58 protein-coding genes, 1 tRNA gene and 2 pseudogenes (2 of these 61 only partly in view) are annotated in these 55,354 nt (G+C 66.5%); 24 read left to right on the top strand and 37 right to left on the bottom strand.

All coding sequences use genetic code 11. From position 1 onward, the window contains the following. Positions 1-282: the 3' end of a hypothetical protein gene (locus tag HZ989_RS05795; protein ID WP_245162472.1), read on the top strand. Its footprint begins 474 nt before the window's first position; 282 of the gene's 756 nt are visible here — the last part of the coding sequence; the start codon falls outside the window, past its left edge; its stop codon occupies positions 280-282. Here the strand turns inward: HZ989_RS05795 and flhA are convergent. From flhA to HZ989_RS05745, 10 genes are all read right to left on the bottom strand, one after another. Continuing rightward, on the bottom strand, positions 279-2,366 hold the full coding sequence (gene flhA / locus HZ989_RS05790; protein WP_209323054.1) for a flagellar biosynthesis protein FlhA: 2,088 nt from the start codon (positions 2,364-2,366) through the stop codon (positions 279-281). The two genes, HZ989_RS05795 and flhA, sit on opposite strands and share 4 nt — an antisense overlap. Positions 2,367-2,380: 14 nt before the next feature. Continuing rightward, positions 2,381-3,280, bottom strand: a complete 900-nt coding sequence (gene bla, locus HZ989_RS05785; protein ID WP_209322674.1) for a class A beta-lactamase — start codon at positions 3,278-3,280, stop codon at positions 2,381-2,383. A 1-nt stretch (position 3,281) separates the two neighbouring features. Beyond that, on the bottom strand, positions 3,282-4,679 hold the full coding sequence (locus HZ989_RS05780) for a sigma-54-dependent Fis family transcriptional regulator (protein WP_209322673.1): 1,398 nt from the start codon (positions 4,677-4,679) through the stop codon (positions 3,282-3,284). Between the two features lie 38 nt (positions 4,680-4,717). After that, positions 4,718-5,050 carry a flagellar motor switch protein FliN gene (gene fliN / locus HZ989_RS05775; protein ID WP_209323053.1) on the bottom strand — a complete coding sequence of 111 codons (333 nt, stop codon included), beginning with the start codon at positions 5,048-5,050 and terminating at the stop codon, positions 4,718-4,720. Further along, a complete protein-coding gene (locus HZ989_RS05770; RefSeq protein ID WP_209322672.1) occupies positions 5,047-5,709 on the bottom strand; it encodes a flagellar assembly protein FlbE in 663 nt (220 codons plus the stop codon). The genes fliN and HZ989_RS05770 overlap by 4 nt, the downstream gene beginning before the upstream one ends. A 1-nt stretch (position 5,710) precedes the next feature. Further along, on the bottom strand, positions 5,711-6,745 hold the full coding sequence (fliG, locus tag HZ989_RS05765) for a flagellar motor switch protein FliG (RefSeq protein ID WP_209322671.1): 1,035 nt from the start codon (positions 6,743-6,745) through the stop codon (positions 5,711-5,713). Beyond that, complete coding sequence (fliF, locus tag HZ989_RS05760) at positions 6,745-8,379, bottom strand: flagellar basal-body MS-ring/collar protein FliF (RefSeq protein WP_209322670.1); 1,635 nt, start codon at positions 8,377-8,379, stop codon at positions 6,745-6,747. The genes fliG and fliF overlap by 1 nt, the downstream gene beginning before the upstream one ends. Before the next feature lie 157 nt (positions 8,380-8,536). Next, positions 8,537-9,565 (bottom strand): alpha/beta fold hydrolase, encoded by a 1,029-nt coding sequence (locus tag HZ989_RS05755; RefSeq protein WP_209322669.1) that lies wholly within the window; start codon positions 9,563-9,565, stop codon positions 8,537-8,539. Continuing rightward, positions 9,562-10,158, bottom strand: a complete 597-nt coding sequence (locus HZ989_RS05750) for a uracil-DNA glycosylase family protein (protein ID WP_209322668.1) — start codon at positions 10,156-10,158, stop codon at positions 9,562-9,564. The genes HZ989_RS05755 and HZ989_RS05750 overlap by 4 nt, the downstream gene beginning before the upstream one ends. After that, a complete protein-coding gene (locus HZ989_RS05745; RefSeq protein WP_209322667.1) occupies positions 10,142-10,462 on the bottom strand; it encodes a DUF3253 domain-containing protein in 321 nt (106 codons plus the stop codon). Before HZ989_RS05745 ends, HZ989_RS05750 begins: the two co-directional genes overlap by 17 nt. Before the next feature lie 48 nt (positions 10,463-10,510). Between HZ989_RS05745 and HZ989_RS05740 the strand changes: the two genes are divergently transcribed. Next, complete coding sequence (locus HZ989_RS05740; RefSeq protein ID WP_209323052.1) at positions 10,511-10,942, top strand: PaaI family thioesterase; 432 nt, start codon at positions 10,511-10,513, stop codon at positions 10,940-10,942. Here HZ989_RS05740 and HZ989_RS05735 read toward each other — a convergent pair whose 3' ends face one another. The 3 genes from HZ989_RS05735 to HZ989_RS05725 form a co-directional block, all read right to left on the bottom strand. Further along, on the bottom strand, positions 10,943-11,563 hold the full coding sequence (locus tag HZ989_RS05735; RefSeq protein ID WP_209322666.1) for a glutathione S-transferase family protein: 621 nt from the start codon (positions 11,561-11,563) through the stop codon (positions 10,943-10,945). 18 nt (positions 11,564-11,581) lie between these two features. Next, the gene (locus tag HZ989_RS05730; RefSeq protein ID WP_209322665.1) at positions 11,582-12,853 is read right to left on the bottom strand and encodes a NupC/NupG family nucleoside CNT transporter; all 1,272 of its coding nucleotides are present in this window, start codon (positions 12,851-12,853) and stop codon (positions 11,582-11,584) included. Positions 12,854-13,076: 223 nt separating this feature from the next. Beyond that, the gene (locus HZ989_RS05725) at positions 13,077-13,955 is read right to left on the bottom strand and encodes a branched-chain amino acid aminotransferase (protein ID WP_209322664.1); all 879 of its coding nucleotides are present in this window, start codon (positions 13,953-13,955) and stop codon (positions 13,077-13,079) included. Positions 13,956-14,037: 82 nt separating this feature from the next. On the opposite strand from HZ989_RS05725, the gene HZ989_RS05720 reads away from it, so the two are divergent. The 3 genes from HZ989_RS05720 to HZ989_RS05710 all read left to right on the top strand — a co-directional run bounded on the left by HZ989_RS05720 (position 14,038) and on the right by HZ989_RS05710 (position 16,678). After that, complete coding sequence (locus tag HZ989_RS05720; protein WP_209322663.1) at positions 14,038-14,757, top strand: response regulator; 720 nt, start codon at positions 14,038-14,040, stop codon at positions 14,755-14,757. 1 nt (position 14,758) lies between these two features. Next, a complete protein-coding gene (locus tag HZ989_RS05715; RefSeq protein ID WP_209322662.1) occupies positions 14,759-16,102 on the top strand; it encodes an ATP-binding protein in 1,344 nt (447 codons plus the stop codon). Positions 16,103-16,183: 81 nt separating this feature from the next. Further along, positions 16,184-16,678, top strand: coding sequence for a hypothetical protein (locus tag HZ989_RS05710; RefSeq protein WP_209322661.1), 495 nt, complete (start codon positions 16,184-16,186; stop codon positions 16,676-16,678). On the opposite strand, the gene HZ989_RS05705 is transcribed toward HZ989_RS05710, so the two are convergent. The 3 genes from HZ989_RS05705 to HZ989_RS05695 all read right to left on the bottom strand — a co-directional run bounded on the left by HZ989_RS05705 (position 16,655) and on the right by HZ989_RS05695 (position 18,279). Next, on the bottom strand, positions 16,655-17,407 hold the full coding sequence (locus HZ989_RS05705) for a pyrroline-5-carboxylate reductase (protein ID WP_209322660.1): 753 nt from the start codon (positions 17,405-17,407) through the stop codon (positions 16,655-16,657). The two genes, HZ989_RS05710 and HZ989_RS05705, sit on opposite strands and share 24 nt — an antisense overlap. Before the next feature lies 1 nt (position 17,408). Continuing rightward, a complete protein-coding gene (locus tag HZ989_RS05700) occupies positions 17,409-17,909 on the bottom strand; it encodes a YbjN domain-containing protein (RefSeq protein ID WP_209322659.1) in 501 nt (166 codons plus the stop codon). Between the two features lie 79 nt (positions 17,910-17,988). After that, positions 17,989-18,279, bottom strand: coding sequence for an accessory factor UbiK family protein (locus HZ989_RS05695; protein WP_209322658.1), 291 nt, complete (start codon positions 18,277-18,279; stop codon positions 17,989-17,991). Positions 18,280-18,454: 175 nt separating this feature from the next. Between HZ989_RS05695 and lgt the strand changes: the two genes are divergently transcribed. From lgt to pgeF, 3 genes are read left to right on the top strand one after another with little or no spacing between them, the layout of a single operon-like run. Continuing rightward, the gene (gene lgt, locus HZ989_RS05690) at positions 18,455-19,342 is read left to right on the top strand and encodes a prolipoprotein diacylglyceryl transferase (RefSeq protein WP_209322657.1); all 888 of its coding nucleotides are present in this window, start codon (positions 18,455-18,457) and stop codon (positions 19,340-19,342) included. Positions 19,343-19,346: 4 nt separating this feature from the next. Beyond that, a complete protein-coding gene (locus tag HZ989_RS05685; protein WP_209322656.1) occupies positions 19,347-20,420 on the top strand; it encodes a class I SAM-dependent methyltransferase in 1,074 nt (357 codons plus the stop codon). Further along, positions 20,417-21,190 (top strand): peptidoglycan editing factor PgeF, encoded by a 774-nt coding sequence (pgeF, locus tag HZ989_RS05680; RefSeq protein WP_209322655.1) that lies wholly within the window; start codon positions 20,417-20,419, stop codon positions 21,188-21,190. The genes HZ989_RS05685 and pgeF overlap by 4 nt, the downstream gene beginning before the upstream one ends. 17 nt (positions 21,191-21,207) lie before the next feature. Here pgeF and HZ989_RS05675 read toward each other — a convergent pair whose 3' ends face one another. Then, the gene (locus tag HZ989_RS05675) at positions 21,208-21,636 is read right to left on the bottom strand and encodes a hypothetical protein (protein ID WP_209322654.1); all 429 of its coding nucleotides are present in this window, start codon (positions 21,634-21,636) and stop codon (positions 21,208-21,210) included. 239 nt (positions 21,637-21,875) lie between these two features. Between HZ989_RS05675 and HZ989_RS05670 the strand changes: the two genes are divergently transcribed. After that, the gene (locus HZ989_RS05670) at positions 21,876-22,193 is read left to right on the top strand and encodes a hypothetical protein (protein WP_209322653.1); all 318 of its coding nucleotides are present in this window, start codon (positions 21,876-21,878) and stop codon (positions 22,191-22,193) included. 935 nt (positions 22,194-23,128) lie between these two features. Next, positions 23,129-23,953 (top strand): flagellin, encoded by an 825-nt coding sequence (locus HZ989_RS05665; protein WP_209322652.1) that lies wholly within the window; start codon positions 23,129-23,131, stop codon positions 23,951-23,953. Between the two features lie 376 nt (positions 23,954-24,329). Here HZ989_RS05665 and HZ989_RS05660 read toward each other — a convergent pair. From HZ989_RS05660 to HZ989_RS05635, 6 genes and pseudogenes are all read right to left on the bottom strand, one after another. Next, positions 24,330-25,088 (bottom strand): annotated as a pseudogene (locus tag HZ989_RS05660) (IS5 family transposase). Between the two features lie 70 nt (positions 25,089-25,158). Continuing rightward, the gene (locus HZ989_RS05655) at positions 25,159-25,422 is read right to left on the bottom strand and encodes a DUF3297 family protein (RefSeq protein ID WP_209322651.1); all 264 of its coding nucleotides are present in this window, start codon (positions 25,420-25,422) and stop codon (positions 25,159-25,161) included. Positions 25,423-25,502: 80 nt separating this feature from the next. Further along, complete coding sequence (locus HZ989_RS05650; protein WP_209322650.1) at positions 25,503-26,471, bottom strand: MotE family protein; 969 nt, start codon at positions 26,469-26,471, stop codon at positions 25,503-25,505. Between the two features lie 71 nt (positions 26,472-26,542). After that, positions 26,543-27,220, bottom strand: coding sequence for a DUF6468 domain-containing protein (locus HZ989_RS05645; protein ID WP_245162471.1), 678 nt, complete (start codon positions 27,218-27,220; stop codon positions 26,543-26,545). A gap of 10 nt (positions 27,221-27,230) precedes the next feature. Continuing rightward, entirely contained in the window at positions 27,231-28,319 is a 1,089-nt protein-coding gene (gene fliM / locus HZ989_RS05640; RefSeq protein ID WP_245162470.1) for a flagellar motor switch protein FliM, read from the bottom strand. 66 nt (positions 28,320-28,385) lie between these two features. Further along, the gene (locus HZ989_RS05635) at positions 28,386-29,051 is read right to left on the bottom strand and encodes a flagellar basal body-associated FliL family protein (RefSeq protein WP_209322648.1); all 666 of its coding nucleotides are present in this window, start codon (positions 29,049-29,051) and stop codon (positions 28,386-28,388) included. A 179-nt stretch (positions 29,052-29,230) separates the two neighbouring features. On the opposite strand from HZ989_RS05635, the gene flgF reads away from it, so the two are divergent. Together flgF and flgG are read left to right on the top strand one after the other, a co-directional pair. Next, positions 29,231-29,968 carry a flagellar basal-body rod protein FlgF gene (gene flgF, locus HZ989_RS05630; protein WP_209322647.1) on the top strand — a complete coding sequence of 246 codons (738 nt, stop codon included), beginning with the start codon at positions 29,231-29,233 and terminating at the stop codon, positions 29,966-29,968. Positions 29,969-30,028: 60 nt separating this feature from the next. Then, positions 30,029-30,817 carry a flagellar basal-body rod protein FlgG gene (flgG, locus tag HZ989_RS05625; RefSeq protein ID WP_209322646.1) on the top strand — a complete coding sequence of 263 codons (789 nt, stop codon included), beginning with the start codon at positions 30,029-30,031 and terminating at the stop codon, positions 30,815-30,817. Between the two features lie 9 nt (positions 30,818-30,826). Here flgG and HZ989_RS05620 read toward each other — a convergent pair. Further along, a pseudogene (locus HZ989_RS05620) lies at positions 30,827-31,584 on the bottom strand (IS5 family transposase). A gap of 70 nt (positions 31,585-31,654) precedes the next feature. On the opposite strand from HZ989_RS05620, the gene HZ989_RS05615 reads away from it, so the two are divergent. From HZ989_RS05615 to HZ989_RS05595, 5 genes are all read left to right on the top strand, one after another. Beyond that, on the top strand, positions 31,655-32,275 hold the full coding sequence (locus HZ989_RS05615; protein WP_209322644.1) for a flagella basal body P-ring formation protein FlgA: 621 nt from the start codon (positions 31,655-31,657) through the stop codon (positions 32,273-32,275). A 12-nt stretch (positions 32,276-32,287) separates the two neighbouring features. Next, positions 32,288-33,013, top strand: a complete 726-nt coding sequence (flgH, locus tag HZ989_RS05610; protein WP_209322643.1) for a flagellar basal body L-ring protein FlgH — start codon at positions 32,288-32,290, stop codon at positions 33,011-33,013. Between the two features lie 81 nt (positions 33,014-33,094). Beyond that, positions 33,095-33,322 (top strand): hypothetical protein, encoded by a 228-nt coding sequence (locus tag HZ989_RS05605; protein ID WP_209322642.1) that lies wholly within the window; start codon positions 33,095-33,097, stop codon positions 33,320-33,322. Between the two features lie 23 nt (positions 33,323-33,345). After that, on the top strand, positions 33,346-33,759 hold the full coding sequence (locus HZ989_RS05600; protein ID WP_209322641.1) for a hypothetical protein: 414 nt from the start codon (positions 33,346-33,348) through the stop codon (positions 33,757-33,759). Between the two features lie 5 nt (positions 33,760-33,764). Continuing rightward, complete coding sequence (locus tag HZ989_RS05595) at positions 33,765-34,277, top strand: hypothetical protein (protein ID WP_245162469.1); 513 nt, start codon at positions 33,765-33,767, stop codon at positions 34,275-34,277. On the opposite strand, the gene msrA is transcribed toward HZ989_RS05595, so the two are convergent. Continuing rightward, on the bottom strand, positions 34,278-34,922 hold the full coding sequence (msrA, locus tag HZ989_RS05590) for a peptide-methionine (S)-S-oxide reductase MsrA (protein WP_209322639.1): 645 nt from the start codon (positions 34,920-34,922) through the stop codon (positions 34,278-34,280). Positions 34,923-35,087: 165 nt separating this feature from the next. On the opposite strand from msrA, the gene HZ989_RS05585 reads away from it, so the two are divergent. Further along, a tRNA-Ser gene (locus HZ989_RS05585) sits at positions 35,088-35,177 on the top strand. Positions 35,178-35,382: 205 nt separating this feature from the next. Further along, positions 35,383-36,384, top strand: a complete 1,002-nt coding sequence (gene pseB, locus HZ989_RS05580; protein WP_209322638.1) for a UDP-N-acetylglucosamine 4,6-dehydratase (inverting) — start codon at positions 35,383-35,385, stop codon at positions 36,382-36,384. Positions 36,385-36,392: 8 nt separating this feature from the next. Here pseB and pseI read toward each other — a convergent pair whose 3' ends face one another. The 6 genes from pseI to HZ989_RS05550 are packed head-to-tail and all read right to left on the bottom strand — an operon-like array spanning position 36,393 to position 42,432. Next, the gene (pseI, locus tag HZ989_RS05575; protein WP_209322637.1) at positions 36,393-37,418 is read right to left on the bottom strand and encodes a pseudaminic acid synthase; all 1,026 of its coding nucleotides are present in this window, start codon (positions 37,416-37,418) and stop codon (positions 36,393-36,395) included. Then, complete coding sequence (gene pseH, locus HZ989_RS05570) at positions 37,415-37,972, bottom strand: UDP-4-amino-4,6-dideoxy-N-acetyl-beta-L-altrosamine N-acetyltransferase (protein ID WP_209322636.1); 558 nt, start codon at positions 37,970-37,972, stop codon at positions 37,415-37,417. Before pseH ends, pseI begins: the two co-directional genes overlap by 4 nt. Then, complete coding sequence (locus HZ989_RS05565) at positions 37,972-38,967, bottom strand: PseG/SpsG family protein (RefSeq protein ID WP_209322635.1); 996 nt, start codon at positions 38,965-38,967, stop codon at positions 37,972-37,974. Before HZ989_RS05565 ends, pseH begins: the two co-directional genes overlap by 1 nt. Then, positions 38,964-39,671 carry a pseudaminic acid cytidylyltransferase gene (gene pseF, locus HZ989_RS05560; RefSeq protein WP_209322634.1) on the bottom strand — a complete coding sequence of 236 codons (708 nt, stop codon included), beginning with the start codon at positions 39,669-39,671 and terminating at the stop codon, positions 38,964-38,966. Before pseF ends, HZ989_RS05565 begins: the two co-directional genes overlap by 4 nt. Beyond that, positions 39,668-40,816, bottom strand: a complete 1,149-nt coding sequence (pseC, locus tag HZ989_RS05555; RefSeq protein ID WP_209322633.1) for a UDP-4-amino-4,6-dideoxy-N-acetyl-beta-L-altrosamine transaminase — start codon at positions 40,814-40,816, stop codon at positions 39,668-39,670. Before pseC ends, pseF begins: the two co-directional genes overlap by 4 nt. Next, a complete protein-coding gene (locus HZ989_RS05550; protein WP_245162512.1) occupies positions 40,813-42,432 on the bottom strand; it encodes a tetratricopeptide repeat protein in 1,620 nt (539 codons plus the stop codon). Before HZ989_RS05550 ends, pseC begins: the two co-directional genes overlap by 4 nt. Positions 42,433-42,877: 445 nt before the next feature. On the opposite strand from HZ989_RS05550, the gene HZ989_RS05545 reads away from it, so the two are divergent. The 3 genes from HZ989_RS05545 (at position 42,878) to HZ989_RS05535 (ending at position 46,109) form a co-directional block, all read left to right on the top strand. Further along, positions 42,878-43,828, top strand: a complete 951-nt coding sequence (locus tag HZ989_RS05545) for a phytanoyl-CoA dioxygenase family protein (protein WP_209322631.1) — start codon at positions 42,878-42,880, stop codon at positions 43,826-43,828. Between the two features lie 79 nt (positions 43,829-43,907). Continuing rightward, entirely contained in the window at positions 43,908-45,047 is a 1,140-nt protein-coding gene (locus HZ989_RS05540; RefSeq protein WP_209322630.1) for a DegT/DnrJ/EryC1/StrS aminotransferase family protein, read from the top strand. 21 nt (positions 45,048-45,068) lie between these two features. Continuing rightward, entirely contained in the window at positions 45,069-46,109 is a 1,041-nt protein-coding gene (locus HZ989_RS05535; protein ID WP_209322629.1) for a hypothetical protein, read from the top strand. Here the strand turns inward: HZ989_RS05535 and HZ989_RS05530 are convergent. The 6 genes from HZ989_RS05530 to HZ989_RS05505 are packed head-to-tail and all read right to left on the bottom strand — an operon-like array spanning position 46,097 to position 51,897. Continuing rightward, on the bottom strand, positions 46,097-46,990 hold the full coding sequence (locus tag HZ989_RS05530) for a hypothetical protein (RefSeq protein WP_209322628.1): 894 nt from the start codon (positions 46,988-46,990) through the stop codon (positions 46,097-46,099). The two genes, HZ989_RS05535 and HZ989_RS05530, sit on opposite strands and share 13 nt — an antisense overlap. 4 nt (positions 46,991-46,994) lie before the next feature. Beyond that, positions 46,995-47,597, bottom strand: a complete 603-nt coding sequence (locus HZ989_RS05525; protein WP_209322627.1) for a GNAT family N-acetyltransferase — start codon at positions 47,595-47,597, stop codon at positions 46,995-46,997. Then, positions 47,558-48,331 carry a bifunctional 2-polyprenyl-6-hydroxyphenol methylase/3-demethylubiquinol 3-O-methyltransferase UbiG gene (locus HZ989_RS05520; protein WP_209322626.1) on the bottom strand — a complete coding sequence of 258 codons (774 nt, stop codon included), beginning with the start codon at positions 48,329-48,331 and terminating at the stop codon, positions 47,558-47,560. Before HZ989_RS05520 ends, HZ989_RS05525 begins: the two co-directional genes overlap by 40 nt. Then, positions 48,328-49,110 carry a phytanoyl-CoA dioxygenase family protein gene (locus HZ989_RS05515; protein ID WP_209322625.1) on the bottom strand — a complete coding sequence of 261 codons (783 nt, stop codon included), beginning with the start codon at positions 49,108-49,110 and terminating at the stop codon, positions 48,328-48,330. The genes HZ989_RS05520 and HZ989_RS05515 overlap by 4 nt, the downstream gene beginning before the upstream one ends. Then, positions 49,107-50,177 carry a class I SAM-dependent methyltransferase gene (locus HZ989_RS05510; RefSeq protein ID WP_209322624.1) on the bottom strand — a complete coding sequence of 357 codons (1,071 nt, stop codon included), beginning with the start codon at positions 50,175-50,177 and terminating at the stop codon, positions 49,107-49,109. Before HZ989_RS05510 ends, HZ989_RS05515 begins: the two co-directional genes overlap by 4 nt. Before the next feature lie 4 nt (positions 50,178-50,181). Beyond that, positions 50,182-51,897, bottom strand: a complete 1,716-nt coding sequence (locus HZ989_RS05505) for a glycosyltransferase family 41 protein (RefSeq protein WP_209322623.1) — start codon at positions 51,895-51,897, stop codon at positions 50,182-50,184. Positions 51,898-52,269: 372 nt separating this feature from the next. On the opposite strand from HZ989_RS05505, the gene HZ989_RS05500 reads away from it, so the two are divergent. Together HZ989_RS05500 and HZ989_RS05495 are read left to right on the top strand one after the other, a co-directional pair. After that, entirely contained in the window at positions 52,270-53,430 is a 1,161-nt protein-coding gene (locus tag HZ989_RS05500; RefSeq protein ID WP_209322622.1) for an aldose epimerase family protein, read from the top strand. Positions 53,431-53,611: 181 nt separating this feature from the next. After that, positions 53,612-55,354 carry the start of a LamG domain-containing protein gene (locus HZ989_RS05495; protein WP_209322621.1) on the top strand. 2,055 nt of this gene lie beyond the right edge of the window, so the window shows 1,743 of its 3,798 coding nt (coding positions 1-1,743); the start codon lies at positions 53,612-53,614; the stop codon falls past the right edge of the window.

Below are 55,354 nucleotides of genomic sequence, written 5' to 3'. Positions count from 1 at the left end.
CAGGAACGCACCGGCGCGCGCAGCGTGCATGCCCTCCATGTCGAGGAGCCCGGGACGATAGCGGGCGTCCAGACGCCGTGGTCGCTGAGCGCCTGGGACATGGCACGCAGGTCTCGTCGCTACGTCAACGCGGTCGACACCCTGTACGGCTCGGCCGCCTATATGCCGATGGCGAATGGCGGCACCTATGAGGTCTGGATCACCCAGTCCGGCCTGGTCGCCCGGCCCACCAATGACGCTGCGCGAGCGGCGTCGGCGGGAGGGTTCGTGCGGGTAGACTAGACACTGCCCAGGGTTCGCAGCCGCGCCCTGGGGTGAACCTCGTTCTGACTCATGACCACGGTCTGGCCCCGGAAGCGTTCGATGATCGAGCGAACATAGGGACGGATCTGCGGGCCGGTCAGCAGGACGGCGCTTTCGCCAGACATGGCGGCGCGTTCGAACACGTCGCGGACCGCGCGGATGAAATCCTGAAGCCGTGACGGGGCCATGGCCAGCTGCTTGTCCTCGCCGCCGCCGACCAGGGCCTCGGCAAAGGCGCTTTCCCATTCGGGCGACAGGGTGATGATCGGCAGGGCCCCGTCCTCGCCCTTGTACTGCCAGCACAGTTGCCGGGCCAGGCGGGTTCGGACGTGCTCGACCAGGGTGGTGACGGACGAGGAATGCGGCGCGGCTTCGGCCAGACCTTCGAGGATGGCTCCGAGATCGCGGATCGACACCTTCTCACGCAGCAGGGCCTGCAGCACGCGCTGCAGGGTGGTGACGGTGACGACCGACGGCACCAGTTCGTCGACCAGCTTCTTTTCCTCGACGCCCAGTTCCTTGATCAGCTTCTGCACCTCGGCATAGCTGAGCAGTTCGGCCATGTTCTCCTTGAGGATTTCGGTCAGATGGGTGGTCAGCACGGTCGAGGGATCGACGATGGTGTAGCCGCGGAACGTGGCCTCTTCGCGCAGGCTCTCATCGATCCAGGTGGCCGGCAGGCCGAAGGCGGGTTCCTTGGTGTGTTCGCCGGGCAGTTCGACCTGACTCCCCGCCGGGTCCATGGCCATCAGCGAGCCCAGACGCACCTCGCCCTGACCCGCCTCCATCTCCTTGATGCGGATGGCATAGCCCTGGCTTGGCAGGCGCATGTTGTCGAGGATACGCACCGAAGGCATGATGAAGCCGTATTCCTGGGCCAGGGCGCGGCGCAGGGCCCGGACCTGATCGGTCAGGCGACGGCCCTCCAGGTCGTTGATCAGCGTCAGCAGGGAATAGCCCAGCTCGATCTTGACCTCGTCGATGGTCAGGGCGGTGCCAATGGGCTCCTCGACGTCTTCCTTGGGCTTGGCGTTGACGGCGTCGCTCTCGACGAGCGGGGGCTTCAGCTTCGCCCGGCCAAGACGCCAGGCCATGAAGCCCGCGCCGATGGCCAGGGCCGAGAACGGAATGATCGGCATGCCGGGGATCAGGGCGAGCAGACCGGCGGCGGCCGACACCACGCCGAGGCTGACGGGGTTGGTGGCCAGCTGGGCGACCAGGGCCTTGTCGGCGGAGCCCTCGACACCCGCCTTTGACACCAGGAAGCCCGCTGCGATCGAGATGATGATAGCCGGGACCTGGGTGACCAGACCGTCGCCGATGGTGAGCTGGATATAGGTGTTGGCCGCCTCGCCGATCGGCAGGCCATGCTGGACGGTGCCGATCAGGATGCCGCCGATGGCGTTGATGAAGACGATAATCAGGCCTGCCACAGCATCGCCGCGCACGAACTTGGACGCGCCGTCCATGGCCCCGAAGAAGGTCGATTCCTGCTCCAGTTCCTTGCGGCGCAGCTTGGCCTGTTCCTCAGTGATGAGGCCGGACGACAGGTCGGCGTCGATGGCCATCTGCTTGCCCGGCATCGAGTCGAGGGTGAAGCGGGCGCTGACCTCGGCGATGCGGGTCGAGCCCTTGGTGATGACCACGAAGTTCACCACCAGGATGATCGCGAAGATGATGATGCCGATGATGAAATCCCCGCCCATCATCAACGCCCCGAAGGCCTTGATGACCTCACCGGCCGCATCGTGACCCTCGTGACCGTGGGTCAGGACCAGCCGGGTCGAGGCCAGGTTCAAGCCCAGACGGAACAGGGTCGAGATCAGCAGCACCGTCGGGAAGATGGCGAAGTCCAGCGGCCGCTTCATCATCAGCGCCGTCATCAGGATCAGCACCGACGAGACAAGGCTGATGGCCAGCAACAGATCGAGCAAGAACTTCGGCACCGGCAGGATCAGCAGCAGGATGACGCCGATCACGCCGACAGCCATGCCGACCTCGCCGCGCATCAGCCAGCCCCGGATGTCCCCCCCGGTCGGACGGGCCATGCCGTCCTTCATCATGACAGGCGTGTCGGTCACGCGCGACCCAGCCGGGTCAGGGCCATCCGCGTCGCCTCGGCAATCACCGCGGCGTTTCGGGCATCGGAGGTGTCGCGGCCGGCGTGGTAGTAGGCGGCGACGATGACCGGATCACCGGTCGGCGGATACAGGATGCCGATGTCGTTGGTCGGTCCGTACCCGCCGGTTCCGGTCTTGTGCGCGACCTGCCAGCCGTCCGGCACGCCGGCCTTGAGGCGGTCGACACCGGTGGGGGATGCGAACATCCAGCCCAGCAGAATGGTCTTCGACTCCGCCGACAGGGGCGAGGTCGGGTCGACGAACAGGCGGTGCAGGTTGGCGGCGGACTGACCCGGAGTGATGGTGTCCTTGTCGCCGTCGAGCCGGTTCATCTCTGGCTCGAAGCGATCGACGCGGGTCGAGATGTCACCGATACCGCGATAGAAGGCGCGCATGGCGTCGAGGCCTCCGAGCGCCTTCAGCAGCAGATTGGCGGCCGGATTGTCGGAGACCTCGACCGTGCCCTTCATCAACTGTTCGACGGTCAGGCTCCCGCCGACGGCGGGTTCGGTCACCGGGGCGTGGTCGAGCATGTCGGCACGGGTGATCGGAATGGCCCGGTCGAGCTGTTCCTGACCGGCCTGGACCCGCATCAGGATCGCGGCCGCCAGATACATCTTGAACGTCGAGCAATAGACGAACCGCTCATCGCCGCGCGCGGTCAGCCGACGGCCCGAGCCGAGGTCGTGGGCGAAGAAGCCGAAGCGGCCGCCGTGTTCTGCTTCGAGCGCGGACAGGTCGAACACTTCAGGGACAGCCGGTGCCGACGCAGCGGCGGGCGACGCCTTTGGGGCACAGCCCATCAGGCCGACTGCACCGAGGCCGGTCAGGACACTTCTGCGGTCCGCGATGACCATTTCAGGCCGCGCTCACGCCGTAGCCGGCGGTGGCGATGCCGGTCTGGGGGGCCATGATCTGCGTGCCCTCGTCGGCATATTCGTTCAGCTTGTTGCGCAGGGTCCGGATCGAGATGCCCAGGATGTTGGCCGCATGGGTCCGGTTGCCCAGGCAGTGGGTCAGGGTGTCGAGGATCAGGCTCTTTTCCATCTGTGCGACGGTCTGGCCGACATAGGCGCGAGACACCGCATCGGCGGTCTGGGCGGCGCGACCGGCCAGTCCATTGTCGACCGCCCCTCCCACTGCCCCCATCAGGGGTTGTCCGTCCGGCAGGCGGATGGCCTCCGCGTCGATCTCCGACCCAATGGCCAGCAGGACCGCACGGTGCATGGCGTTTTCGAGCTCCCGCACATTCCCCGGCCAGCGGTGGGCGGCCAACGCACGGCGCGCGTCCAGCGACAGCGGCCGCACCGGCACGCCATTGGCGGCGGCGTATTTCTTGACGAAGTGGTCGGCCAGAACCGCCACGTCGCCCGGCCGCTCGCGCAGGGCGGGCAGGCGCAGGTTCACGACGTTCAGGCGGTACAGCAGGTCCTCGCGGAACGTGCCCTCGGCCACGGCCTTGGCCAGATCGCGGTTGGAGGTGGCGATGATGCGGATGTTGACCGGCACGGGCCTGGTGCCGCCGACCCGGTCAATGATCCGCTCCTGGATCGCGCGGAGCAGCTTGGCCTGGAGCCGGGCATCCATCTCCGAGATTTCGTCCAGCAGCAGGGTGCCTCCGTCGGCCTCCTCGAACTTGCCGATCCGCCGGGCGACCGCTCCGGTGAAGGCCCCCTTCTCGTGTCCGAACAGCTCGGATTCCAGCAGGTTGTCGGGGATGGCGGCGCAGTTGACGCTGATGAAAGGGCGTTCGGCGCGCTTGGAATGGGTGTGGAGGTAACGGGCCATCACCTCCTTGCCGACGCCGCTTTCGCCGGTGATGAGGATAGAGGCCTCGGAGCGCGCGACCTGGTCGGCCAGCTTGATGACGGCCTGCATCGAGGGATCCGCCGAGATCAGCGGACGCTCGTCATCGGCGACGGCGGCCAGAACGGCGGCGATCAGGTCGGCCTCGGGCGGAAGGGGGATGAACTCCTTGGCCCCCGCCCGGATGGCGGCGGCGGCCTTGTCCGCATCATTGTCGACACCGCAGGCGACCACCGGCACGAAAATCCGCTCGGCCTCGTTGGCAGCGATCAGGGCCCCGATGTCGAGGTTGTAGTCGACCATGAGCAGGTCGGCCCCCTGCCCGCGCCGGAGCTGTTCCGTCGCCTGATCGGTGCGCTCGACGTGATTCACCTTGGCGCCGTGCGCCATGGCCATCTTCACCGCCGCCGCGAGCTGGCCCGAGAGCCGTCCAACCACCAGAAGCCGCATAGGTCTTCTCCTCTACTTCTTACGCGCGATCCGAACGCCTAGGCGCTCGTATCATCGGTCTTGACGATTTCCGTCATGGTCACGCCGAGACGATCCTCGACGACGACGACCTCCCCGCGGGCGACCAGACGGTTGTTGACGAAGATGTCGATGGCCTCGCCGACCTTGCGGTCGAGCTCGAGCACCGAACCTCGATTGAGCTTGAGTAGCTGGGCGACGGTCATGTGGGCCTTGCCCAGCACGGCCGAGATGTTGACCGGCACATCGAAGACCGTCGCCAGGTCAGCCGCGGACTTGTCCCCGGAGTCGTCGACCGTAGCGAGGGCGGTGGAGTCCGGAAACTCCTCAAGGGCAAGATCGTCGGCCATCAGTGTTGACCTCCATGGTCAAGGGATTCTGCATGTCCGGCCTCGGTAGCGAGGGCGGATCGGAGTGCGGTGGCAATGCGGTCGGCGGCGGCGGCGGGGTCGAAATCGGCGCGCCCGTCGGCCCACTCCAGCTGGAAGGCCGCGATCGGCAGGCCCGGGTCATCGCGGAAGGCCACGAGGCCCGAGAAGCCCGCATCGACGCAGACCGCCTGGATCCTGGTGCGGGCGGTATCGTCCAGGCCGGAGGCGCGCACGACCAGCCGGGGCGAGGCATCGATCTCCTGCCCGAGGGTCTCCAGGGCCGATTGCAAGGGACCCATCGGTAGATGATCCAGAGCGGTGGCGGCAATGACCCGGGCGGCGGCCATGGCCAAATCGGCGGCCTGTTCGCGGTGCTGGTGAGCCACCTGGTTCAGGGCAGGCGCGGCCATGGCAACAGCCTGTCCGATCGAGGACAGGGCCATGGCCGACAGGCTCGCGGCCTCGGCCAGGGCGGCCTCGCGGGCCTCCAGCCGAGCCTGGGCGACCAGGGCCTCGACCTCGGCCGGCAGATAGGCGCGCTTGGCCGGCCGGAAGGTTGAGGCACGTACGACGCTGCCCGCTCCATCGAACTCGGTGTCGAAGGCGAAGGGACGGCTGCTGAGGGGGGCTGTCTCGACCATGTCAGTAGATCAACTCGTCGTCGCCGGAGGCTCCGGCCAGCATGATTTCGCCGCGCGCCGCCAGATCCTTGGCGACCTGCACCATGGTCATCTGGGCGGAGTCGACGTCCTTGAGCCTGACGGGGCCCATGGATTCCATGTCCTCGCGCATGATCTTGGATGCGCGCTCCGACATATTGGTAAAGAACATCTCCCGCAGCGGCTCGGACGCGCCCTTCAGGGCCAGGCCCAGGGAGTCCTTTTCGACCGCACGAAGCAGGGTCTGGACGCCGCCGGGGTCGAGCTTGGACAGGTCTTCGAACACGAACATCAACGCGCGGATCCGCTCCGCCGATTCGCGGTTGCGCTCCTCCAGCGCGCCGATGAACCGGGCCTCGGTCTGGCGATCGAAGCTGTTGAAGATGTCGGCCATCATTTCGTGGCTGTCGCGCTTGGACGTCCGGGCCAGGTTCGACATGAACTCGTTGCGCAGGGTCTGCTCGATCTTGTCCAGGATCTCGCGCTGCACGGGCTCCATACGAAGCATCCGCTGGACGCACTCCAGGGCGAAGTCCTCGGGCAGGCTGGTCAGGACGCGGGCGGCGTGGTCGGGCTTCACCTTGGACAGCACGACGGCGACGGTCTGGGGGTATTCGTTCTTCAGATAGTTGGCGAGGACCGCCTCGTTCACATTGCCCAGCTTGTCCCACATGGTGCGACCGGCGGGACCGCGGATTTCCTCCATCAGCCCGTCGACGCGATCAGCCGGCATGAAGGAGGCCAGCAGACGCTGGGTCTGCTCGAAACTGCCCATGACCGCGCCGGAACCCGCCAGGGACACGAACTCGACCATCAGTTCCTCGACCACGGCCGCGGTCACATTGCCCAGCGACGACATGGCCTGGGAGATTTCCTTGACCTCGTCGTCGTCCAGGCCCTGCCACAGGCGGGTGTGCTCCTCGCCGAGCGCAAGCAGGATGACCGCCGCCTTTTCAGGACCGGACAGCTGTTTGACGTCATCGACGGACGCCCTCTTGGAACCGGACCGCGCGGCCATCAGCCTTCGTGCACCCAGCTGCGGAGAGTCGCGAGCGACTCATCGGGATGCGAATCGACGTAGTCGGCGAGCTTCTTGATCGAGGAGGCCTTAACCTGACCCTCGACGCGGGCGATGTCGATGCGCTGCTCTATCTCGGACGGAGCACCCAGCTGCCCCATCTCTCCGCCGACCATCGAGGTCTCAAGCGAGGTGACCGAACCTTGCCCTCCACCCGCCAGCGCCATCTGCTGGCCCCCGCCGCTGCCCGAAGCGCTCTTCAGCAGCGGGCGCAGGACGAAGAAAATCAGCAGCAGCGCCGTGACCAGCAGCACCAGCAACTCGACGCCGCGCATGATGTCGTTCTTGGTGAAGTTCAGCAGGGGCGATCCGCTGTCGGTTCCGCCGGCTGTGACGAGAGCATCGCGGTTGAAGCGGACGTTCGTCACCCGGACCTGGTCGCCGCGCTCCTGATTGTAGCCCATGGCGGCCTTCACCAGATCCTCGATCTGGGTGATCTCCTCGGCCGTGCGGGGGGCGTAGGTCGGCGCACCGCCCGGCTGGGCCGCCGGAGTCAGCTTGCCGTCCACGGCCACCGCGACCGACAGCTTCTTGACCTCGCCCGGTTCCTTGACCGTGGTCGTCGTAGTGTTGGAGATCTCGTAGTTGGTGGTCTCGGTGCTGGCACTTTCGGTCGAGCCCTGGGGCGTTGTGGCCGGGGGGGGGGCACCGGGGATGTTGTTGGTCGCCGTGACCCCTCCGTCGTTGACGGCGGTCGTGTCCTGGGACTGGCTGCCGTTGGTCGAGGTCGAGCGGACGACCTGGCCGTCCGGGTCGTACTTCTGTTCCTGGGTCGTGGAGCGCGTCATGTCGATGTCGGCCGTGACCTGGACCCGCGCGGCCCCGGCTCCCACGACGCCCTCGACCAGATCCTTGATCCGCTGCTGCAGCTGGGCCTCGGTCGCGCCCTTGGCCTCTTCGGCGGTGGAGGAGGTGAAACCCTCCTCGTCGTCGGCCGCGGCCAGGGTCTGGTTCGTCTCGTCGACGACGGTGACCTTGGTGGGCTTCAGATTGGGGACCGAGGACGCGATCACGGCGCGGATGGCGCGGACCTGATCGGTCGACAGCTTGCGCCCGCCAAGGCCCACGACGACGGAGGCGGTCGGTTCGGCTGCGTCCTGCTGGAACAGTTCGCGCCTGGGCAGGGCGATGGCGACGCGGGCGGACTGGACGCCGCGCATGGACATGATGGTACGGGCAAGCTCGCCCTGCAGGGCGCGCTGTTCGCTGATCTGTTGCTGGAACTCGGTCTGGCCCAGCACCGACTGGGTGTCGAACAGCTCGTAGCCGACCGAGCCTGAGGTCACGAGCCCCTTGCCGGCCAGCATCAGTCGCGCTTCGCCCACCTGATCGCGGTTGACCATGATGGTCGAACCGTCACCGCGCGTGGTGTATTTGATGCCGGACTGTTCCAGTGAGGCGGTGATCTCGCCGGCCTCACGCAGGTCCAGATTGGAATACAGAAGCGCATCCGGGGCCTGACCGACGCGCAGCATCACGGCGACGAGGACGGCAGCCACGCCCGCGCCGACGCCCAACACCATGGCGAGGCGGCCGATCCCGAATCTCTGCAACGCCGCCGTAAAGCCGCCCACGCAACCCCGCCAAATACTGTCGCGGGAGCCCAGACCCCTCCGCTAGGCAGAAACTGCCGCCCGTGTGGTTAACGGCGGTTTAAGTGGCGCGGTGAACGTCGAGAAAGTCCCCGGTTTCGCCCCCCGGGGTTCGCCCCGTCGGCCCCGGGCCGACGATTCAGAAACGGTCTTTTCGCCCCGGTGCCATTCTGGCGTCCAGTTGCGCAAGGACATCCGACGCCCGCGACGGCAAGCTCGTGCCCGGATCGCCCAGGATGGCCGCGACGTCCCGGAACACGACCTCGGCCTGGAGGTCGCGGTTCAGCAGGTGCCAGCCATCGGGGTAGAAGGCCGTGCGCAGCCCGGGCCGATCCCCCGCCCGGATCAGGGCGCGCCGCAAGGGCCCCGGCTCGATGATCTGGTCGTGAGCGCCATACATCAGCATCGTCGGGACGCGGACCGAGCCCAGCGCGCGCGACGCACTCTCCATCAGATCGACGAGCCCGGACAGGGTGTCGAAGCGGGTGGCGCGGATAAACAGCGGGTCGGTGCCGTTCGCAACCAGTTCGGCCAGATTGTCCGTCGCCCGGATGTGGCGCACGGCCCAGTCCGGAGCCTCCACCGCCCGCGAGCCCAGCACGCGCGCCGCGGCCCACAGGCTGGCGCGGTTCACGACGTTCTGGCTGGACCAGCCCCAGACGGCGGGGGCGAGCAGGATCGCCTGATCGGAAGCGGGCGGACGATCCGAGGCGAAGGCCGATATGGCGACGGCCCCGCCCATGCTCTCGCCCACCACCGCGATCCGGGCATTCGGGTGCCGGGCGCGGACCAGGGAGACGACGGTGCGCAGATCCTCGACCATCACCGCCTCCCCGGCCCAGATCCCGCGCCCCGGTGCCCGGCCGAAGCCCCGCTGGTCATAGGCATAGGTGGCGATGCCCTGTTCGGCCCACCACGGCCCGGCCAGGCGCCAGGCCGCCGAATGGTCGTTCATCCCGTGCAGGGCGACGAGCACGGCCCAGGGATCGGCTTGCGCAGGCGTCCACAGGCGATACGGCAGGCGCGCGCCGTCCTGGACGATGAAGGCATCGGGTTCGATCAGGGGGCCGCTGAAGTCGGGCCCGGGCGTAAGTCCTAGCTGGACATGGGGCAAGGCGCAGGCCCCGAGCCCCAGCATCAATCCTGTCAGCATCGTCCGGCGGATCATCGGCCCAGCATGCCCCGAACCCTCTGGCGAAGATACGGCACGACCTCGGCCTCGAACCACGGATTGCGTCGCAGCCAGGCGGTGTTCCGCCACGAGGGATGCGGCAGCGGCAGGATGGACGGGCCATAGTCCCGCCAGGCGCGAACGGTCCCGGTCATGCCGGCCTTGGCCCGATCGCCGAGCGCCCAGACCTGGGCGTAGCCGCCGACCAGCAGGGTCAGCTCGACCTGCGGCAGCGCCTCCAGCAGGCGGGGCCGCCACAGCCCGGCGCACCGGCGTGGTGGAGGATAGTCACCCCCCTTCGGCGCGGTGCCGGGGTAGCAGAAGGCCTGGGCCGCCACGCCGATCCGGTGATCGGCATAGAAGGTCTCATAATCCACACCCATCCAGTCGCGAAGCCGGTCTCCCGACGGATCGGTGAACGGCAGGCCGCTTTCATGAACGCGCCGTCCGGGTGCCTGGCCGCAGATCAGCAGGCGGGTTGCGGGAAAGACGCGAACCACCGGGCGTGGCGTGTGCGGCAGTTCACCCAGGCAGGCCCGGCAGGCGCGGATGTCCGAAAGGACTGCGTCCAGATCAGGCGAAGTCGTCATCGACCCCGGGCTTGGGCGGCAGGGCGGCAAGCGCTGTGGCCGTCTCGGCCTCCGTCGGCAGGCGCAGACGGGTCACGCCCCGAAAGTTCGTGGGGTCCACGACCTTGCCCTTCTTGGTGATGGTCAGGCGGCCATGGCGCATCAGGTGCAGGGCCGTCGCCCGGACCTTGGGCAGGACGCGCTGCCACTGCTCGGTCTGGATGTGCTTGGCCACGTCCGCGGGCTCGACGGACTTGCCGCCGACGCCCTTGGGGTCTGCCTTCGCCAGGGTTTCAAAAATTGCCGCTTCGATTGGATCGCTCATCGGGCCTATATGCTGCACTGCAAGATCAAAAAGAAGGCCGAGTTCGAAATGGTGGACAAAGTCACAGTGACCGAGGGCGAGTTCGCCGGCTGGCAGACCTACGACCTGCACGGCACATTCGACCAGGTCGTCGGACCATTCTATTTCAGGCCGGACCCCGACGGGCGCATGCGGTGCGCCTTCCGGGCCGAGCCCAAACACATGAACGCCGGTGACCGGATGCACGGCGGCTGTCTGATGACATTCGCCGACATCGCCCTGTTCCAGACCGCCTATCAGGAGATGGAAGGCAAGAACGGCGTGACGGTGCAGCTGGATTCGACGCTGATCGACGGAGCCTATGTCGGCGAATTGATCGAGGCGACGGGTGAGGTCGTCCGCGCGGGCGGGGCGCTGATTTTTGTTCGTGGGCAGATCACGACGGGCGAGCGTACGCTGATGACCTATTCCGGCATCATCCGGAAGTTCACGCCGCGCTGATCAGATCCCCGCCTTCGCCGCCGGGCGGGCGCGACAGGCGTCGAGCCAGCGGGCCAGGTGGATGAACTCTTCGGGCGGCCGGTACTTGACCATGCGGGCGAAATCCAGCCCGACCGCCCCGACGATATCCGCGATGGTGAAACGGTCCAGAGCGATGAACTCATGCTCCGCCAGATGCCGGTCCAGGGTCTTCATGAACCGCTCGGCCGACAGACGGTTGTAGTCGGCGACCTGGGGCTGCGGGGTGGCCTCCAGCACTGCCAGCGCCGGATGGGTCAGACGCACGTTCAGCATGATGGGGTTGGCGAGATAGAACTCGCAGCGACGGGTCCACATCTCGACGATGGCCTGTTCGCGAGGGTCGTGACCGAACAGGTTCGGCTCAGGATAGAGCGCCTCCAGATAGCGGCAGATGGCAACGGACTCGGACACCACCGTGCCGTCGTCCAGTTCCAGGGCGGGCACGTGGGGAACGCCGACCCTGGCGCGGTATTCCGGCGTCTTGTGGTCCCCGGACATGATGTCGACCTGGACGATCTCGACGTCCTCGATGCCCTTTTCGGCCATGACCCAGCGGACGCGCCGGGGGTTGGGCGCGCGGAAGGAGTCGTACAGCTTCATCGGATCAGCCTTTGCGGTTCAGCCGAATATAGAGGCGGGCATCGCGCCCACAACCGCCGCCGTCATCAGGGTGGCCAGGAAACCGGCGAACAGCGCCTTCCAGACCATCCCCAGCACCTCTTCGCGGCGCTCTGGGATCAGGACCGACAGGCCGGTGACCGTGATGCCGACCGAACCGATGTTGGCGAAGCCGCACAGGGCATAGGTCATCAGCATGCGGGTCCGCTCGCTCATGTCGCCGACCGGGATCTTGCCCAGTTCGATGAAGGCCACGAACTCCGTGAGCGTCAATTTGGTGCCGAGGAGCCAGCCCGCCTTGCCGGCCTCCGACCAGTCCACCCCGACCAGCCAGGCAACCGGCATGAACAGCCACCCCAGCAGGCGCTGGACCGTCACATGGTCGCCGAAGATCCAGAAACCGCCCAGCATCAGGTTGACCAGGGCCACCAGGGCCACGAACACGATCAGCACCGCCGAGATGTTCAGCACCACCATCAGACCATCGGCCGTGCCCTTGACGATGGCGTCGATGGCCGAGTCGTACTTCAGGGCCGAGCCGTAGTCGGCGACCTGTCCCCCCTCGCCCGGTTTCTCAGGGATTATGATGCGGGCGAGCAGAACGCCGGCCGGGGCCGAGACGATGGATGCGACCAGGACGTGGCCGGCCGCATTGGGCAGGGTCGCGGACAGGATCGAGGCATAGGCGACCATGGTCGAACCGGCCACCGTCGCCAGGCCCACCACCATCATCAGGAAGATCTCGGACCGGGTCAGCTTGTCCAGATAGGCGCGGATGACGATGGGGCTCTCGATCATGCCGAGAAAGATGTTGGCCGCGACCGCCAGGGCCGAGGCCCCGCCCAGACCCATGGTCTTCTGGAACAGGACGCCGAATCCCAGCGTCAGCCACTTCAGGATTTTCCAGTGCCACAGCAGAGCGGAAAGCGCCGAGATCACCAGGATCAGCGGCAGCACGTTGAACGCAAAGGTGAACAGCCCACCCGCGTTGGTCACCGCATAGGGCTGATCGCCCCCGGCCAGATAGCCGAACACGAACTTCGTGCCCTCGGCCGTGGCCAGGGCCAGGCCATCTACGGCTCCGGTCACGGCCGCCAGCACGCCCTGGGATCCCGGAATGGCGAACAGCGCGAGCACCAGCGCCGCCTGCACGCCAATCGCCCCCAGCGTCAGCCGCAAGGGAAATCGCGCCTTGTTCTCCGACACCAGCCAGCAGACGGCGACGATGGCGACAAGGCCGCCCAGGCTCTGGAGGTTCAGTGCGCTGAACATGAAAGGTTCCGTCCGGCCCCCTGCCGGCCCATTCCGTTGAACCGAACCCGGCCCCTCTGGCAAGGGCGAGAGTCCTGGAGAGAGAAAAAGTGACTCTCACGTCTCCAACGGCCCCTCCGGATCGAAGGTTCGGGATCACCTTAAGGGGCGCCGGCGTCAATATCGGTCGCACCCGGGATCGGCGATCACGACCGCCCACCGGGGCGAGCGGCCGCTGTCGACGTCAGGTCTGACGCCGCACCAGCTTGCCGTAGTCGTCCATCAGGGTGAGCGAGATGTCGCCCGGCGTGAACGTGTATTCGCCGATCGACTGGACCGGGGTCACCTCGGCGGCCGAGCCGGTCAGGAAACACTCGGAGAAGGTCGACAGTTCCTCGGGGCGAATATGGCGAACAACCACCTCGATGCCCTTCGATTTCGCGATGTCGATGACGGTCTGGCGGGTGATGCCGTTGAGAATGTGGGTCACGTCGGGGGTGTGGATCACGCCGTCCTGGACGAAGAAGACATTGGCACCCGTGGCCTCGGCGACGTAGCCGCGCCAGTCCAGCATCATGGCGTCGGAGAAACCGCGCCGCTCGGCCGCGTTCTTGGACATGGTACAGATCATGTAGAGGCCGGCAGCCTTCGCCGTCGTGGGGGCGGTCATCGGATCGGGGCGGCGCCATTTGGCCCACTCCAGCCGGATGCCCTTCTTCTTCACTTCAGGGTCGAAATAGCTGGGCCAGTCCCAGACCGCGATGGCGACGTGGACCTTGTTGTTCAGGGCCGAGACGGAGGTCTGTTCCGGCCCGAGGTAGGCGACGGGGCGGACGTAGGCGTCCTCCATGCCCATGCGCGCGCAGGTTTCCTTGCAGGCCGTGTCGATCTCGGCCACGCTATATGGCAGCGTAAAGTCCAGAAGTTCAGCGGAGCGGGCCAGACGCTCGGAATGCTCTGTCAGCTTGAAGATTTCCCCGCCATACATACGCTCACCCTCGAACACCGACGAGCCGTAGTGCAGAGCATGGGTCAATACGTGCGTTTTCGCTTCCCGCCAGGGCACGAAATCACCGTCCATCCAGATCCAGCCATCACGATCGTCGAAAGGAACCAAGGCCATTGAACAACGTCTCCCGCGCAGATTGCTCGCTTAGAACGCTCGAAACGCCCGAGGTCAACGCCGTGCGCGCGGGAATGTTCGCATGAGCAGCAGCCGGTCAGGGCCTGTGGCGGGTGCCGGCGTCGGTCGTCACCTGCTGATCGTCGACGACGACGACCGGATTCGCGAGTTGCTGAAAGAATATCTGGCGCGCGAGGGCTATCGCGTGACCGGGGCGGCCCACGCCGCAGCCGCCCGTCGCCTGATGGAGTTGATCGAGTTCGATCTGGTGGTTCTGGACGTCATGATGCCGGGCGAATCGGGGCTGGAGCTGACGACCTGGGTACGGGGCAAGGCGCAGCTGTCGAGGACCCCCGTCCTGCTGTTGACCGCGCGCGGCGAGGCGGCGGACCGGATCGACGGCCTGTCGCGCGGGGCCGACGACTATATGGCAAAACCCTTCGACCCCAGGGAACTGGCGCTGCGCATCGATGCGATCCTGAGGCGGACGGGGGTCAAACCGATCATGCCGCGCGAGATCCGGCTGGGCACGGCCATGTTCGACCTGGAACGGCTGGAGCTGACGCGCGACGGCGCGCCGATGCGGTTGACCGAGGCCGAGGCGCAGCTGCTGAAGACCCTGGCGCTGCATGCCCATGCCCCGGTGGAGCGGATGGACCTGTCGCCGGATACTGCCGACATCACCGGCCGCGCCGTGGACGTTCAGGTCACCCGGCTGCGCAGAAAGCTGGAGGCGGACCCGAAGAACCCGCGCTATCTGCAGACCGTGCGGGGCGTGGGCTATATGCTGGCCCCGGACTGAGATGCGCCTGATCCCCTTCCCCGTCGTGGCGCGCGTTCTGAAGCGCCAATTGCCGACGACGTTGTGGGGGCGGTCGTTGCTGATCATTGTCCTGCCGATCCTGATCATGCAGGGGGCAGTGACCTGGGCCTTCTTCGACATGCACTGGCAGACCGTCACGGCGCGCCTGTCGGAGGGCCTGGCCGGCGACGTGGCCTGGGCGGCCGAGAGCTATCGCGACGAACCGACGCCCTCCAACCTGGCCGCGATCGCCGACCGGGGTGAACGGTCCATGCAGCTGTCGATCGCGCTGCGACACGATGCCAGGTTACCAGAGGAGCAGCGACGCGGGCTGATCGGGATCGTGGACCGCACCCTGGAGGCCGCTCTGGCGTCACGGCTGGACCAGCCCTTCTGGTTCGATACGACCCGCTATCCCGCCTATGTCGACATTCAGGTGCAGCAGCGCGACGGGGTCTTGCGGATCATCGCGCCGCGCGAGCGGGCGGTGGCGACCCAGGCCCACATCTTCGTATTGTGGCTTATGCTGGCGACGGTCCTGCTGATGAGCGTGGCGATCCTGTTCATCCGCAACCAGGTCCGGGCCATCGAGAGGCTGGCCGAGGCGGCAGAGGCCTTCGGGCGGGGCGAGATGTCGCCCAAGTTCAAGCCGCACGGCGCGCGCGAGGTGCGTCAGGCCGCCGCCGCCTTCCTGGCCATGCGCGACCGGATCCAGCGCCATATCGAACAGCGGACGGCGCTGCTGGCCTCCGTCAGCCACGATCTGCGCACGCCCCTGACCCGGTTGCGGCTGGAGCTGGCCCTGGCCCCGCAGTTCAAGCGTCAGAGCGCCATGAAGGGCGACCTCGACGAGATGGAGCATATGATCGACGAATACCTGGCCTTCGCAAAGGGCGAGGCTGGCGAGGCCCCGCAGCCGGTGGATGTGGCGGCCCTGCTGAAGGCGACGGGCGAGGACGTGAAACGCGCCGGAGCCGAAGTCGAGATCGCCGCGCCAACCAGCCTGACCGCGTCCCTGCGGCCCCTCGCCTTCAAGCGAGCCCTGGCCAATCTGGCAGGCAATGCGGCGGCGCATGGCGAGCATGTCCGGTTGACCGCGCGGGCCCTGGCGTCCGGCGGGTTCGAGATCGCGGTCGAGGACGACGGACCCGGCATTCCCGACGACCTGCACGAGGAGGCCTTTCGCCCCTTCAGCCGGCTGGACGAAAGCCGGAACCAGAACCGGAAGGGTGTCGGCCTGGGTCTGGCCATCGCGCGCGACGTGGCGCGTGGGCATGGTGGGGACATAACGCTGGCGCGCAGCGATCTGGGGGGACTGCGGGCCCTGATCCGGCTGCCCGGCTGATCCCATCACATTGGTGGGATGGCACTGGTCAAGGACCTGCATATAGCCCATCTTCGGTCGGCAGCATTGCAGGAGATCGTCATGCGTCGCTTCGCCTTCATCGCCCCCCTGGCTCTGGTCGTCGGACTGGCCGCATCGCCGGTTCTGGCCCAGAGCCCGCGGATCAACGTCACGGTCGGTGGCGACCTGACCCAGGAGGTTCGAACCCTGGGTCAGCGTGAAGTGGATGCGCAGATCGCCCGATTGACCGAGGTGGTCGCGCACGAGCTGGCGATAACGGGGGCCTTGCAGGGTGCCGAGATCAATCTGGTTCTGACGGACCTCAAGCCGAACCGGCCCACGATCGAACAGGCCAATGCCAGGCCCGGCCTGTCGGTCATCGACAGCATCTCCATCGGCGGGGCCACGATTGAGGGAGAGGTCGTGACCGCGGACGGTCAGCGCCTGCCGGTCCGATATTCGCGGTACTCGACGTCGCTGGATGAGGTGATCGAGTATGGACCCTGGAACCATGCCGATCGCGCCTATGTCCGGCTTGCCAGAAATCTGGCGTCAGGCCGACTGGTCTCGCACTAGGGACTTTGCGCGCCGGATCGCGGCCTGGACGGCGGCGCGGCCGGTCATTTCGATGCCGGCGTCCTGCAGCGCCTGCAATCCGGCCTGCGTCGTGCCCCCGGGGGAGGCGATGCGGCCGATCAGATCGTCCAGACTGGCTGTGGTTGCCGCTCCTGCTCCGGCCGAACGCAGAGCGCCCCGAGCGAGGCGAGCAGCGGCGTCAGGCGATAGCCCTGCATCGGCACCTGCGACCGTCAGCGCCTGAGCCAGCGCGTAGAAGAAGGCGGGGGCGGACCCGGCCACAGCCGTTGCGGCATCGATCAAGGCTTCCTGCCCCAGATCGACCGTGTCGGCGATCGGGGCAAACAGGAGGTGGGCCAGGGCCCGGGCTGGCGCATCATCGGACCAGATGGCGGCGACGCCCTGGCCCAGCGCGACGGCGGTCGTCGGCATGACGCGGACGACCGGATGTCCCGGCAGCACCACCGCGATATCGGCCGCGCGAACGCCGGCCATGACGGAAACAACAGTGGCTCCAGACGGCAGCGTTGCCGCCATTGGGGCCAGGGCCTCGCGCCAGACGGCGGGCTTCAGCGCGATCACCAGTGCCCGCGTGTCGGCTGGACAGACCGGCGGGACGGCTCGGGTGAGGATGGCGGGGTCCATCACCGTGCCCGTCAGCCGCCATCCTTCGGTGATGGCCGACCCGAGCCGGCCGTGACCGAGAAGGGTGACCCCGCCGACGGCCATGTCAGGCCGTGCCGACGGTCTCGAACAGGCAGGAGTCGATCGCGTCCTGGGGCTTCTTGTTGCCGCGGATCATGAAGTCGAAAGCCGGATAGTAGCGGTCCGAAGCCTCGACTGCGGCATCGATCATGGACGCGGCCTGGGCCAGGGTCGGGCGTTCGCCGTGCGGCAGGGCCAGCGAGTGACGGAAGACGATCTCGCCGTCCTCGGCCCAGACCTCGAAATGACCCATCCAGGTGCGCTGATTGACCATGGAGACCAGCTCATAGGCCGCGTTCCGTCGGGATTTGGTCGCGCGAAGGTCCAGCGCGCAGCACAGTTGAAGGCAGTCTCCCTCGGGCCGCCAGGCAAACCACAGCTCATAGTCCTTCCAGTCGCCGGCCAGGGCGAAGGCCAGGTCGCCGTCGTCGGTCCGGTCGAACGGCAGATTCTCGGCGTTCAGGACATGCTCGACCACATCCAGCGGATCAAAGGGGGTGTCGGTTTCGTGGCCAACAGCATCCATCAGGTAAACTCGATCTCGCGGGAGGTCGGCCGCGACTCAGCGGCCTTGGGAAGACGGTAGGCGTGTTCGCGGATTCGGCTCAACCGGCTGCGTCGGGAAGACGAGTTCCGTCTGTGGACGTTCCCGTTTTCGGCGCTTTAGGCTTGGCCGTAGCCGCCTTCTGAAGCTCGGCGACCTCGGCGCGCAGCGCGGTGATCTGGGCTTTCAGCACATCGAACTCGTCGCGGCGGACCAGATCCATCTCGGCCGCAATGCGGTCGGACTGGGCGCGAAAGGCCGCCCTGGCCTCATCGCCGGCCGCCTGGGCCAGGCCCATGGCGCTGGTCGACAGCTTGGCGAACTCGTCGAGGAAGGGGTTGCGGGTCTGCATGATCGTCTCCGGCCCGGGGCGGCGGGCGTCGTTAAGGGAGGGTTGCCTGATATGGTGAACGAAACCTTACCCGGCCACCCCTGAATAAGCCCAAACGGGGCTGAAACGTGTCACGCTCGCGTGACGCATCGACCCTTGCTAAAGGGCTGCGACAGCCGTTTCAGGAGCGCCGCGCTTGCCCTTTCCCGAGTTCGACCCGGTCCTGATCCACCTGGGCCCCTTGCCGATCCGCTGGTACGCCCTGGCCTATGTGATGGGCATCGTGCTGGGCTGGGTCTATGCGGCCAGGATCCTCAAGAGCCCGCGCGTCTGGCTTCCGGGCAGGCCCCCCATCACCACGGTGCAGCTGGACGATCTGGTGCTGTGGATCACGCTGGGAATCATCCTGGGCGGTCGGTTAGGCTATGCGCTTTTCTACAAGCCGGTCATGTATGCCCAGCTGTTCACCGGACAGGACTGGGGCGAGCGCCTGGAACTGTTCCAGCTGTGGACCGGCGGGATGTCGTTCCACGGTGGGTTCCTGGGTGTCTGCATCGCGGTCTTCTTCTTTGCCCGGAAGCACCAGGCCAACCTGCTGAGCCTGGGCGACGCTGTCGCACCGGTCGTTCCGATCGGTCTGGCTTTCGGACGCCTGGCCAACTTCATCAATGGCGAGCTGTGGGGCCGCACGACCGACGTGCCCTGGGCCATCCGGTTCTGCAACGCACGGATCGAGCAATTGTACGGCTTCTGCCCGGCGGGCAACGAACCCCGCCACCCCAGCCAGCTGTATGAGGCGGGACTGGAAGGACTGATGCTGCTGGCCGTGCTGTCGCTCGCGGTCTGGAAATGGCGGCTGCTTAGCAAGCCCGGCTACATCACGGGCCTGTTCCTGGTCGGATATGGCCTGTCCCGGGCCTTGCTCGAGACCGTGCGCCAGCCGGACGTGGGGCTGGACCAGCTGCCCTTTGGCCTGACCATGGGCATGATCCTGTCCATCCCGATGATCCTGGTCGGGGTCTGGCTGATCCGGCGGGCCTGGATGCGGCCGCCGGCGGTGACGGCGGAGTCGGTCGAGGCCTGAGACCATGGCGCTGAAGGACCGGCTGGCCCGCGAGATCGCCCTGACCGGGCCGATGACGGTGGCCGACTATGTCACCCGGTGCCTGCACGATCCGACCGACGGCTATTACGCCACACGCCCGGCGCTGGGCGAAAGCGGCGACTTCATCACCGCGCCGCTGATCAGCCAGATGTTCGGCGAACTGATCGGACTGTGGGCGGTCGAGACCTGGCAGAGGCTCGGGGCCCCCGAACGGTTCCGGCTGGTCGAGGTGGGCCCCGGCGACGGCACATTGATGGACGACGCCCTGCGGGCGGCGCGGGTGGTGCCCGGATTCCTGGAAGCCTGCGACCTGATCCTGATCGAGCCGAGCGGGCCGCTGCGGGACGTCCAGGCACGCAGGCTGGCGCAGGCCGACGTCTCGCCACGCTGGATCAGGACGCTGGGCCAGATCGACACCGATGCGCCGGTCATCCTGATCGCCAACGAGGTGCTGGACTGTCTGCCCGCGCGTCAGTTCGTCCGCACCGAAGGTGGCTGGGCCGAGCGGCGGGTGGGGGTCACGGACGACGGCGATCTGACGTTTGGACTGGTCGGGATCACGGGCGGCTTCGAGCGGCCGGGGTTCGAGGTGGAGCCCGGTCAGGTGATCGAGGCCTCGGAGCAGCAGGCGACCTTCGGGCGTGACCTTGCGGTCCTGATGGCCGAGGCTTCGGGCGCGGCACTGCTGATCGACTATGGCCGCGACCGGCCCGGTGTGGGCAATACGCTTCAGGCGCTACGGCGACACACGAAGGTCGATGTGCTGGCGACGCCGGGCGAGGCCGACGTCACGCAGTGGGCGGATTTCCCCGGCGTTCTGGAGGCGGCGGTCCGGGCCGGGGCGGACGTCACCGGCTGCGTCGGACAGGGCGACTTCCTGCGGCGGCTGGGGATCGAGGCACGGGCCGAACGGTTGGCGGCAGGACGGCCCCATGCCGCGCCGATGATCGGCCGCCAGCTGGCCCGGCTGACGGCCCCGGACCAGATGGGCGACCTGTTCAAGGCAGCGGCGATCTTCTCGCCCCGCAGTCTGGACGTGCCGGGGTTCGGGACATGAGCGGACCGGTGCCGATCTCCCATCCGCTGCTGACGCAAGGCGGCATCCGGCACGGGTTCTTCACGCGGCACGGCGGGATCTCCACCGGCCTGTATGAAGGCCTGAACACCGGGCTGGGGTCGGCGGACGATCCGGCGGCGGTGGCGGAGAACCGCAGACGGGTGGCCGGGGCCATGGGCGGCGGACCGGACGATCTGGCGGGTTGTTACCAGATCCATTCCGCCATCACGCGCGTCGCCGACGGCCCCTGGCGCGGGGACCGGCCCGAGGGCGACGCGGCGGTGTCGAGGACGCCCGGCGTGATCTGCGCCGTCCTGACCGCCGACTGCGCTCCCGTGCTGCTGGCCGATGCCGAAGCGGGCGTCGTGGGCGCAGTTCACGCCGGCTGGAAGGGGGCGCTGGGCGGCATCGTCCATTCCGCCGTGACGGCGATGGAGGCTCTGGGAGCGCGGCCGGGCCGGATCGTCGCCGTGGTCGGCCCCTGCATCGCCCAGCCGTCCTATGAGGTCGGGGCCGATTTCCAGGCGCGGTTCGAACACCACGATCCGGGGTCGGGCCGGTTCTTTGTGGCCGGTGTGGCTGCGGACCGCCGCATGTTCGACCTGCCGGGCTATGTGCTGTGGCGGCTGGAACAGGCGGGCGTCGGCGCGGCGGCCTGGACCGGCCACGACACCTGCGCCGACGAGACCCTCTTCTATTCCAACCGCCGGGCCTTCCAGCGCGGCGAGCCGGACTTCGGGCGGCTGATGTCGGCGATCAGTCTGGATTGAGGTCTTGAGGGCCGCAGCTAGCCGGCGAGGTTTTCCACGTCATCGCCGAATTGCGCCCAGCCCGCCTGACAGACGGCCGGCACCGGAACCCGATCAGCGGAGGGCGTGCCCGGGCCTTCGCAGGTCCGGGGGCCGCCGGGCGTGTCGAAGGCCACGCCGGTCCATCCTTCCGGGACTCCCTCTTCCTCGCAGACCCAGAGCGCCGTGCCTGCGGGCAGGCTGGCCACGATCTGGGCGGACTCGTCTGGCGCATCGCGGATCAGGACGAAGCGGCCGGGCTTGATCCGGGACAGGCCCGCACACGCGTCCAGACCGGGCTCTCCGCCCATCATGACAGGGCGGGATTCAACCCCGTCGTACCCGACATCAGCCGACGGCGGGCTCGCGCAGCCCTGCATCAAGGCCAGAGCGGCGGACAGACCCAGAAGGCCACGGAAATTGTTCATACCCGGCTCCCTGCCAGAAAAAGTCGGCCTTCGAGGATCCAGTCGATCCCCAGTCTTGTGGCCACGGCCGACAATACGGCTGCATTCACCTCTTAGACAGCCCTTTGCGATAGGAAAATCGCTCGATACCCGTGTTCGGACTGGAGGATCAGCTTTGGTCAGGGTCTTCCGGCGTCCACGCGGTTGATAAACACGGATCAAAGTATACTGTTGGTCGGAAATCAACAGGAGGAAGTGTCATGAAGAAAACCGGTTTGGCCATGGTGCTCGTCGCACTCACCGCGACTCTGGCCAGCCCGTCGTTCGCCCGAAATCTGGTGGCGTTTGATGAAGACACCCCCATCGACGTCGAACAATATTGCCAGGCCAACCATGACGCCAGCGCCTCGACAATCAGCGACGAGGATCCCTACTCTTGGTACTGCGGCGACAGTGAGCAGACCCTTACCGACGACGACATGGCCGCTGCCTGTGATCAGCAGTACGGGGCCGGCTGGGTGCCGGTTCTCGGCAACGAGCTGGACGCCCATAGCTGGACCTGCACCTTCGAAGGCTGACGGGCTTCGATCGGGAGACCGTGTTGACGTCGTCGGCGAGACCGGCCGCTGCTGAATGGTTCGTTGCCCGGTAAAGCACCGGGGCAGGCACTTCTCGCCCGACGCAAATTTCCCTGGCAGCCGCGCGTCGCAGGCCCCTTCCCCCCGGCTTGACAGCAACAGCCTGTTTGGTCGGCCAGCCGAGGAATGGTCGGTTTTCCGGCCTCAAGCCGGGCGGAATCTTCAGTTTCAGGATGCGCTGGCAACCGGCGTCCTGGCCTCGGCGTTCGAAGTCATCATGCCCGCCACCGGCGGGCCGCCGCTCAGACCTTCCACGTCGTCGACCCGCCAGCCATCGGTTTCCCTTACCAGAACGCAGCTGTGCGGCTGACCATTGCCCGGGACGACGTCGACCCGCGCATGGGTCGGATCGATGACCGCGGTCGAAGCCCGGACCAGGAGGGGGAGCCAAAGCCGCTCGTCGCCGGTCTGGACGGCGGATGCCGCCCGTCGGCGACAGCACCGGGCGCACCGACGAAGACTCCCGATCGAACCGCCGCCGGATCGTGCCCATCGACTCGCCGACCTTCCGGCGATCCCTGATTTCTGCCCGCGGGCCCGGGCGGCAGCGGACAGGTCGATGCGGCCGGTCTCGGTGTAGGTCTCGCGGGTCTGATCGCGGCGATCTCGTCAATCCTGGGTCATCGGGGCGTTACTTAAGTACTGATAAATATCGACCCATTGGGTGTCGTGACGTCATGAGTATTTTTGCAATATACTGATACTTCTGATGCATCGGATTTTAACGACCCATTATAAAATATTCGTTAAGTATAAATATTTTGTTTATAGATAGATTCCTCTTATTTTAGCAATTTTGCGATATGCGATCAGAGAGCAAAAAGCTCCCGGCGGTCAAAACGACGGTCGGACATCTTTAGAAGAGGATTGTCGTCATGCCGATAAACAGCGTGAATACAAATACGGGTGCCTATACCGCACTCCAGAATTTGAACGCCACGAACCGCGACCTGGATAACTCCCAGAACCGGATCAACACTGGCAAGAAGATCAACAACGCCAGGGACAACGGTGCCATCTGGGCTATCGCCCAGCAGCAGCGCTCGGAAGTCACCGCCCTGAATACCGTTAGGGAAAGTCTGGCGCGGGGGTCTTCGGCCGTCGACGTCGGCCTCGCTGCCGGCGAGACGGTCTCTGACCTCCTGGTCCAGATGAAGGACAAGGCCCTGGCCGCGACCGACAGTTCGCTGAACACGGCTTCGCGTGCCGCCCTGAACGAGGATTACAAGGCACTCCGCGATCAGATCACCACCGTGGTCGCCAACGCGTCGTTCAACGGCCTGAACATGCTGAACGCCACGACCGGCTTCAGCGCCCTGTCCAACTCGACCGGCACCGCCATGCGCGTCAAGGGTGAAATCCTGTCGCTGAACGGTGGCAATGTGACCGTGACCGCGACCTCCAGTATCGGCACCCGGACCCTGGCCACCGCGCAACTGACCGCGGTCAACACCTCGATCAACAATGTCTCCTCTGCCCTGGCGCGCCTGGGTACGGGCGCCAAGCAGTACGATACCCACTCGACGTTCATCACCAAGCTGTCCGACGCCGTGGAGAACGGCATTGGCAACCTCGTCGATACGGATCTGGCGAAGGAAAGCGCACGATTCCAGGCGCTGCAAACCAAGCAACAGCTGGGCGTGCAGGCTCTGTCGATTGCTAACCAATCGTCGTCGATGCTGCTCGGCCTGTTCCGATAAGCAAAGCCGGAAGGGCGGGGCGTCATGCCCCGCCCGAAGGTTTCCCAAGACCTGCGTGGCCGCTCGCATAGCGCAGCAGCTCAACGCGCATCTACACGGCCCCGGTCCCTCGAGGGCCTTGGAGCCTGAGCGTGATTCACGCTTTCGCCTGGACCGACGACATGGGTCCACCTCAAATGATCATGCCCTGGAACACCCGGCGCTTCCGTTGACGCATGGATGCCCAGCGACGGGTTCATCACCGTGCCCACAGCGGGCCACAGCGAACACGACGGGATCAGGACCGCGGTGCCATCGCCGATCCCTTCCTTCTGGCTCGACGTCTCGCCGAAGAGAGGACAGGCGGCGACGCCGCCGAACGGCCTAGGGTCGGGACTCATTTGGCCCAGTAGCAGACGGTCGCGGCGATGAGCACGCCGGAGAGGTAGTTTGCTGCGAGCTTGTCGTATCGGGTAGCGACCCGGCGATAGTCCTTAAGCCTGGACCAAAGGCGCTCGACGGTGTTGCGCTGGCGATAGGCGACGACGTCATAGGGGATGGGTCGTTTTCGCGATGTTGTGGTCGGGATGACGGCCTCGGCGCTTCGCTCGGCCAGGCGCTTCCTGAGGTGGTCGGCATCATAGCCCCGATCAGCCAGCAGCTTGCGGAACGGCCCGGCGGCCTCGATCAGGGCGTGGGCCATGGTGATGTCGTTGGTGTTGCCGGCGCTGAGCAGCAGCACGCGAGGCCGTCCCTGATCATCCACCAGCCCGTGGATCTTGGTCGTCCGACCTCCTCGCGACCGGCCTATGCTCTGGACGAAGGCCCCCCTTTAGCGCCCGCCGCCGAGCGGTGGGCCTTGACCGAGGTCGAGTCGATGGCGGCGCTGGAGTAGATGCCGCTGTGGCCGGTCAGGGCCTTGAAGATGTCGTGCCAGATGCCTTGGCGGCTCCAGCGGTTGAAACCGGTTGTAGACTGTCGTGTACGGCCCGTACTCGGCCGGGCAGTCACGCCAGCGCGCACCCGATTGAAGCATATGGATGATTCCGGAGATCACACGGTGATCATCCACTCGTCGCGCGCCGCGACGACCGCGAGGCAGATGGGGCTCGATCCGTGCCCACGCTTCGTCATCCAGCCAATAGAGCTTCCGCATTCAAGGACTCCTTCCGGAATCCTTGAATCAGAACAACTGAAAGACGGCCAGGACTTATTGAGTACGGACCCTAGCCCTCGGCGTCGCCCTCGACGACGCCGCTTTGGAAGTAGGGTTCGACCGGGCCCTGCAGCTTGACGGTCAGGGCATTGCCCTTGCGATCGACGCGCTTGCCGACGGCCAGGCGGACCCAGCCTTCGGAGACGCAGTATTCGTCGACATTGGTCTTTTCCTCGCCCTTGAACCTGATGCCCACGCCGCGCGCCAGGACTTCGGCGTCATGGTGAGGGCTGGCGGGGTTGACCGAGAGGCGGTCGGGGGGCGTGTCGGACATGGCGGGGCCTTCGAGCGGCGGGGCGGAGCGGAGGCGGGTGATACCCCTCCCCGCCCCCGGTGCCAACCGTGGGGCGGCGTTTACTGCACAGACTGGCGCGGCGCGGTCGGGTTGGACGGCGGGGACGTCGGCGTCGACGGGGCGTAAGGCTGCGGACCGGTCGTCGCCGAGGCCTGGTTGGCGGCCGGCGCACGGGGGCTGGACCGGGTCGGGGTCGTGGGTCGACGGGTCTGACGGGGGGTCGGGCGCGTCTGGGGTGCACGGTTCGCGGCCGGCTGGGTCGTCGGCGGCGTGGCGGCCGTGGTGCTGGAGGCCGGCGTGGTGCCGGCCGGCGTGGGTGCAAGCGGAGTCGTCGCGGCGGTCTGGGTCGGAGCCGTGGTCGGCGGCGGGGTGGCGGCCGCAGCGGCGGCGCGCGCGGCCAGCTGCTGGGCCTCGAAGCGGCGGGCCAGTTTCTCGGTCAGCTCGCGGGCAGCGGGAGCCGGCATCTGGGCCAGGATGGCCGACAGACCGCGCGGGCGCATGGCGGCGGCGATGGGCAGGCGCACACTGTCGTCCAGGGTTTCGAAGACGGCGGCGGCCTCGCGCGGGCGCATGGCGGAATAGACGGCGACAAGCCGTTCGGTCTCGGCCCTCTGGCGCGCATCGACCTGACCCAGCAGGCCCTGGACCTCGGCCTTGATGGCGTTCAGGGCCTGGATCTTTGCATCCAGCTTGGCCTCGGCGGCGACCATCAGCGGCAGGGTGGTGGCGAAGTCGGCGTCGCGGACGTCGAGTTCGGTGCGGCGGGCGGACAGGGACTGGATGATGCGCAGCTCGGCCGGCGAGATACCCGCCTGCTGGGCCAGCTGTTCCGGCGTCAGGGCGCAGACGGCCGGTGCGGGGCGGGGCGCGTTCGGCGCGGCAGCGGCCTCGCTGACGGCGGTGGTCGCCTCCTCGGCCCATGCCTTGGCCCCGTCGAACAGGCCGGGGCCTGCCCCGACAGCGCGCACGGCCACGACCCCGCCGATGGCGATGGCGATGAGGGGCAGTAGGCGGGGCAGCTTGGCCATTGTCGTCGATCCAGTGGTCTCGCCCCGCACGTCGACCGCCCCCAGGGGGCGGACATCGGGGCACTAAAAATTCAGGCGGCGAAGAGGTCGTCGTCGAGGCTAGCCTTGGTGCGGTTGAGGCTTTGCTTCGGGGATTGGTTAGCGGTCAGGGCGTGCAGGATGGCCTGGACGTTGCCAGCACCAGCGGCGGCCTTGGCGGGTGACGCCATACCCTGGATGCGCTCGGCAAGCGCGGCCATGCGGAAGGCGCGGTCGTCGGGATCGGGAGTGGGGGTGGGGGTTGGGGCGGCACTGACGGTCTCCCTCCCCCCGCGGGGGAGGGTCGCCGCGGGCCGACCGGGCGGGGCCGGCTGGGCGATGCGCGCGCGATCGGAGTCCGGCTCGCCTTTCCCGCCCCGTCCGGTCTCCGCCTCGCTTCGACCGCCTCCCCGGTTCGCAGGCGAACCTTCGTCGACCCCGTGCCGGGGAGGGAGAGGTGCATTGCGTGCCCCTTTGGCGATCAGCTGTTCCAGGTCGGCCTTCAGCTGCCGCGCCTTCAGGATGCGATCATGCAGCAGGTCGGCGTCCTCGCCGGAGGCGCGCAGGGAGGCCAGGGCACTCTCGGCCCGGCCACAGGCGGCGTTCAGTTCGGTGACGGCACCGGCGAAGGCAAGCTGGCCGGCGCGGAGCTGGGTCAGCTTCCTCTCCAGCCGTACGCCATAGCCGAGGGCGGCGACCAGCAACAGCATAAGCACGGCGTCAAGGATCATGCCGGTCATTTCAGCGCCTTCCCCTGGTGAGACTGTTGGCCACCTCGATACTGATGGGGGCATCGACGCGCACGGCGATATGCTGGCCCTTCCGGCCCATCTTGCCGGTCGTGACGGGAATCGTGCCGCAGCGGATCGAGACGTCGGACTCCGGCGTGGCGTTCAGCATGAAGGTGTCGCCGACCTTCAGGTTCAGGACGGTGGACAACGACGCGGATTGCTCATCCAGCACGGCGCGAACCTCGGTTTCGGTCGTCCAGAGCTCGGTGGCCAGGTGGCCTTCCCAGATGTTGTCGCGGCCGAACTTCTCGCCCATGAACTGCTGCAGCAGCAGCTTGCGGATCGGCTCCAGCGTCGCATAGGGCAGCAGGAGCTCAACCCGCCCGCCGCGGTCTTCCATGTCGATGCGCAGCTTTACCAGAATGGCCGCGTTTGCAGGGCGCGCGATGGCGGCGAAGCGGGGATTGGTCTCCAGCCGGTCCAGGTTGAGGCGGACCGGAGTCAGGGGCTCGAACGCCGCCTGGGCATCGGCGAGGATGACCTCGACCATCCGCTGGACCAGCACGCGCTCGATCGTGGTGTAGGGACGTCCCTCGATGCGGAGCGCCGCCGTGCCGCGACGGCCTCCCAGCAGCACGTCGACGATCGAATAGATCAGGTTGGAATCGACGGTCAGCAGGCCGAAATTGTCCAGTTCTTCGGCCCGGAACACCGCCAGGATGGCCGGCAGGGGGATCGAGTTCAGATAGTCGCCGAACCGGATCGAGGAGATGTTGTCGAGGCTGACCTCGACGTTGTCGGAGGTGAAGTTGCGAAGGCTGGTCGTCATCAACCGCACCAGGCGATCGAAGACGATCTCCAGCATCGGCAGCCGCTCGTAGCTGACGAGCGCGGAGTTGATGATGGCGCGGATGCCGGTCCGTTCGGTGCTATCCTCGTCGCCGAGGTCGAAGCCGAGCAGGCTGTCGATCTCGTCCTGGTTCAGGACGCGTTCGGCCGCCCCGCCCAGGCGGTCTTCCGCGAAGGTCTCGGCCTCAGCGAAGGGTTCGGCCGCGGCGAGGGGACCCGGCTCGGTGTCGGCAACGCCCGTGTCAGACATCAGGCGCGCCTGTGCCGGGTGGTGATGAGCTCATCCGAAATCCGCTGACACTGATCGGCATCATGCCTATTGAACCAGCATCTCTTCGATCAGCACGGCGTCAACGCGCGACGGTGCGGCGATCAGATTCACCCGGCGCAGGATCTCGGCGCGCAGCTGATACGTTCCCTGCGATCCCGCCAGATCCTCGGGTCGGAGTTCGCGCAGGAAGCCCTGGAACATGTCCTGTATGCGAGGCATCTGGCCCTGCAGGGTCTCGGCCAGTACGGCGTCGTGCATCTCCAGCGTCAGGGTCAGCTTCAGGAAGGTCGGCTTGCCGTCCGGAGACTGAATGTTCACCACCATGTCGGGCAGGGTGTAGAAGGTGATGCCGTCGGGCCCCTCGGAGATCTTGCCCAGCGAGGCATCGGCCTCGTCGCCCTCGCCTTCCTTCTTCTCGCCGTGACCGCCCTTCTTGTCTTCCTTCTTTTCGGCCCCGTGGCCGCCCTTGGCCTCCGCACCATGCTCTTCTTCGGCAGCCGCGGGCTTGGGCTGGAGCATGAAGAACGCCCCCGCTCCGCCGCCCCCCAGGACCAGCAGGGCCACGGGCGCGATGATGAAGAGCAGCGGCAGCTTCTTCTTTTTGGGGGCTCCGTCGCCTTCCGGCCCGTCGGCACCGTGGGAGACTGCCAGCTTGGTGGCCCCGTCGGCATCGGCCGGGGCCTCGTCTTTCTTCTTGCCAAACTTGAACATCGGCGCGCCCCGGAAAATCCCAATGTTCGAGATGCGGCGCGTCTGGTTAACGCGAGGTGTAAATCCGGCAAGATTTGCCGGGTGCGGAAAGGCGGCCAATCGCCGAAAGCCCCATCACGGCTGGATTAACCCTGTTGGCACGGTCGTTGCGAGGCACCGTTCGAAGGAGCCTCGCCGCCGTGGAAAATGCCGCCTACATCGGACTGTCCCGCCAGATGACGCTGCGCCGCGAGCTCGATATCGCGGCCAACAACATCGCCAATGCGGAGACGACAGGCTTCAAGGTCGAGCAGTTGCTGCTCGGCACCGAGATCGGCCAGCGGGCACGCAATGAAGCCGTGCGCCCGGGCGTCAGCTTCGTTCTGGACAAGGGCGTGGGCCGCGACTTTGTCCAGGGTTCGCTGAACGAGACCGGCCGGACGCTGGATTTCGCCATCGACGGCGAAGGGGCGTTCTTCAAGATCCAGGACGGGGCGGGCGAGGCCTATACCCGCGACGGGGCCTTCACCGTCGATCCGACGGGGCAGCTGGTGACCAAGTCGGGCCTGCCGGTGCTGGGCGACGGCGGGCCGATCATCGTCGATACGGCCAGGGGAGCCCTGACCGTGGCCGAGGACGGCACGATCAGCCAGGACGGCCAGCTCCTGGGTACACTGACACTGGCCCGGTTCGACGATCTGGCGGTGCTGTCCAAGGACGGCGACGGCCTCTACCGCAATGCCTCCAATGCCCCCGCACTCGACGCGACGGGCGTGCAGGTGCGCCAGGGGATGCTGGAGGGATCCAACGTCAACACCCTGATCGAGATCACCAACCTGATCGAGATCACGCGCGCCTACGAACGCGCGACCAAGATGATCGAAAATGTCCAGGACCTGTCCCGTCGCTCGGTCGAGCGGCTGGGCCGGTCATCATGATGGCGTCCCTCAAGCAGCTAGGCGCCGCGCGCCAGGCGACAGGGACAATGGAGTAAAACAATGCGCGCTCTCAGAACCGCTGCCTCCGGCATGGCCGCCCAGCAGCTGAACGTGGAGGTCATCTCCAACAACATCGCCAACATGAACACGGTGGGCTTCAAGCGTCAGCGCGCCGAGTTCCAGGACCTGATCTATCAGAACGTCGAGCGGATGGGCGCGCAGTCGTCCAGCCAGGGCACCGTCGTCCCCACCGGCATCCAGGTCGGTCTGGGCGTCAAGGCCGGCAGCGTCTACCGGATCACCGAACAGGGCACGCCGAGCCAGACCGGCAACGACTATGACATCGCGGTCGACGGAAAAGGCTATTTCCAGGTCACCATGCCATCGGGCGAGATCGGCTATACCCGCGCCGGCAACTTCTCGCTGAGCGCCGAAGGCCAGCTGGTGACCGAGGACGGATATGCTGTCGAACCGGCCATCTCCATCCCGCAGGACGCGATCGACGTCAGCATCTCCAAGAGTGGCCAGGTTCAGGTCACCACGGCCGGATCGCCGGAGCCCGCCGTCGTCGGGCAGCTGGAGCTGGCCAACTTCTTCAACGAAGCGGGGCTCGAGGCGATCGGCGACAACCTGCTGCTGGAAACGGCAGCCTCCGGACCGGCAACCACGGGCACACCGGGCGACGCCGGCTTCGGGCAACTTCTGCAGGGTTACACCGAGGCGTCGAACGTCGATGCCGTGACCGAGATCAGCGCCCTGATCGTCGCCCAGCGGGCCTATGAGATGAACTCCAAGGTCATCACCACCGCCGACGAGATGATGAGCGTCTCGGCCCAGGTGAAGAGCTAGGGTCCGGACTCATTTGGCCCAGAGTGTGATGGCGGCGACGATGCAGAGGCCTGCGAGGTAGTTCCTGGCGGTCTTGTCGTATCGGGTGGCGATGGCGCGGAAGTCCTTGAGGCGGCAGAAGGCGCGTTCGACGGCGTTTCTGAGCCTGTAGGCTGTGGCGTCGAACGGGTGTCGGTTCACGCGATTGATCTTGTTCGGGATCACGGGTGTCGTGCCGCGTTCGATCAGCATTCGACGCAGGGCGTCGCCGTCGTAGGCCCTGTCTGCGAGCAGGTGCAGGCTGGGTCGGCTGGCGACGATCAGGTCGTGGGCGGCCACGATGTCGGAGGCCTGGCCGGGCGAGAGTTGAACGACGCGAGGCCTGCCCGTCTCGTCCACCAGCATGTGGACCTTGGTCGTCCGACCGCCGCGCGACCGGCCTATGGCGTGAGCTGAGCCCCCCCTTTTGCGCCCGCCGCCGAGCGGTGCGCCTTGACCGAGGTCGAGTCGATCATGGCCGTCACCGGCGGGTCGGCCGCCTCGCCGAGCGACGCCAGGATCCGCTGCCACAGACCTCGCTTGCTCCAGCGATTGTAACGGTTGAACACCGTCGTATAGGGCCCATAGACGTCCGGAAGAGCGCGCCAGCGACACCCCTCGCGCAGCCGATGAACGATACCCGAGATCACCCGGCGATCATCCACCCGCCGCTTGCCCGTATAGACCTTGGGGATGTGCGGCTCGATCACAGCCCACTGCGCGTCCGACAACCAGAAATGATCCGCCATGATTCAAGCCTCCTCAGAAGCTTGAATCACAACAGCCAGATCAACTCAATTGGGTACAGACCCTAGAATCATGCGGGCTCTCTCCCTGATCGCCGCGCTCGGCCTGCTGGCCTCCCCTGCCTTCGCCGGGCCGGTCACCCTGAAGGCCAATCCGGTCGACGACGACGGCCGCGTCACCCTGGGCGACGTATTCGACGGAGCCGGACCGGCCGCCAACTTCGTTCTGGCCAGCCGGGCGGGGCCATCTGTCGTGTTCGAGGCGTCCCAGCTCCAGGCCATCGCCTCCCGCAACGGGCTGCAATGGGCCAACCCGAACGGCCTGCGCCGCGTGGTGGTCCGCCAGGCCTCGCTGGCCCCGGCCACGGGCGGCAATGCGGTGACGACGGCAACGGCCGGCTCTGCGGCCCTCACCCAGCCCGCGCCCACGGTCGTGGCCCCCCTGCAACGCCAGGCCCGCGCGGCCCGCGTAATCGCCCGCAACGACATGATCGAGGTCGCCTATGCCGTCGGCGGTGTGACGCTGACAGTCACCGGACGCGCAACCCGCGACGCCGCCGCCGGCGAAAACGTGCCGATCCTGAATGTGGCCTCCGGCCGCACGATCGACGCGGTCGCCATCGGCCCGGGCCGCGCCATCACGGGCCCGGAGGCCCAGGCCGTCCGTGCCCAGCTCCCGTTCGCCTCGCGCTAGGAATATCCCGTCATGCGTAAGTCCCTCCTCGCCCTCGCCCTTGCCTCGCTGACCCTGGGAGCCTGCTCCACAGTGGTCGAGACGGTCCAGGGGCCGCAGCTGGCCCCCATCGGCTACCCCGCCCAACTGGTTCCGGTGACCCAGGCCTATACGACGGTACCGGAGCCGCGCTCGGCCAGCGCCAACTCGCTGTGGCGGGCTGGCGCGCGCGCCTTCTTCGGCGACCAGCGGGCGCGTCAGATCGGCGACATCCTGACCGTCAACATCGACATCGACGATCAGGCGCAGACATCGAACACCACGAACCGCAGCCGGACCAACGACATCACGGGCGGTGTGACCAATTTCTTCGGGCTGGAGAACAGCCTGGGCCGCGCCTTCCCGGGCGGGTTCGATCCGCAGGCCCTGGTCGGCCTTGAAGGGTCGTCGAACGCCAACGGGACCGGCTCGGTCAGCCGATCGGAGAAGGTCAGCCTGACCATCGCCGCGGTGGTCACGGACATCCTTTCCAACGGCAATCTGGTGATCCAGGGTCGGCAGGAAGTGCGCACCAACCGCGAGGTCCGCGAGCTGACGGTCGCCGGCATCGTCCGGCCCGAGGACATCTCCTCGGCCAACACCATCGCCCACACCCAGATCGCCGAAGCCCGCATCAGCTATGGCGGCCGCGGTGACATCAGCCGCGTCCAGGCGACGCCGGCAGCGCAGAGCCTGGTCGAGCGGTTCAGTCCTTTCTAGGTGGGGGCGCTAACGCTCGCGACGCGGTCGCTCGCTGCTTGAGCGCAGGGTTCCAGAGGCGCTAACGCTCGCGACGCGGTCGTGCGCCTGACGCAGGCCCGCGTCGGTGCCCGGACCATCGACCCCCTGTCCGGTGGAGAGGCGGACGATAGCCGGATCGCGCTGAACGATCCCGCCCTTTGCGGCCTGGCCAGCAGGGGTCGGATGGCCGTGCGCGGCGCCGCGGGATTGTTCCGGCTTATAACAACGGCCGAGGAACGTCGTGCGGCGGATGATTTTCTGTCCTATTGTTCGGTCGGCCGCGCCTGACGGCTCGGCGACGGTGCTGATCCTTGACCCTTCCTGCCATCATCGCGGTGACTGCCGCCCTTCAGGGCGGCTGGACCTGGACGCTCTATGAGGGCGACGGGCCCCTGGTGCTCGCATACGAGGTTCCAGACACCGCGCAGCTGAGGACGACGTTCCAGTGCGCGCCCGGCTCCGGCGTCGCCCATGTCGACCTCTATGGCCGACCGGGCGGATCCGGGTTCGCCACCCTCACGTCGGGGGATGCTTCCGCCACCGCCGAAACGATGCGCGTCCGTGACCGACAATCTGTCGCGCTGCGGACGGACCATCCGGTGTTCGGCGCGTTCATGGTGACCGGCGCGCTCGACGTGGCGGTCGGCGACCGGCATCAGACTGTGGACGTCCCGGCTATCGACCTGGGCAAGCTGAGACGGTTCGCAGAGCTTTGTGCAGGATGACCTCCATGCCCCTTCGCCCCCGCGTCTGGCTATCGCTGCTGGGGACCCTCGTCCTGACCTCGGCCTGTGCCAGCGTCGAACCCGTCAGCAAGGCTCCAGCGCGTGCAGCCTTCGCCACGCCGCAACCGGTCGCGGGCTACGACTGGCACCTGACGACGGACGAAGGCTCGGTCCGACTGGCCTACGGCATCGCCGAGAGCGACGAGCTAAAGCTGGGGCTGGACTGCGCGGCCGGGTCGTCGCGCGTCGATATCACGGCCACAGCGCCAACGGGCTCGCGCACGCTGCTGCTGGAATCCGGTGGCGAGACCGAACGGTTCGCCGCCCGGGGCGAGCCGTCGGAGCTTTCGGACGGCGATCTGCTGACCGCCTCGACCGTTGCCGAAATCCCCGTGTTCCAGCGGTTTCGCCGCCTCGGCTGGATGGCGCAGTGGACCGGCGGCGACACCCGTGAGACCTTTGTGGCCCACCCGGGAACGCAGGCGGACATCGAGCGGTTCTTCGCCCTCTGCGACTGATCAGGCCTCGACGCCGACCCCGATCGGACAGACCACGCCCGTGCCGCCGATGCCGCAATAGCCGTTCGGGTTCTTGGCCAGATAGCCCTGGTGATAGCCCTCGGCGAAATAGAAGGGCCCGGCCCGGGTGATCTCGGTCGTGATGGTGCCGCGACCCGCATTCGTCAGGGCCGACTGATAGGCGTCGCGCGAGGCCTCGGCCCGGGCCTTCTGCTCCTCGTCCAGATAGTAGATCGCCGAGCGGTAGGTCGAGCCGATGTCGTTACCCTGGCGCATGCCCTGGGTCGGGTCGTGGCCTTCCCAGAAGGTCTTCAGCAGTTCGGAATAGGTGATCCTGGCCGGGTCGAATACGACCTGGACGACTTCGGTCTGGCCGGTCAGACCGGTGCAGGTTTCCTCATAGGTCGGATTGGGCGTGATGCCACCGGAGTAGCCCACCGCCGTCACCCAGACCCCCGGCAGCGTCCAGAACTTGCGTTCCACGCCCCAGAAGCAGCCCATGCCGAAGATCGCGGTCTGGAACCCTCCCGGATGCGGCCCCTTCAGCGGGCGGCCCAGGACGAAATGGACCTCGTCCGTCGGCAACGGCGTGGCACGGCCCGGCAAGGCGGTGTCGGGCGTCGGCAGGGTGGTCTTGGCGCTCATGGTCGAAAACATCCGCGAGAAAAAGGACATGACAACCATATGGGTGCCGGGCCCGGTCTTGCCCAGAGGTCGGGGGGCCAGACGACGCTTGCCCGACGCGTCCGCCTGTTCTATCAGCCTGCCCTCCCCGGGCGACCTCCGGGGACGTTTGCCGTGTGGTCAAACGGACAGGTGGCGGAGTGGTCGATCGCGCACGCTTGGAAAGCGTGTGTAGGTGAAAGCCTACCGAGGGTTCGAATCCCTCTCTGTCCGCCACGCACCGTCAACAAATATCTGATATATTTTATTTTTTAGGTCCATTTGATGTCCCGCCGCCTACCTGGCTCGCCGAAGGGCCGGGGCGTTGGGGCGATGGATGACTGACGTGAACGCCAGCCGCTTGGAGAAAGGGCGCGCTGTGTGCTGTGATCAGCGAATTCCGGGCGAGTCGCCAGATTGACCGGATCAAGGCGGTATTCAGATGTTCGACGATAAATCCATCCTCATCACGGGCGGAAGCGGGTCTTTCGGCCGGATGTATATCCGGATGATCCTGGAGCGTTTCAAACCCCGCCGGCTGATCGTCTACTCCCGGGACGAACTGAAGCAGTTCGAAATGCAGCACGACTTCACCGACCCATGCATGCGTTTTTTCCTCGGTGACGTGCGCGATCGGGACCGGCTCATCCAGGCGACGCGGGGGGTCGATTTCATCATCCACGCCGCGGCCATGAAGCAGGTCATCGCCGCAGAGTACAATCCGACCGAATGCATTCGCACCAACATCAATGGGGCCGAGAACGTCATCGCGGCGGCCCTGGCCAATGATGTGGAAAGGGTCATCGCCCTGTCGACGGACAAGGCGGCGAACCCGATCAACCTCTACGGTGCCACCAAACTGGCGTCGGACAAGCTGTTCGTCGCCGCCAACAATATGGCGGGCAGCCATCGCACCCGGTTCGCCGTCGTCCGTTACGGAAATGTCGTGGGGTCGCGCGGATCGGTTCTGCCCTTCTTCCAGAAGCTGATCGACGAAGGCGCATCCTCGCTGCCCATCACCGACCCCCGCATGACGCGCTTCTGGATTTCTCTGGAACAGGGGGTCAACTTCGTCCTGACCAATTTCCAGCGCATGCACGGCGGTGAGATCTTCATCCCCAAGATCCCGTCCGTCCGGATCGTCGATCTGGCAGACGCCATCGCGCCCGGAATGGCGACCCACGTCGTGGGAATCAGACCGGGCGAGAAGCTGCATGAAATCATGTGCCCGGCCGACGACTCTCATCTGACCTATGATTTCACCGATCACTATGTGATCGCGCCGACGATCCGGTTCCACAACGGCGATTTGGACTTCGCGCACAACGCCCTGGGAGAGTCGGGCACGCGCGTCGAACAGGGGTTCGAATACCATTCCGGCACCAATCCCCATTTCCTGACCGTCGAGGAAACCCGCGCGTTCAACGCCCAGGCCAGGACCTGATCCGCAGATCAGTCCAGCAGCGACCAGGCCATGGGGGTGCCCTTCACGGCATCAACCCGGAGCCTTCGCCCCAGCAGGTCTCGATAGTGCCGGGGGTGAAGTCCGTCCCCGGGGCGAACCGAGCGCAGCGTGTCGGGCGTCAGCACCTCGCCCGCCTTCATGTCTTCGGCGACGAACAGCGAACGGCCGAAGCGACGGTTGATCAGGGCCTGGCCCGAGGGCCCGCCCTGGACCTCACCGATCGCCTGTTCGGCCACCCTGACGCCCTTGACCAGGGCGGCGAACGCGTCGGGCGTCAACGAGAAGCTGGCGTCCGGCCCGCCGATCGCCCGATCCAGAATGAAATGTTTCTCGATCACGCGCGCGCCGAGCGCCACGGCGGCGATGGCGACCGCGTCGTCGGTCGTGTGATCCGACAGGCCGATCCTCAGGCCGAAGGTTCGCGCCCAGACCGGGATCGTCGCCAGATTGGCGTCTGACGGAAGCGCCGGATAGGCCGACGTGCATTTCAACAGGGTGATGTCGTGGTTTCCCTGGCGGTGACAGGCCGCGATCGCCTCCTCGATCTCCCCCAGGCTGGCGATGCCAGTGGAGATGATCATGGCGCGTCCCTTCGAAGCCGCATGTTCGATCAACGGAATGTCCGCGATCTCGAACGAGGCGATCTTGAAGATCGGCACATCCATCGCGTCCAGAAAATCGACGGCGGCCAGATCGAAGGGAGAGGAGAAGAACGCCAGACCCAGGCGATGGGCCTCCGCCTGGATCGGCGCATGCCACTCCCAGGGCGTCTGCGCCTCCAGATAGAGGGCGTGCAGGGTCGTACCGTCCCACAGCGTGCCGTCCTGAATCTGGAAGGGCGGCGTTCGGCAATCCAGAGTGATCCCGTCGGCGGTATAGGTCTGGAGCTTGATCGCATCGGCTCCGGCCGCCGCCGCCGCCCGGACGGTCTCCAGGCAGATGTCCAGCGACCCGCCATGATTGGCCGACAGTTCCGCCACCATGAACACGTGGTCCGGAAAGGTGAAACTCATGCCGCTTCCTCCTCGAATACGCTGGTCATCAGGGCCGCCCGGTCCGTCGCCCAGCCGTCGGCGAACCGCGCCAGACAGACGATATCCTGGAACTCGCCGTCCTTCAGATGGTGCTTCTCGAACAGCCCCTCCTGGACAAAGCCGAACCGCGCATGCAGCCGGACGACGCCGGCGTTGAAGGCGAAGACCTCGCAACACAGCTTGCGGATCCCGATCGGCCCGAACGCCTCGTCCAGCGCCAACAGCTCCATCGCCGCGCCCGATCCGCGCGGCGCATCCGCCTCTCCCAGGTAGAAGGCCCAGCTGCCGCGGCCGTGGATCCGGTCGAGCCCGGTGAACGACACGAACCCGAGCGGCCGATCACAATGCTCGAAGATGCGATAGACCGCCGATGCATCCTTCATGGCGCGGTCGAACCACCGATCGTGCTCGTCCGGCGCGATGACGTGGCTGTTGTACATGTTGACGCGGATGCGGTCCTGATTGCGCCACGACAGTACGCGAGCGCGGTCTTCCTCGGCCATCGGCCGCAGACGACAGTCGGCGTACAGCATTACAAGCCCTCCTGGATGGCGCGCCGATCGAGATGGTCGAACAGCCGGCGAACCCCCTGGCCGTCCACGACTTCCGCAGCCTTCAGACTGACGTCCTGCCGCCGTCGGGGATCCGCCAGATGCATGAGGGCGGCGGTCACCCGGCCGTGGAGATCCGCCGCATCCCACCAGCCCGCATCGATATAGCCGCACAGCGTCGGCCAGTGGTCCAGGTTGGCCAGCTGGTTGTCTGCGATCCCGACCAGAATGGCCGGCGTTCCGCAGCGGGCGAGCTCGAACACAGTCTGTCCCGCCCCGCTGATCGCGACGTCGGCCTTCCGCATCAGGGTCGCCATGGCGGCGGCGTCGATCGCCTGATGGACGGACACCCCCGGCATCGGGTCGGGTCTGGGCTGGCCCGCCCCCAGCACCAGGTCGACGCCCGCCGATGGAAAGACTTCAAGGGCCAGTCGGGCCATGGCCAGGCCCATCCCACGCAGGTCGCCGCCGCCGAACACGACCAGGATCCGTTCGATCTCCGGCCGCACGCCTGCGCGCGCCGGCAGATCCCAGAACGGCGGCCGCAGGGGCTGCCAGGACGGACCGCTCAACACCTGCGTGCCCTGCCGGGTCGCGGGCGGGATACGGTCCGGCGCAGGATGAACGACGACCCCCGGCGGATAGGCGCGCCCGAGATCGTCGATGAAGACCATGACGTCGGCGGCGGCCGCCAGCGTCTGCAGGGCCTCGTCCGACGCGGTGTAGCTGTCGACCAGAGCGAGAGCGGGCCGGACATCGAGCGTGGCCCCCCCATCCTCCTGCCAGCGCCGCCGGATGATCCCATGGCCCGCGCCGACCATGGCGGCGGCCTCATCATCGCCGTCAAGGATCCAGCAGACCCGGCCGCCACGACCGAGCCAGGCCTGGGCATAGGCGCTGCACCGGCTGACATGGCCGAAGCCTCGGGCCCGGTCGCCTTCGGTGAACAGGGCCAGCAATCCGGGCGTGGCCATCATGATCCGCCGGAATGGACCAGACGATGCTTGAGCTCGGCCAGACGCCAGTCCGCCTCGGTGTCGATGTCCTGGACCTCGGTCTCGTCCAGCACGAAACTGCCGGCGCGGCCTGCGAACGTCGGAACGCGATCGAGACAGGCCCGGCCGCTCATCCAGTAGAATTGGCCTGCGTCATAGTAGCCGCGCTCCAGATCCTGGGACCGGGATTGATAATGCTCGGGCTGGAACATGGAGACGATCCCGGCCTCGTCGCGACGCAAGGCGCGCTGAATCGGCGCGGGAAACGGAGCCACGGGAAAGACGCTGTCGTAATCGCCCGTCGCGAACATCTCGTACCCCCGCCCCAGGGCGCGGGCCGAGACCAGAATCGCGGTTGGCAGGATGCAGCAGACGGCGTCGAAATCCTGCCCCTGCGCCGCATAGCGCCCCACGACCTCGGACAGGACGTCCAGCAGGCTGGCGTGATCGTCGGCGGTCTCGGCACTGCGCAGGAACGGCGTTTCGGCCCCGGCCTCACGGGCGATCCCGGCGATCTCCTCGTCCTCGGTCGATACCATGACGGTGGCGAACAACCCGCTGTCGAGCGCGGCCTTGACCGGCCAGCTGAGGATAGGTCGTCCGGCGAACGGACGGATGTTCTTGCGCGGAATCCGCTTGGATCCTCCCCGTGCCGGGATAACCGCCAGGGCGCGGACGATGCTCATCCGAGCCCCCGCACGGCCGCGATGACCCGATCCGCATCCTCGTCCGTCATGGCCGGATAGAGCGGCAGGCTGAGACACCGGGCGTACCAGGCCTCGGTGTCTGGAAAACGCCCTGAACGATCGCCCTGCCGCGCGACGTACCAGGGCTGGCGGTAGACCGGGATGTAGTGGACCTGGGATCCAACGCCCTCTCCGGCCAGGGCCGCCATGACTTCCGCCCGTGTCCGGCCGATCGCCTCGAAGTCGAACCGCGCGACGAACAGATGCCAGCAGACCGTCTGTGTTCCCGTGTCCGGGGGGAGGTTCAACCAGGCGAGGTCCGAAAGACCCGCGCGATAGCGGGCGATGATCGCCAGACGACGGTCCCTGAACCGGTCAAGCTTGCGAAGCTGGCTCGCGCCCAGCGCCGCCTGGATGTCGGTCATCCGGTAGTTGAAGCCCAGCATCTGCTGTTCGTACCACCAGGCCCCCGGCGCATCGGCCAGGCGAGCCGGATCGCGGGTGATCCCGTGGGACCGCAGCATCATCAACGCCTCATGCAGCGCCGGGTCGTTGGTGGTGATCGCCCCGCCCTCGCCCGTCGTCATCGACTTGACCGGATGGAACGAGAAGACCGTCATGGACGAGAACCGTCCATTCCCGACCCGTCCGCCGGAGACGTACTCCGAACCGATGGCGTGGGCTGCATCTTCGACGACGCTCACGCCGCGTTCGCCGGCCAGGGTGGCGAACCCTTCCATATCGGCGGGCAATCCGCCGAAATGGACCGGCGCGATGACACGGGTTCGGTCGTTGATTGCCTCGCGCACCGCTGCGAGCGACAGATTGCCCGTGTCGGGATCGACGTCGGCGAACACCGGTTCCAGGCCAACGTAGGCCATGGCGTTCGAGGTGGCCACGAAGGTGTTCGGCGAGGTGACGCCCTCGCCTGGACCCAGATCCAGCGCCGCCATGGCGATGTGAAGACCGGCCGTCGCGCTGGATACCGCCACGCAATATCTGGCACCGACATAGGCGGCCAGTTCATCCTCGAAGGTCCTGGTGGCGGGCCCCTGGGTCAGAAAGTCCGAGCGCAAGGCCGCGACGACGGCTGCCTCATCGTCGTCTTCGATCAGTTGCCGACCATAGGGGATGAACGCATTCACGCCGCAGCCGCAGTCCTGACGCCCCGGCCAGCGACTTCCTCGCTCAGAGCCTGCTTGATCCGCTCCATCACCCCGGACCACTGGCCAAAGCCGTCGGTGGGGAACAGACGGACTGAGGGATAGCAGGGGAAGCCGTCGGTCCCGAAACGCGGCCAGGCGTCGGGTGCCGCGATCACCCAGGTCGGGACGCCACAGGCTGCGGCGATGTTCGTGGTGGCCGTCATGGGCGCCACCATCAGGTCGAGCGCGCTGCACAGGGCCGCGACATCATCCAGGTCCTGCTTCAGATCGATGCCGGGCGGGGTCCAGACGTCCAGCCCGGCGGCCTGGGCCTGGGCCAGTTCGGCGGAGCAATCGCCGTACTGCAGATTGACAAACTCCACGCCCTTCGTGCCGAGGACGGATTGCCACAGGTCGAACGGACTGAAACCCCTGGCGCGGGAGCCGTTCATGTTCAGGCTCTTCCACATGAACCCGACCTTGGGCGCCGCATTTCGCGATTGAAGCACATCGCGCCAATGGGCGACGCGGTCCGGGTCGGCCTTCAGGAAGGCGGGCGTGTCGGGGAACTGTGCTTTCGCGCGCCTGAAGCGGCGGAACAGGCTGCCAATCGGCGTCCACAGATCGATCGCGGGCGCCTCGCCGCCAAATTCGACGGAACGCTCGGTTCGGCCAAGCCGGCTCTGAGTTCGGTAGGAATGAACGACCAGGGTCGGGTAGGAGCGGCTGAAGAGTGTGAGCAGCCGATCGCTGATGGCCAACAATACCCGGCCATCGGGGCCCACGGCATCAATGACGTCACCGAGCAGATTGGCGAAAAGGATTTCGTCGCCCAACCCCTGCTCGCCGTAGATCAACAGGGTCGCGCCCTGCAGGTCGTCGTCTGGCGACCAACGCTTGCCAAAGGCGTGGAATGCAACCGCTTCCTTCAGTGACGGATCGAAACGCGCCTCATAGGTTTCGAAAGCCCCGGCAAGGTCGCCCAGGATCATCTGGGTCAAGGCCTTCGCCGTCTTCATGGTGGCGATCTCCATGGGCAGCCTGGACCCCCGGATCGCCTTGTTGATGTCGGCAAGCCCTTGCTCGGGCTCGCCGAGCGCCACGCGGACATTGGCCAGGTTGTACCGGGCCTTCTGGAATCCAGGATCCAGCCGGAGCGACTCTTCGAAGAAGATCACCGACTGCTCCATATCCCCCTTGTCGCTGAGGACCGTTCCGAGCGTGTTCCAGAGCAACGCGCTCTGCGGATGGGCGGCGATCACCGCCTTCAGAAGCTCGATCGCCTCATCGTAGCGATTGGCGTCTCGCAGGACGCAGGCGAGATTGTTTGCGACATCCAGATTCCCCGGATCGGCCGCCAAACATTTCTGGTAGAGCTTCTCTGCCAGGTCGAGATACCCCAGCCGATTCGCCAGGCTTCCCAAATCATCTATGATCGCCCAGTCGTCGGGCAAAAGTTTGACTGCGGCCTCAAAGGCCGCGAAGGCGTTCTGAAGATTGCCGGTCTTTTCAAGCGCGATGGCCATCACATGCCAGGCCTGACCATGGTTTTCATCCAGCTTCAGCGCCGCCGTCGCCGCCTTCACTGCGCCGGCGGCGTCGCCCACGGCCAGCATCTTGAGCGCCCGACGCAGATGCCGGATCACCGCTTCCTGCTTGCTGGATTTGAACCGCCGTCCGCCCTCGCCGATTCCCATGACGCCCGCGATCTGCGCCAGACGGGCCTCCGATCCGGAATCGCCGACAATGTCGCCCATGCTCGATTTCGCCCCGGGGTTGGCGACCATCGGATAGGACATGACAGACCTCACAATAGAAGGGCTCTACGAACGGCAGCGACCACTTCAGGCTCTGGTGATCCGGTTAACATTCCATTGGTGGCCTGGGTCGCGTGACCGACTCTGGCGACGCCTTTAGCAAATCGCTCTGGAATCACCTTAACATCTCAGGGACTGCACGGCCTCCACGGTTTAGTCGGCTCGATAGCGACAACGACCGGAACGTCCGACGATCCGCCGCAGTCGGGTACGCTCTTGAAACGATGACGGACGGGGAATCACCATGAGTTCGGCGGCTCGCAACGTCAGCACCGGGGTCAGCACGGGGCGGTCCGTGACGGACACCCTGATCTGCGACGGCGCCTATCTGTTCGAAGCGTCGCTTGACGTCGCCGCCGCGTCAGCACTGCTCCAAAAGATCAGGGCCGTGCGCGCGTTCGACCAGACCCTGTTCCTGGACGAAGCCGCCTTTGATCGTGATCCCCAGTATCGGGGCGTCAATCCTCGTCCCGGTCGGAATCTCCTCGAACGGTTCGACGCCGATCTGGCGTTCGTCGAGCGGGATCGTGAGTTGGTGGACGCTCTCGGCGAAGTGCTGGGGCCCGACTATGTCATCATGGACCGCAAGGTCGTCTGCGGCGTTCCCGCCCGGTCGGTTCCGGACTGGTTGAAAGCCAGGATCGACGGAGCGCCGGTCAACAATCTCGGCCCCTATGTCAAGCCGGACTATCGGGACGTGACCTATTTCTACGGCATCGATTTCCACCAGGACATTATCGACTTCAAGGACCGGGATGCCGATTTCCTCACCCTGTATGTCTATCTGCATCCGGTCGGCCGATCAGATGCGCCGCTGTTCCTGCTCAAGGGCAGCCATGTCCTGGGCGCGACCTCCTTTCCGCACGCCTTGGCGCGCAAGGACGCAGAAACCTGGCGTTATGACAGTCCCGATGGCCAGTCCGCCGAAGTGCGCCAGACCGTACTGACCGGTCAGACGGGATTCGCAGCCATCTGGCATCCCTTCACTCTGCACGGCACCCAACCGGATACCGCAGATCACGAGCGAATCTCGCTCCGCTATCTGATCGGTCGCCGATCGGCATCGGCTGTGGGTCTGGACCTGGTGAACGCCGCCATTCGAGGACCGCTTAGGCTGGATACCACCCGGGTGGACCTGGCCGCAGACGGTTCGCCGCAGATCATGAGCAACACCGTGCGTGCGGCGGAGGGCTGAGGCGGCTTCATTTCGTCAATAACCCCTCGTTAACCACGTCAGGCGTCTCCTGATCGAAGAACCTGCGAGAGCTTTGAGCATGTTTGTCCACAGCGCCAGCGCGCATCGGCCCATCGAACGGCTCTCTCAGGTCATTCCAGCCGCATGCCCGCGCCTGCCCGACGCCGACGCGGTCCTTCCTTACCTCCGCCGCATGGATGCGGCCCGGACCTACTCGAACTTCGGCCCGCTCCTGACCGCGTTCGAGGCGCGCCTCGCCGAACGCTTCGAGACGGGAACGGCCGTGGTCACCTGTGTGAATGCCACCCAGGCCCTGACCCTGACGCTGCAGGCCCTGGATCTACCGAAGGGCGGCCTGGTCGCCATTCCGTCGTACACCTTCGTGGCGACGGCCCACGCGGTGGTCGCCGCCGGCCTGATCCCCCTGTTTCTCGACGTCGATCCCGAGGATTGGATGCTTCGGCCGGCGACCGTACGCGAGGCTTTGAAACAGGCTCCTGGGCCGATCGCGGCGACGATCGTCGTGGCCGCCTTCGGTGCCATGCCGGATCTCGACGGCTGGAGGGCGCTGCGCGATGAAACCGGCCTGCCCGTGGTGCTGGACGCCGCCGCCGCCTTCGACACGGCCCGCACGGCCGATATCCCCACCGTCGTGAGCCTGCACGCGACCAAGGTCCTGGGTGTCGGCGAAGGCGGATTTCTGGCGACGACAAACGCCGGCCTGGCCGCGCGGCTCCGTCAGTTGACCACGTTCGGTTTTCGTGGCGCACGCGTCTCCGACATCGCGGCGACCAACGCCAAGCTCAGCGAGTATGCCGGCGCCGTCGGCCTCGCGGCCCTGGACACCTGGGATTCCGACAGGCTGCGATTCCTGCGAACCGCACGACTGGTGCGAGCCGCGATGACCTATTTGCCTGAGATCCGGTTCCAGTCGGGCTGGGGCGACGACTGGGTCACCAGCGTCTGTTCGGTGCGCCTGCCGGACGGATCGGTCGGTGCCATCGAACGCAGCCTCCAGGATCAGGATATCCAGACCCGGCGTTGGTGGGACCGTGGTTGTCACGCCAATCCGGCCTTCAACGAATGTCCCCGTGGCGACCTGCAGGTCACCGAGACACTGGGCCGTTCCGTTCTCGGCCTGCCGTTCGCGGTCGATATGGGCGAACACGAGATCTCGCGCGTCGCCGCTGCCCTGGGCTCGGCGCTGGCGAGCCTTTGAGGCTGAGGTCACACCATCGAGATGACTGAAGCGCCGCCGAAAGGCATCGGCAGCGTGATCCCGGCGGCGGAGCCTGACGGCGCATCGTCGTCCCGGCTCACGGTCTGGGCGGCCTGGACGGCGGATCAGGCCGAGAGCCGGGCGTTTTCAACCGCACGCGCGGCCCTCGCCCCCCTGCTGGCCGCCCGCGCGATCAAGCGGCTGTGGTTGCCGGCATACATTTGCGGCGCCGTTGTCGAGGGGGCGACGCGAGCGGGCGTGGAACTGGCCTGGTACGGGGTGGATGATCGGCTGACGGCCGACATCGAGTCTATGCGCGCCGCACTGGCACCCGGCGATGCGGTTTTTGTCGTCGCCTGGTTTGGCCGACCCATCGAGGCCGCCTTACAGGCCCTGGCTGCGGATTTCCCTGACATCCTGATCATCGAGGACCGGGCCCAGGCCCTTGATCCTGGACCGGGGATCGAAGGGGCGGTTCGGCTCTACAGTCCCCGCAAGCTGCTGGGCGTCGCCGATGGCGGGCTTCTGGTTGGAACCGGCCTGCCCAGGCCGGTGACGCAGCCCTCCCTGCCAGGGCTATGGACCGTCAATGAGAGACGCGGGGCGGACGTCGAAGGGCGGAATCCCGAGAGATGGTTTCCGGCCTATCAGGCGCGCGAAGCCGCCTTCGACGCCGAACCTCGCCGCTGCAGCGAACGGACCCTCGCCGCCCTCGCCTTCATCGATTTCCGACACGAGGCTGATGCGCGGCGACGCAATTGGCAGGATCTCGCCGGCCAGCTGCATGCGTGCGCTCTCTGGACGATCCCGGCTCCAGATTTTGCCCCCCTGGCCTTTCCGGTGGTCGTTTCCGACGCGGCCGGCCTCGTCACCCACCTCGCGGAAAAACGTATCTGGGCCGCTCGTCATTGGGCGAACCTTCCCTCTCCGGAAAGTTTTGGCGACGCTCACCGGCTCAGCCGTCACTGCGTATCCCTGCCGCTGGACGGCCGCTATGGGCCGACGGACATGCTCCGCATGGCCGAGGCCGTGCTGGCGTTCGCCGACGCTCAGCCGCGATAGGCCGGGAAGAACCCCGTTTCGACGCCCTTGCCCAAGGCCGCGTACCGCGCAGAGTCCAGAACCGCGCCGCACACCGACGTCATGACCTCTCCATTGGCAAAGCCTCTCTTGAAGGCGAAGAGGCCGCCTTCGCCGGAGCCGACCCCGGCGCCGCCGCCCAGGTTGACCACGCCCTGTCCCCCGAAATGGAGGATAGCGCTGTCGTACAGGGCGAAGCTGGCGCCATTGGCGTAACCGTCCGCGTCAACGGCGGTCAGGTGATTGTAGACGACGCCTTCGTGGGCGAACCACAGGGTCATGCCAACGATCCGGTCTCCCACCAAGGCGGCGAAGGCGGTCAACGCCGGATCGCTCGCCATGATCTCGAAACTGCGGTCGGGAAAGGCGGCCATGCCTGTGACGCCGCGATGGGCGATCAGACCGCGATACAGCCGGCCCCAGGGCTCCAGCCAGGGTCCCAGCGGCCCGACGTCGATCCGGCAGCGCCGATGTCCCCGGCGGATCCGCTCGGCATGATGGCGGCTGGGACTGTAGGGCCCGATCGCGGGGTCGACCGTCAGATGGGACTTGAACGGCCGGACGAGGTCGAACGCGGCCGACAGCCCGTCCAGCGACGGTCCTGCGAGCGGATCGGGCACAAGGACGACCGAGATCAGGCCGAGCGTGCGCAACCGCTCGAGCCCCCCGAACAGGTCCGCGGCGGCCGCCAGTGGGGTCAACGGATAGATCCCCGTCGCATCTTCGAGGCCGTCCTCGTGACCGGGGATCGGATCGACCGGGACGGGGCGGGCCAGAACCGAGACGCCCCACTCCGGCACCACCACCGGCCGTCCCGCGTGGCTCAGCGCAAGGGCGTAGGTCGGGCTCGCATAGGGGTGCACGGGCTCAGCCGCCGGCCCAGTAGTCACTTTCAGCGATGAGATCCGCATAGTCTTGCCGTGTGACGCCGACGAGAATCTTGTCCCAGCGTCGCCCCTCGCGGAAGTGCCAGCCTCTCTGCCGCCCCTCCTCACGCCAACCGCACTTGCCGACATAGAGACGATGCGAGGCATCGTTGTATTCGATGATGTCGCCGTCCAGGCGTTCAAGCCGCAATTCGTCGAAGGCGTAGCGCATAACCGCCATGACCGCATCGAGACCATAGCCCTTTCCCCGGATCTCGCTGGCGCCGAGCATCATGCCGTGAAAGGCAGTCCCGTTCTTCCAGTCTATGGAGACGAGATTGGCCGTGCCGAGCAGCAGGCCGTCCTCTATCCGTTCAATTCCGAAGCGTTGGTTCTGTCGATCGGTCGCCAGCCCATCCAGCCAGGTCCGGGTGCTCATCTCGCTTGATGGGAATTGCCAACCTCCCAGAAGGCGCCAGATCGCCGGATCATTCGCCCAGCGATGCAGGTGCGGAATGTCATCAGGCTCCAGCGCCCGTAGACGCACCTTGCGACCGTAAATGCTCATGTTGCGGCCTTTGCGACGACGAAGATGCTGGCGCATTCGCTCGGCCGTTCCTGACCAAGGGCGTAACACGCCTCCATGAAGTCGTGGCTGATCAGCGGACCTCCGATCAGGGCATCGAACTGGAAATTGGCCAGGGGCTTGTAGAGAATTCCCCCGCTGTGCTCCGCTCCCAGTCCGGCGGCCGCCACGTCGCGTTGCAGGGTGTCCAGTCTGTAGACGCGTCGGTGACCAGCCGCCTCGTCAGCGGCGGACAGGCCCTCAAGATGGCTGAACAGACCCATCTTCACCGCGATGCGTCGTGACGGAGCCTCGGCGTTGGGGACGACGACATAAAGCCGTCCATCCGATGCCAGAAGTTCGCCCAGACGACGCAGGGCCGCGACGGGGTCCGTTACATGTTCCAGCACATGCGACAACACGATCGTATCGAAGCGCCGATCGGTCTCGTAGTCCTCCAGCAGCGCCTCGACGAAAACCGCACGATCGCCCAGCCGCTCGCGGGTGTGGCCGATGAAGGTGGGATCGGGTTCGAGTACCGTCAGGTCGTCATACCGCTCCAACAGCAGGGAGGTCTGATCCCCGTGCGCGCATCCGACCTGAAGGCAGGCGCCATCCGCGAACCAGGGCGCGAAGGTGCGCATCATGTACCCGCGCATCAGGGCGTCGAACGGCCCCACCGCATCGCCATAGGAGACCACGGCCGCCGCCAGCCGGTCGCGTTCGCTTGATGCAGCGGCGCTCGAATGGATTATCGCGGGCTTCGCATTCATATTTGGTCGGCCTTGAACGCCCAGTTTTCAGGCGGTTGATAGTAGTCCTCGACGGTGGACGGCACCTGGGCATGAAACCCGAGAAGTTGCCGCGCGGTCGGTGTCAGACCGTCATGGGTCTCGACCGGCAGGAAGCGAGGCCAGTCCATCTGCGGCTTCATGAAGGGACGGCCGAAACACAGCGTCAGGCCGCGACGCAGGGCCTTGCTGCGGTTGGGGGCCGCGCTGTGAACCGCCAGACTGTCGAACAGGATGATGTCGCCCGCCCGCCCGGTCAGGGAAATGGCCTGGGCGGCGAACTGGTCCGCCGAGGGCATGGCCTCGATCCGGTGCGACCCCTCCAGAAGGCGGGTCGCGCCATTCTCGATGGTGAAATCGTCCAGCAGGATCAGCATGTTCAGCGACAGGCGAAAGCCGTTTGACCAGGTCCGGACATCCCTGTGGGGCTTGTGCGTATAGGCCGTGGTGCCCGGCGGGTGGAGAGTCGCTCCGAAATTGAGGAGGATGACCTTGCCGTCGAAAAAGCGCTCGATCTGATCCAGCAACGGCATGTCGGCGATCAGGCCGTCCAGGCTGTTGTTCAAGCCAAGAGCGTGGTGGGCCGTGCCCTCCATATTGGCGGCGACGCCGTTTCGGACCTGCACGTCCCGGCGAACGGCGTAGAGGGCCTCGGCGTCGCTCGCCAGGACGGCGACCCGATCGGCGTCCAGCACGCCCTCGAAGCGAACCCAGCCGCGGGTGCGAATCCGCTCATCGATCTCGCTCTGATCCAGCGTCATCGGGCTTCCAGCTGCACGAACAGGGCCGTACCCATGACGAAGCTGCGCGCGATCCGGTCGGCATGACGCGCGCAGTATGCATCACCGACCGTCCTGGGTCCGTCGCCGAAGGCCCAGACATAGTCGTCGAACACCACCCAGCCGCCCGGTGCCATGTGCGGCGTCCAGCAGTCTGCATCCTCGGTCACCCGTTCGAGCGCGTGGTTGCCATCGATATGCAGAAGGGCGATCCGTCCGGAATAGGCGGTTCGGCCGAGGGCCTCGGTCTCCACCGTCAGGCCTGGGCCATAGCGTTCGGCGGCCACGGTCGAGGCCGCGCGGATATAGTTGACCCGCCCGTCGGCGAGGGGTGCCAGATTGGTCTCGAAGATGCCCAGGGCATCGTCAAGGTTCATGGCCGCGCTGGCCTTGTCCAGGATCGCCACGCCCTGTGGCAGGGCGTCCGCGCGCCAGGGATCGACGCACAGCAGCGGACCCAGGTCGTGGTGGCGCGACAGAAGGGTCAGCAGGGCCGCGGACCGGCCCCACCACGACCCGATCTCGACGATATCCCCGCTCGGGACATGGCGCGCGACCTCGATCATGGCCGCGATCTTGTCATTGTCCGACATCCCGGGCACGTCGTCGACGAAACGCAGAAGACCGGCCAGACGAGCGCCCGCCAGACGCGGGGTGCCGCCGCCGAACCAGTCGGGCGCGGCGCTGATTTCCGCCGCGCGCTCCCACAGGGCCCGGTACGCCCGTTCCTTGGCCAGCAGGGGCGAGGCGCTGATCAGGTCGACCCCTCGCGCCAGACCGGGGAGGATTTCGGCGAGATAGCCGCTGACGACCTCATGCGGCGAGTAGACGGCCGTCACCCCCAGACGCGTGATCAGGCTCTCGAGCGCATCCGCGAACTCAGGCGCGTGGACGTAGGGCAGATACTCCCAGGCATCATAGCGGTCCGCATCGGGGTTCCAACCCAGCGAGGACGCGCCGACGACACGATCTCCCCGCGCGGCCGACTCCGCGCGGTATTTCAGGGCGTCCGGCACCCCGGCTGGAAAGATCAGGACCGTTCCAGTCACGATCTCACCGATGATCCGCGCGTTTGCGCGCGAGCATCTCGCGGAAGACGCTCTCAAGATTGCGCGTGAAGCCCACCTCGTCGCGATAGGCCGAGGCCTCGAACGCCGGGCGAACCCGCTGACGGAGTCCGTCCAGTCTGGAGGCGTCGGCGGTCAGGTCCAGGGCCCGCTGGACATAGTCGCCCCAGTCCTCGGCGATCAGCTCGGTCAGGCCGCACGGCAGAAGAGCGGGCAAGCCAATGCGCGAGAAAAAGTCCTCGCCCTTCAGCGTCAGGACCGGCACGCCATTGGCCAGGGCATCGCAGGTCGTGGTTCCGCCCGTACAGGGGGACGGGTCCAGCGCCAGATCGATGTCGGCGAAAGAGCTGAGATACTCCGTGCCCGTGCTGTGCCCGCGGAACTCCAGTTGTTCGGGTCCGACCCCATAGGCGGCGAACCGGGCCTGTGTCGTCCGTTGCAACACGGGATCGACATAGTAGCGGTACTTGAATACCAGCCGATCCTCTGGCCGAGCCTGCAGAATTTCCGCCCAGGCCATGACGGTTGGTTCGCTGATCTTCGCCGGATTGTTGAAGGATCCGAAAGTGACGTGGCCCTTGTGGAGCAACGGCGTCGGCACGGACTCAGGGCGATGCGGGGCAGGTCTGTAGGGTGCCATGATGTCGCCCATCCGCCAGATCTTCTCAACGAAATAGTCCGCCGTGTCGGGGGCGTCCATGCTGTCGGCGTGCAGGACATAGTCCATGGCCTCCAGCCCCGTGGTCTGGACGAAGTTGATCCAGGCGACCTGCACCGGGGCCGGGCGATGTCCGAAAACCGACAGGCGGCTCCCAGCCGTATGCCCCCAGACGTCGACCAGGACATCAATCCCGTCAGCGCGGATCCGTTTGACGACCTGGGCGTCCGACATCGACCCGATCCCCCTGACAGTGCAGGCGTCCGGCAGACCGGTCTCGACCGACGGATCGGCGCAGTACAGGAAAACGTCTGCGGCCGCCGGATCGTGAGCCTGAAGGACAGGGATAAGGAACTGCGCCACCTGATTGCGTGAGAAGCTGGGACCTACATAGCCGATCCGCAGACGACGGTTCACTACGGGCTGGCCGGTGAACGACGCCTTCTTCGGCGTGTGGGGCGCAGCGTAGAGCGCGGCCCATTTGCGCGCCTCCTCCGAAACCTGTTTCAGGCGGTCAGGCCCATGGAAGAGCGCATAGATGAGAAAACCGTGGGTCCCAGGCGAAGGAAAGGTCTCGGCGGCAAGGTTGAAGATGTCGATAGCCTCGGCCATCCGACCCTGGTGCTGCATCGACAGGCCGTAGCTGATCAGCAAGCTCGGATCGAGATTGTCGAAGTCCAACGCCTTGCCCAAGGCAAGCGTCGCCGGCCCCATCAGGTTAGCCTGATAGAGCTGCATGCCCAGGGTCCCGCAATAGGCGGGATCGGTGCGTAAGCGGCTAACATCCCCGCCGACCGAACGTATCACCGCCACAGCATGCAGGTTTCGGGCGTCGTCCAGGGTTGGACCTGCGATCTCCGGATGTCCCGCCGCAACCAGGGCGCTGTAGAGCCAGTAGCGACAATCATAGTCAGCGGGCTTGGCCTGGCTTATGGCATAGAGCAGCTCTACCGCCTCGATCGCATTTCCCAGCGCCAGAGCGGCGCGGCCATCTTCGATCGTCGGGATGTCCGCGAACGCTTCGCTAGCATGGACGGCGGACATTATGGCGACTCCGATTGGATACGTCAGCCTGGGCCGCATCGCTAAATGAGGCGTTAACCACGACGAACTCACCGGGCGATGATGGCGTCCAGCTTTTCAAGTTGGCTGCGCCGTGAGACCATCCCGGCAGGAAAAGCGTACTCGCTTGGATCGTGTCAACGCTCTCGCTTCCAGTGGGTGCTGACTGACTTGTCCAGCTTTGTACCCAAGCGCCATTCTTCGAAATTATCGAGGCGTTCGCTGACGGCGAGCACCATGGACTAAATGACACCGGCGACAGAGTGTTGGCAAATGGGCATGGTGCTTCGGTGCATGCCGAACCCGCATTGCCTCGCCGGAGGCCGGCAAGCGGAGCACCCACAGGAGGACCCCATGACAGGACCCGTTCTTGATCGTCGCCTGTTTACCGGTGGCCTGGCCGCCGTCCCTGTGTCGGCCTGTGCGATCCTCCGGCCGTCCGGGCAATCTCCCGTCGCCCCCGGCGTGACCGTGGCTGATTTCGGAACGACGGACCTGGGGGAACCGGTCAGGCTCTTCACGCTGACGAACCGGGCGGGCCATACGGCGAAGATCATGACCTGGGGCGCGGCGGTGACGTCCCTGACCATGCCTGACCGGACCGGGGTCCTGGCCGATGTCGTCCTCGGCCTCGATACCCATGCGGACTATGTCGCGCGCTCGCGGAATTTCGGAACAACGGTCGGCCGATACGCAGGCCGGATCGCCGGTGGCCGGTTCGACCTGGATGGTCTTGCGGTCCAGTTGGACACCGACGGCGCGGCCCACAGTTCCCACGGCGGCCCGGTCGGCTTTTCGAAGCGCAACTGGACCGGGCGTGTCGACGAGACGGCTGCGGGGCCCGGCGTGGCGATGACCCTTGTCAGCGCAGACGGCGATCAGGGCTTTCCCGGCGAACTGGTCATCACCGTCACCTACCGGCTGACCCATGACGACCGCCTGACCCTGGCGTTCGAGGCGACGACGACCCGGCCGACGGTCCTCAACCCCACCCATCACAGCTATTTCAACCTGTCCGGTGCCCCCGATCGACTGGTCCTGGACCATATCGTCACGATCGACGCCGACCGGTTCACCGCCTTCGGACCCGACAAGATCGTCACCGGCGAACTGAGGTCGGTGGCCGGCACGCCGCTGGACTTCCGGCGACCCAAGCCGGTCGGCCGCGACCTCGCGACGCCCGATGAGCAGATGACGATCGGCGGCGGCTATGACCACAACTTCGTCGTTCGGGGGCGGCAGGGGACACTGCGGCGCGCCGCCCGGGTCGATCACCCCGCCAGCGGACGCCGGCTGGAGCTCTGGACCACCGAACCCGGCGTTCAATTCTATACGGCGAATGCGGTTGAGATGATCGGCCGGGGCGGCGTCCCCTATCATCCGCGCTGCGGCCTGTGCCTTGAACCCCAGCACTATCAGAACAGCCCGAACCGACCCGAGTTTCCGTCCACCGTCCTCCGCCCGGGAGAGACCTTTCGCTCCACCAGCGAGTACCGCTTCGGCCTTTCGGTCTGAGCAACAGCAATGGAGGCCAATGGACCTTTGTTGCCGGTGAATCATCGGCCGTGTCTGGCTTTCTTTTCCGGAAACCGGTGTCATAGTCTTTGCAGGCGGCAGGCCAAAAGCCGCAGAGGAACGCGAAGGCAAGGGCGAACGCCGTGCACCATGCCGGGTTCGCACCACCATTGGGGGAAGCATGCGGACGTTCATCGGCCGGCTGGGCTGGCTTGCGTTATGCGTCGCGATTGGTGCGCCGGGCGCAGCGGTCGCCCGGCAGGTCACGAGCCCGCCGGATGGCCTGCTGTTTCACATGTCGGCCGACAGCAGTGTGGTAGCGGACCTTGCCAGGGGTCAGGCCGAGCCGACGTTCGCCGACCGGATCGCCGTGAGACCGACCGGCGGGGCCAGGGGTGGCTACCTCGAAGGGAGCGATGATCAGCAACTGGCCTGGTCCGCGCCCGGCAACATCCTTGCGCAACGGGGTACGGTCGCGTTCGACTGGCGGGCCCACTATGCGACCGGTCCGACGCCTTTCGTCCTGTTCCGCGTCGGCTATGCCAACCATTCCAGCTGGGACATGACGTTCCTGCGCATCGACTGGAACGGCTCTGGTTTCGACGCCTTCGTCACCGACGCCAATCTGGCCCGGGTGCGGGCCTCCTACACCTTGCCGGTCGCGCCGGATCCCGATCGCTGGACCCACCTCGCCTTCACCTGGGACGAGACGACCGGCATCGCGCTGTTCGTCGACGGCGAACGCGTCGCGGCCGAGGCGACCTCTGCGCCGTTGGACGCGGCTCTCGACCAGTTCGGCACCGCCGCCCGCATCGTTTCGCCGATACAGGTTCACAGTCGCTACAGCTTCACCCGCGGGTCGGACTACGATGATCTGCGGATCTACGAACGGGCCCTGTCCGGGGCCGAGATCGGCGCGATGCGACAAGGGGGAAGCGCCGATGTCCCGGCACTGGCATCCCGGCCCTGGCAGGATGCGTGGAGCCGTCGCTTCGGCTTTGATCAGGGCGCAGCGCCGTATCTCGCCGATCGTGTCACGATCATTCGTCGCGTCGAGTTCACGGATCAACGCGACGTCGCGCAGCGGCACTGGAAGGGCAACGACGGTATCCGGGAGACCACATGGCCCGGCGTCTACAATCGTTCACGACTGCCCGGGCGGAGCGACTATTTCATCCTGCCGGACTGGAACGTCTATTCGATGGGCGGCCGGTCTGCGACCTGGTTCCTGCCGCAGGAGCCATGGAACCAGGTCGAAATCCAGGGCGCAGCCTATGGCGAGGTGGCTGCCGTCGACGCCCGGATCAACGCCAGCCGCGTGATCGACGCGTCGCCGGCGCGGAGTCTGTTTCAACGCCCGCAGAGTGCCGAACGCACCTCGACGCGCCTGCCTGTCCAGCAGGGCGGCGCGCTGCGCTTCACCAACACGGAGCCAGAGACCCCCATTCAGGAGATCGGCGTCTACAACGTGACGGCGGGTGATATTCCTCAAAGCCTCGGCGACTATCGCTATGTCGTCCGCAGCGCGGTCGAGCCCGGCTATGTCGCCATCGACGACGTGACGGCTTTCATTGCAGGCCGCTATCCACGCGAGGAGCGCGACACGGTCGTGGCCCTGCCCGACAGCGCGCCCGGCCTGGCGCGCGCCACGCCCCTGACGGGAAGTCGGCCGATCGTCCATGTGGTGCTGCCGATCGACTTCCGCCGCGGCCGGCCGGGCGGTCCCCTGATCCGCAACGTGCCGACCCTGAGTTTTCAGGAGGCGGGTGGCCTTGACGGTATTGTGCTCGACATTCCTGCCCTGACCGCCACGCCGGATGCTGCGGGCCTGATCTCGCTGAACATACGGGTCAAGGACCCCACCTGGCCGCTGCGCGACCTGCTCGACATCAACGTCTCTGTCCGCCCGGGAGAGGCCCGGACC

The organism is Brevundimonas sp. AJA228-03, from assembly GCF_017795885.1.
Classification (GTDB): Bacteria; Pseudomonadota; Alphaproteobacteria; order Caulobacterales; family Caulobacteraceae; genus Brevundimonas.
This window is presented reverse-complemented; position numbering and strand designations above follow the sequence as displayed.

Coding starts and splice junctions, on each gene's coding strand:
- HZ989_RS05685 (WP_209322656.1), top strand. CDS start 19,347: ATGGCGCTGAAGGACCGGCTGGCCCGCGAGATCGCCCTGACCGGGCCG.
- HZ989_RS05565 (WP_209322635.1), bottom strand. CDS start 38,967: ATGATGGCCACGCCCGGATTGCTGGCCCTGTTCACCGAAGGCGACCGG.
- HZ989_RS05745 (WP_209322667.1), bottom strand. CDS start 10,462: ATGAGCGATCCAATCGAAGCGGCAATTTTTGAAACCCTGGCGAAGGCA.
- HZ989_RS05635 (WP_209322648.1), bottom strand. CDS start 29,051: ATGTTCAAGTTTGGCAAGAAGAAAGACGAGGCCCCGGCCGATGCCGAC.
- HZ989_RS05645 (WP_245162471.1), bottom strand. CDS start 27,220: ATGATCCTTGACGCCGTGCTTATGCTGTTGCTGGTCGCCGCCCTCGGC.
- HZ989_RS05710 (WP_209322661.1), top strand. CDS start 16,184: ATGCGTCGCTTCGCCTTCATCGCCCCCCTGGCTCTGGTCGTCGGACTG.
- HZ989_RS05655 (WP_209322651.1), bottom strand. CDS start 25,422: ATGTCCGACACGCCCCCCGACCGCCTCTCGGTCAACCCCGCCAGCCCT.
- pseH (WP_209322636.1), bottom strand. CDS start 37,972: ATGCTGTACGCCGACTGTCGTCTGCGGCCGATGGCCGAGGAAGACCGC.
- flhA (WP_209323054.1), bottom strand. CDS start 2,366: ATGATGAAGGACGGCATGGCCCGTCCGACCGGGGGGGACATCCGGGGC.
- msrA (WP_209322639.1), bottom strand. CDS start 34,922: ATGAGCGCCAAGACCACCCTGCCGACGCCCGACACCGCCTTGCCGGGC.
- HZ989_RS05700 (WP_209322659.1), bottom strand. CDS start 17,909: ATGGATGCTGTTGGCCACGAAACCGACACCCCCTTTGATCCGCTGGAT.
- flgG (WP_209322646.1), top strand. CDS start 30,029: ATGCGCGCTCTCAGAACCGCTGCCTCCGGCATGGCCGCCCAGCAGCTG.
- pseB (WP_209322638.1), top strand. CDS start 35,383: ATGTTCGACGATAAATCCATCCTCATCACGGGCGGAAGCGGGTCTTTC.
- HZ989_RS05755 (WP_209322669.1), bottom strand. CDS start 9,565: ATGATCCGCCGGACGATGCTGACAGGATTGATGCTGGGGCTCGGGGCC.
- HZ989_RS05525 (WP_209322627.1), bottom strand. CDS start 47,597: ATGCGCCAGCATCTTCGTCGTCGCAAAGGCCGCAACATGAGCATTTAC.
- HZ989_RS05535 (WP_209322629.1), top strand. CDS start 45,069: ATGACTGAAGCGCCGCCGAAAGGCATCGGCAGCGTGATCCCGGCGGCG.
- HZ989_RS05500 (WP_209322622.1), top strand. CDS start 52,270: ATGACAGGACCCGTTCTTGATCGTCGCCTGTTTACCGGTGGCCTGGCC.
- HZ989_RS05720 (WP_209322663.1), top strand. CDS start 14,038: ATGAGCAGCAGCCGGTCAGGGCCTGTGGCGGGTGCCGGCGTCGGTCGT.
- HZ989_RS05595 (WP_245162469.1), top strand. CDS start 33,765: ATGCCCCTTCGCCCCCGCGTCTGGCTATCGCTGCTGGGGACCCTCGTC.
- HZ989_RS05705 (WP_209322660.1), bottom strand. CDS start 17,407: ATGGCCGTCGGCGGGGTCACCCTTCTCGGTCACGGCCGGCTCGGGTCG.
- HZ989_RS05665 (WP_209322652.1), top strand. CDS start 23,129: ATGCCGATAAACAGCGTGAATACAAATACGGGTGCCTATACCGCACTC.
- HZ989_RS05520 (WP_209322626.1), bottom strand. CDS start 48,331: ATGAATGCGAAGCCCGCGATAATCCATTCGAGCGCCGCTGCATCAAGC.
- HZ989_RS05515 (WP_209322625.1), bottom strand. CDS start 49,110: ATGACGCTGGATCAGAGCGAGATCGATGAGCGGATTCGCACCCGCGGC.
- HZ989_RS05695 (WP_209322658.1), bottom strand. CDS start 18,279: ATGCAGACCCGCAACCCCTTCCTCGACGAGTTCGCCAAGCTGTCGACC.
- HZ989_RS05770 (WP_209322672.1), bottom strand. CDS start 5,709: ATGGTCGAGACAGCCCCCCTCAGCAGCCGTCCCTTCGCCTTCGACACC.
- bla (WP_209322674.1), bottom strand. CDS start 3,280: ATGGTCATCGCGGACCGCAGAAGTGTCCTGACCGGCCTCGGTGCAGTC.
- HZ989_RS05545 (WP_209322631.1), top strand. CDS start 42,878: ATGAGTTCGGCGGCTCGCAACGTCAGCACCGGGGTCAGCACGGGGCGG.
- HZ989_RS05735 (WP_209322666.1), bottom strand. CDS start 11,563: ATGAAGCTGTACGACTCCTTCCGCGCGCCCAACCCCCGGCGCGTCCGC.
- pseF (WP_209322634.1), bottom strand. CDS start 39,671: ATGAGCATCGTCCGCGCCCTGGCGGTTATCCCGGCACGGGGAGGATCC.
- HZ989_RS05550 (WP_245162512.1), bottom strand. CDS start 42,432: ATGCTGGCCGTGGGCGACGCCGCCGGCGCAGTGAAGGCGGCGACGGCG.
- HZ989_RS05725 (WP_209322664.1), bottom strand. CDS start 13,955: ATGGCCTTGGTTCCTTTCGACGATCGTGATGGCTGGATCTGGATGGAC.
- HZ989_RS05730 (WP_209322665.1), bottom strand. CDS start 12,853: ATGTTCAGCGCACTGAACCTCCAGAGCCTGGGCGGCCTTGTCGCCATC.
- fliM (WP_245162470.1), bottom strand. CDS start 28,319: ATGTCTGACACGGGCGTTGCCGACACCGAGCCGGGTCCCCTCGCCGCG.
- pgeF (WP_209322655.1), top strand. CDS start 20,417: ATGAGCGGACCGGTGCCGATCTCCCATCCGCTGCTGACGCAAGGCGGC.
- HZ989_RS05715 (WP_209322662.1), top strand. CDS start 14,759: ATGCGCCTGATCCCCTTCCCCGTCGTGGCGCGCGTTCTGAAGCGCCAA.
- fliG (WP_209322671.1), bottom strand. CDS start 6,745: ATGGCCGCGCGGTCCGGTTCCAAGAGGGCGTCCGTCGATGACGTCAAA.
- HZ989_RS05650 (WP_209322650.1), bottom strand. CDS start 26,471: ATGGCCAAGCTGCCCCGCCTACTGCCCCTCATCGCCATCGCCATCGGC.
- HZ989_RS05750 (WP_209322668.1), bottom strand. CDS start 10,158: ATGACGACTTCGCCTGATCTGGACGCAGTCCTTTCGGACATCCGCGCC.
- HZ989_RS05540 (WP_209322630.1), top strand. CDS start 43,908: ATGTTTGTCCACAGCGCCAGCGCGCATCGGCCCATCGAACGGCTCTCT.
- HZ989_RS05740 (WP_209323052.1), top strand. CDS start 10,511: ATGGTGGACAAAGTCACAGTGACCGAGGGCGAGTTCGCCGGCTGGCAG.
- flgH (WP_209322643.1), top strand. CDS start 32,288: ATGCGTAAGTCCCTCCTCGCCCTCGCCCTTGCCTCGCTGACCCTGGGA.
- HZ989_RS05505 (WP_209322623.1), bottom strand. CDS start 51,897: ATGTCCGCCGTCCATGCTAGCGAAGCGTTCGCGGACATCCCGACGATC.
- HZ989_RS05615 (WP_209322644.1), top strand. CDS start 31,655: ATGCGGGCTCTCTCCCTGATCGCCGCGCTCGGCCTGCTGGCCTCCCCT.
- HZ989_RS05675 (WP_209322654.1), bottom strand. CDS start 21,636: ATGAACAATTTCCGTGGCCTTCTGGGTCTGTCCGCCGCTCTGGCCTTG.
- pseI (WP_209322637.1), bottom strand. CDS start 37,418: ATGAGTTTCACCTTTCCGGACCACGTGTTCATGGTGGCGGAACTGTCG.
- HZ989_RS05780 (WP_209322673.1), bottom strand. CDS start 4,679: ATGCGGCTTCTGGTGGTTGGACGGCTCTCGGGCCAGCTCGCGGCGGCG.
- HZ989_RS05670 (WP_209322653.1), top strand. CDS start 21,876: ATGAAGAAAACCGGTTTGGCCATGGTGCTCGTCGCACTCACCGCGACT.